This window comes from Mesorhizobium sp. P2_D5, from assembly GCF_056404355.1.
Window position 1 is genome coordinate 57,672 of the sequence record NZ_JBFUEE010000002.1, and the last position, 57,671, is coordinate 115,342.

At 61.9% G+C, this 57,671-nt stretch carries 36 protein-coding genes (2 of these 36 cut by a window edge); 9 read left to right on the forward strand and 27 right to left on the reverse strand.

The features are described 5' to 3' along the window. Positions 1–531, reverse strand: the 5' portion of a protein-coding gene (locus tag AC1DYW_RS07280) for a hypothetical protein (protein WP_477225633.1). 522 nt of this gene lie to the left of the window's left edge; 531 of the gene's 1,053 nt are visible here — the first part of the coding sequence; its start codon is at positions 529–531; its stop codon lies beyond the left edge, outside the window. 187 nt (positions 532–718) lie between these two features. On the opposite strand from AC1DYW_RS07280, the gene AC1DYW_RS07285 reads away from it, so the two are divergent. Next, positions 719–1,510, forward strand: coding sequence for a class I SAM-dependent methyltransferase (locus AC1DYW_RS07285; RefSeq protein WP_477225634.1), 792 nt, complete (start codon positions 719–721; stop codon positions 1,508–1,510). A gap of 60 nt (positions 1,511–1,570) precedes the next feature. Here AC1DYW_RS07285 and AC1DYW_RS07290 read toward each other — a convergent pair whose 3' ends face one another. After that, positions 1,571–2,263, reverse strand: coding sequence for a class I SAM-dependent methyltransferase (locus AC1DYW_RS07290; RefSeq protein ID WP_477225635.1), 693 nt, complete (start codon positions 2,261–2,263; stop codon positions 1,571–1,573). Between the two features lie 442 nt (positions 2,264–2,705). On the opposite strand from AC1DYW_RS07290, the gene AC1DYW_RS07295 reads away from it, so the two are divergent. Then, on the forward strand, positions 2,706–4,142 hold the full coding sequence (locus AC1DYW_RS07295) for an MBOAT family O-acyltransferase (protein WP_477225636.1): 1,437 nt from the start codon (positions 2,706–2,708) through the stop codon (positions 4,140–4,142). A 2-nt stretch (positions 4,143–4,144) separates the two neighbouring features. Beyond that, the gene (locus AC1DYW_RS07300) at positions 4,145–5,635 is read left to right on the forward strand and encodes an alginate O-acetyltransferase AlgX-related protein (RefSeq protein ID WP_477225637.1); all 1,491 of its coding nucleotides are present in this window, start codon (positions 4,145–4,147) and stop codon (positions 5,633–5,635) included. Between the two features lie 14 nt (positions 5,636–5,649). Here the strand turns inward: AC1DYW_RS07300 and AC1DYW_RS07305 are convergent, their stop codons facing one another. Genes AC1DYW_RS07305 through AC1DYW_RS07315 form a run of 3 tightly spaced genes read right to left on the reverse strand, consistent with a single transcriptional unit; the run spans position 5,650 to position 10,954 of the window. Continuing rightward, positions 5,650–8,436, reverse strand: coding sequence for a rhamnan synthesis F family protein (locus AC1DYW_RS07305; protein ID WP_477225638.1), 2,787 nt, complete (start codon positions 8,434–8,436; stop codon positions 5,650–5,652). A 17-nt stretch (positions 8,437–8,453) separates the two neighbouring features. After that, positions 8,454–9,920, reverse strand: a complete 1,467-nt coding sequence (locus AC1DYW_RS07310) for a class I SAM-dependent methyltransferase (RefSeq protein WP_477225639.1) — start codon at positions 9,918–9,920, stop codon at positions 8,454–8,456. A 20-nt stretch (positions 9,921–9,940) separates the two neighbouring features. Next, positions 9,941–10,954 (reverse strand): NAD-dependent epimerase/dehydratase family protein, encoded by a 1,014-nt coding sequence (locus tag AC1DYW_RS07315; protein WP_477225640.1) that lies wholly within the window; start codon positions 10,952–10,954, stop codon positions 9,941–9,943. Positions 10,955–11,318: 364 nt separating this feature from the next. Here AC1DYW_RS07315 and AC1DYW_RS07320 point away from each other — a divergent pair, with 364 nt between their 5' ends. The 3 genes from AC1DYW_RS07320 (at position 11,319) to AC1DYW_RS07330 (ending at position 14,165) form a co-directional block, all read left to right on the forward strand. After that, complete coding sequence (locus AC1DYW_RS07320) at positions 11,319–12,113, forward strand: class I SAM-dependent methyltransferase (protein ID WP_477225641.1); 795 nt, start codon at positions 11,319–11,321, stop codon at positions 12,111–12,113. 11 nt (positions 12,114–12,124) lie between these two features. After that, positions 12,125–13,285 (forward strand): acyltransferase family protein, encoded by a 1,161-nt coding sequence (locus AC1DYW_RS07325; RefSeq protein WP_477225642.1) that lies wholly within the window; start codon positions 12,125–12,127, stop codon positions 13,283–13,285. A gap of 325 nt (positions 13,286–13,610) precedes the next feature. Beyond that, on the forward strand, positions 13,611–14,165 hold the full coding sequence (locus AC1DYW_RS07330; protein WP_457155227.1) for an Lcl domain-containing protein: 555 nt from the start codon (positions 13,611–13,613) through the stop codon (positions 14,163–14,165). 230 nt (positions 14,166–14,395) lie between these two features. On the opposite strand, the gene AC1DYW_RS07335 is transcribed toward AC1DYW_RS07330, so the two are convergent. The 11 genes from AC1DYW_RS07335 to rocF form a co-directional block, all read right to left on the reverse strand. Further along, positions 14,396–15,046 (reverse strand): hypothetical protein, encoded by a 651-nt coding sequence (locus AC1DYW_RS07335; RefSeq protein ID WP_457155228.1) that lies wholly within the window; start codon positions 15,044–15,046, stop codon positions 14,396–14,398. Between the two features lie 36 nt (positions 15,047–15,082). After that, a complete protein-coding gene (locus AC1DYW_RS07340) occupies positions 15,083–21,538 on the reverse strand; it encodes an RHS repeat-associated core domain-containing protein (protein WP_477225643.1) in 6,456 nt (2,151 codons plus the stop codon). Between the two features lie 23 nt (positions 21,539–21,561). Next, on the reverse strand, positions 21,562–24,396 hold the full coding sequence (locus AC1DYW_RS07345; RefSeq protein ID WP_477225644.1) for a leucine-rich repeat domain-containing protein: 2,835 nt from the start codon (positions 24,394–24,396) through the stop codon (positions 21,562–21,564). 64 nt (positions 24,397–24,460) lie between these two features. Beyond that, positions 24,461–26,581 carry an RICIN domain-containing protein gene (locus AC1DYW_RS07350; protein WP_477225645.1) on the reverse strand — a complete coding sequence of 707 codons (2,121 nt, stop codon included), beginning with the start codon at positions 26,579–26,581 and terminating at the stop codon, positions 24,461–24,463. Positions 26,582–26,601: 20 nt separating this feature from the next. After that, entirely contained in the window at positions 26,602–28,647 is a 2,046-nt protein-coding gene (locus AC1DYW_RS07355) for a hypothetical protein (RefSeq protein ID WP_477225646.1), read from the reverse strand. Further along, the gene (locus AC1DYW_RS07360) at positions 28,644–29,984 is read right to left on the reverse strand and encodes a hypothetical protein (RefSeq protein WP_477225647.1); all 1,341 of its coding nucleotides are present in this window, start codon (positions 29,982–29,984) and stop codon (positions 28,644–28,646) included. Before AC1DYW_RS07360 ends, AC1DYW_RS07355 begins: the two co-directional genes overlap by 4 nt. Beyond that, on the reverse strand, positions 29,981–33,829 hold the full coding sequence (locus AC1DYW_RS07365) for a coiled-coil domain-containing protein (protein ID WP_477225648.1): 3,849 nt from the start codon (positions 33,827–33,829) through the stop codon (positions 29,981–29,983). The genes AC1DYW_RS07360 and AC1DYW_RS07365 overlap by 4 nt, the downstream gene beginning before the upstream one ends. Further along, a complete protein-coding gene (locus AC1DYW_RS07370) occupies positions 33,826–35,154 on the reverse strand; it encodes a hypothetical protein (RefSeq protein ID WP_477225649.1) in 1,329 nt (442 codons plus the stop codon). The genes AC1DYW_RS07365 and AC1DYW_RS07370 overlap by 4 nt, the downstream gene beginning before the upstream one ends. Continuing rightward, positions 35,151–36,281, reverse strand: coding sequence for a hypothetical protein (locus AC1DYW_RS07375; protein ID WP_477225650.1), 1,131 nt, complete (start codon positions 36,279–36,281; stop codon positions 35,151–35,153). The genes AC1DYW_RS07370 and AC1DYW_RS07375 overlap by 4 nt, the downstream gene beginning before the upstream one ends. A gap of 368 nt (positions 36,282–36,649) precedes the next feature. Continuing rightward, entirely contained in the window at positions 36,650–37,705 is a 1,056-nt protein-coding gene (locus AC1DYW_RS07380; protein WP_477225651.1) for an ornithine cyclodeaminase, read from the reverse strand. A 2-nt stretch (positions 37,706–37,707) separates the two neighbouring features. Further along, a complete protein-coding gene (gene rocF, locus AC1DYW_RS07385) occupies positions 37,708–38,640 on the reverse strand; it encodes an arginase (protein WP_477225652.1) in 933 nt (310 codons plus the stop codon). A gap of 132 nt (positions 38,641–38,772) precedes the next feature. On the opposite strand from rocF, the gene AC1DYW_RS07390 reads away from it, so the two are divergent. From AC1DYW_RS07390 to AC1DYW_RS07400, 3 genes are all read left to right on the forward strand, one after another. After that, the gene (locus tag AC1DYW_RS07390) at positions 38,773–39,213 is read left to right on the forward strand and encodes an Lrp/AsnC family transcriptional regulator (protein ID WP_477225653.1); all 441 of its coding nucleotides are present in this window, start codon (positions 38,773–38,775) and stop codon (positions 39,211–39,213) included. A 262-nt stretch (positions 39,214–39,475) separates the two neighbouring features. After that, positions 39,476–40,198: a glutathione binding-like protein gene (locus AC1DYW_RS07395; RefSeq protein ID WP_477225654.1), complete on the forward strand. Its 723-nt coding sequence runs from the start codon at positions 39,476–39,478 to the stop codon at positions 40,196–40,198. Positions 40,199–40,239: 41 nt separating this feature from the next. After that, the gene (locus AC1DYW_RS07400) at positions 40,240–40,935 is read left to right on the forward strand and encodes an SDR family NAD(P)-dependent oxidoreductase (protein WP_477225655.1); all 696 of its coding nucleotides are present in this window, start codon (positions 40,240–40,242) and stop codon (positions 40,933–40,935) included. Positions 40,936–40,976: 41 nt separating this feature from the next. Here the strand turns inward: AC1DYW_RS07400 and AC1DYW_RS07405 are convergent, their stop codons facing one another. From AC1DYW_RS07405 to AC1DYW_RS07455, 11 genes are all read right to left on the reverse strand, one after another. Next, positions 40,977–41,777: an SDR family oxidoreductase gene (locus tag AC1DYW_RS07405; RefSeq protein ID WP_477225656.1), complete on the reverse strand. Its 801-nt coding sequence runs from the start codon at positions 41,775–41,777 to the stop codon at positions 40,977–40,979. A 117-nt stretch (positions 41,778–41,894) separates the two neighbouring features. After that, the gene (locus AC1DYW_RS07410; protein WP_477225657.1) at positions 41,895–42,443 is read right to left on the reverse strand and encodes a glutathione peroxidase; all 549 of its coding nucleotides are present in this window, start codon (positions 42,441–42,443) and stop codon (positions 41,895–41,897) included. Between the two features lie 122 nt (positions 42,444–42,565). Then, positions 42,566–43,261: a 4'-phosphopantetheinyl transferase family protein gene (locus AC1DYW_RS07415; RefSeq protein WP_477225658.1), complete on the reverse strand. Its 696-nt coding sequence runs from the start codon at positions 43,259–43,261 to the stop codon at positions 42,566–42,568. After that, positions 43,254–43,676, reverse strand: a complete 423-nt coding sequence (locus AC1DYW_RS07420; RefSeq protein ID WP_457151207.1) for a hypothetical protein — start codon at positions 43,674–43,676, stop codon at positions 43,254–43,256. The genes AC1DYW_RS07415 and AC1DYW_RS07420 overlap by 8 nt, the downstream gene beginning before the upstream one ends. Beyond that, on the reverse strand, positions 43,673–44,020 hold the full coding sequence (locus AC1DYW_RS07425; protein ID WP_457151206.1) for a hypothetical protein: 348 nt from the start codon (positions 44,018–44,020) through the stop codon (positions 43,673–43,675). Before AC1DYW_RS07425 ends, AC1DYW_RS07420 begins: the two co-directional genes overlap by 4 nt. Beyond that, positions 44,020–44,922 (reverse strand): hypothetical protein, encoded by a 903-nt coding sequence (locus tag AC1DYW_RS07430; protein ID WP_477225659.1) that lies wholly within the window; start codon positions 44,920–44,922, stop codon positions 44,020–44,022. The genes AC1DYW_RS07425 and AC1DYW_RS07430 overlap by 1 nt, the downstream gene beginning before the upstream one ends. Then, positions 44,913–48,263, reverse strand: a complete 3,351-nt coding sequence (locus AC1DYW_RS07435) for an amino acid adenylation domain-containing protein (protein WP_457151204.1) — start codon at positions 48,261–48,263, stop codon at positions 44,913–44,915. Before AC1DYW_RS07435 ends, AC1DYW_RS07430 begins: the two co-directional genes overlap by 10 nt. Next, on the reverse strand, positions 48,260–51,496 hold the full coding sequence (locus AC1DYW_RS07440; protein ID WP_477225660.1) for an amino acid adenylation domain-containing protein: 3,237 nt from the start codon (positions 51,494–51,496) through the stop codon (positions 48,260–48,262). The genes AC1DYW_RS07435 and AC1DYW_RS07440 overlap by 4 nt, the downstream gene beginning before the upstream one ends. Next, the gene (locus tag AC1DYW_RS07445; protein ID WP_477225661.1) at positions 51,493–56,100 is read right to left on the reverse strand and encodes a non-ribosomal peptide synthetase; all 4,608 of its coding nucleotides are present in this window, start codon (positions 56,098–56,100) and stop codon (positions 51,493–51,495) included. Before AC1DYW_RS07445 ends, AC1DYW_RS07440 begins: the two co-directional genes overlap by 4 nt. Before the next feature lie 24 nt (positions 56,101–56,124). Next, positions 56,125–56,535, reverse strand: coding sequence for a hypothetical protein (locus AC1DYW_RS07450; protein WP_477225662.1), 411 nt, complete (start codon positions 56,533–56,535; stop codon positions 56,125–56,127). Positions 56,536–56,965: 430 nt separating this feature from the next. Continuing rightward, a protein-coding gene (locus tag AC1DYW_RS07455; protein ID WP_457155044.1) for an alpha/beta hydrolase family protein crosses the window boundary here: on the reverse strand, positions 56,966–57,671 show its 3' end. It continues 872 nt past the right edge of the window; 706 of the gene's 1,578 nt are visible here — the last part of the coding sequence; its start codon lies beyond the right edge, outside the window; the stop codon is at positions 56,966–56,968.

Genomic DNA, 57,671 nt, shown 5'->3' on the forward strand with positions numbered 1-57,671 from the left:
GTCTACAATATCGCTGCGCCCGAGCGACTTGATGTCCTGCGCGTAGCCGCTAGCTGACAGGATGTCCTGCCGCCTCAGGACACAGACGATCATGACGACGTCCACATTCTCCTGCCTGAAATATTCCGCCACATGCAGCGGCTCGCAGATATGAAAGTATTCTGACGATATGATCGACACCAGATCGGGGTCGGACGAGAACAGCGTCTCCTTCTCGTCAGGAAGGTTGGCGAGACCCCTGATGTCGTCCAAGGCGCGCCGCGACACGTCCTGGACCAAGCTTGCGGCGACTTGATGCGAGGCCATGTCAGGAGCGACGTAGAAGCCGGCCGGTTGCAGGACAACACTGTTGTATCGGAGCCAGTTCTGCAGGAACGTGGTTCCAGTCTTGGCGAGGCCGATATGAAGGATTGCCCTGGGCATGAGTGCCAGCTCTATGGAGGACTTGTTCACTCTTCCTACGCCTAGTCGGCCCGTTTGAGCAACGGTCGATGCTGCCTGTCCGTTCTCGCGCTCCGTTTTGACTGACAAGCGATTTCCGCAGCGCTCGGATGCCCCGAACTCGCCGCCACGCAAATTCGTGTCGGAGCTCCTCCACGCCAGGCATGCGGCACAAACGCGACCTAAAGGGCAGGCTGCAGATTGTTTAATTGTCTCCAGATTGTAAGTTGGTGGCAGGCGGCTTGTGAGTTGGCGGCGGACGACTCAGAGAGAATCGATGTCAGATATCGATATTGCCGGCATACTGGCAGAGCATGAACCACTCGCCCGGTCGATCGCCGAAGCGAAAAAGGTCGCCTATGAGATCAGCAAGGATGACATGCTGCTCGATTTCTTCGTCCGGGCCGTGTTTCCGACAGATCACCGAAAAGCGATCGAAGCCTATTTCACAGGGGGAGAAGATTGCGCCAAACGCTTCGCCAACCTGTGCCGCGAGCACCTTTCATCTGGCCCAGCCAGCGTCCTTGAGTTCGCGTCGGGTTATGGCCGCGTCGCACGTTATGCGATGCACGTTCTGCCGGACGCAGCATGGGTTTCCAGCGACGTTCACCCAAATGCCGTCGAATTCCTATCAAACAAGATCGGCGTCAGGGCACACCTCTCGTCGACAAAACCGGAGGACTGGAGCATCGACGACGAGTTTGATGTTGTCTTCGCCCTATCGTTTTTTTCGCACATGCCAGATGCCACCTTCGCGCCGTGGCTTTCTCGCGTTCTCACGGCGGTGAAGCCGGGGGGTATCTTGATTTTCACAACGCACGGAGCCGTCACTCTCCGAAATATGAGAGCCGGGGGTTTGCCAGCGCAATTTGATGGCACCGGATTCTATTGGAACTCGAAAAGCGATCAGCGCGATCTGGACGCTCGCGACTATGGAACAAGCGCCGTTTCCCTTGGTTATGTTCAAAAAGCAGTGTCCGACGTCGAAGGGGTCGAGTTGATCCGCTTCCAGCAGGCGTTTTGGTGGGGGCACCAAGACCTTTATGTGGTCCGCAAGCTCGATCAATAAGCTTGCTGTACGAACGATATGTCGCATGAAGAAAGCGACTATACGAACTTAGAAGTAATACTACGCAGTAAATAGTTTTTTGCGAGCAGTTATTGCCGTGGCGTCTGGGTATGAAACCGTATTTATGTTGACCGACGCGAAGCCGGCTCGAATTGGAAATGTCCAAGCGTCGGCCCCAAACTCGGTGTGCACCATGAAGTCATACCCGCCTTGGTTCGAATCCCCATGGTAACTTGGCGGGAGCCCCTCTCTGTCGCGGGTCAAACGACCGACAATCGTTGGGACAGTATAACATAAGCATCCATCATCTGAGAGAACGCGCCCGCATTCCCTCAGAGCTTCAATCGGAAATGGCACGTGTTCCAGCGTATCGGAATGAACGACGAGATCAAACTGATCGTCCTCATAGGGCATGGACTGCATGTCGACCGAGGGATAGTCGGCACGGAGATACAGTGGGAGAACCGAAAGCGTCTGAGACAATGACGAGCCGTTGATATCGAGAATGCGGAGACGGCGCGCTTCACTAGTATTGACAAAATCGGCCAAAGTGTTGGGGGTGGAGACGGCTTCGCGAATTGCGTTGGCTAAAGCAATCCCCCTTAGATTTGAGCCGCAATGCGTGCATTGCGTGCCTTGCTGCCGGTCGATATAGGAAACCTCGGCGGACGATAAATTCCACTCGGCGATCAGCCGAGGCCAAAGAACTTTGCTGTCCCGAAACTCATCATTCCCGCAAACTGTGCACGCCAACAAAGGGATCCTCCATAAGGCACAAACTCAGGGCATTCGCGCAGAGGGCCAGACGAATAATAGTAGCAGTTCGCCGCTGGACCAGGCTATCGCCATCATGCACAGCGTGGTTTCGAAACTCTCCAATTGTCTGAGGTGTGGTTCATGCCGCGGGGATAGGTGTAGGTGGTAACGGCATCCGATCTGTCGAATCCAATGGTGCTTCGGTACGAAATCGCCATGCACTGCGCCAGCAGATCAATTATTTTCTTGCTGCGGTGGACCTGATTCCGCCCAGCTCGGGTTATCGCGAGGCAACTCCCAAGCGGCGCCGGCCAACTTGCCGAACTCAATTCGCAGATAGCCCGTCGTCACAGGGGAGCGCGGCGCTGGTTCGGGAAGGAATTCAGGCCAAGTCCTGCGTATTGACTTCAATCCATCCATTTGCGATCCGGAAGGACAAATGGGCGAAACCGATCGGCGCGCAATGGTATTTTCCGACCAGGCATTTCTCTTCCTTTACCTGCCGATCACGCTCTTGCTAGGTTCGATCCTTAATCGAACGAGATTATTCTCGCCGTTTATCTTTCTATCAAGCCTGATCTTCTTCTACTGGTCTTCTGGCCTTTACGTTCTGCTGCTGCTCTTCAGCATTGTGCTGAATTTCGCGGGCGCGATCGCGGTGGAGCGCTACCATCATAAACTAGTGGTCACCGCCGTCGTCACACTGAACGTGTTGGTCCTCTGTTATTACAAGTATACGGCCTTCCTTCTTGGCTCTGTCGGATTTTTCGGGTCCGAGAGTCTGCAACACTTCGCGCAAACCATCATTCTCCCGATAGGGATCTCGTTTTTCACGTTCCAGGGCATCTCCTATGTGATCGACGTGTGGCGTGGCGAGGTAAAGGCTGAGCGCAACGTGGTGTTGTTTGGCGCCTACAAGGCCTTCTTCCCGCAGCTGATTGCCGGCCCGATCGTACGGTATCGGGACGTCGAGAAGGACTTCCACCATCCTGATCTTAACGCGGATATCTTTGCCGCCGGGGCCGGTCGGTTCATGGTCGGCCTTTGCAAAAAGGTCATTATCGCGGACAGTGTCGCGGGCGTCGCGGACGCATCCTTTGCCCTTGCCGGCGCGGAGCAAACCTTTGCCGCTGCCTGGCTCGGGGCAATCGCCTATTCGATCCAGATCTATTTCGACTTTTCGGGCTATTCGGACATGGCGATCGGCCTCGCCATGATGTTCGGAATCCGGTTCAAGGAGAACTTCAACCATCCCTACGCCGCGTCTACGATCACCGAGTTTTGGCGTCGCTGGCACATCTCGCTGTCGAGCTGGTTCCGCGACTACCTCTATATCCCTCTGGGCGGAAACAGGGCGGGCCTGGTGCGAACTTACGCAAACCTGATGATCGTGTTCCTTGCGACCGGAATATGGCATGGGGCGGCATGGACGTTCGTCCTGTGGGGCGCATACCATGGAATTTTTCTTATTGCGGAACGCCTGATCCTTGGAGGAAGGGCGTTTTCATCACAGGTCGTTCGGATGATCTACTTCTTTCCCGTCGTGATTTTCGGATGGGTCCTGTTCCGCGCAAACGACCTGTCGGTCTTCGCCAGCCATGCACGCGCCATGCTGTTGCCGCTGGCAGACGGGGCGTTCGGCCTGCCCGGATCGATGGACCTCGCGCTTTCGCCTCAGGGCAAAGTTGCTATGCTGTTGGCCTGCCTCCTCATAGTCATCCAGGGGCAGGTAAGGCCCTTGGGTGTGGTCGTAGCCGGAGCGACGGGCAGTGCCGCGTGCTTCGCCCGGCTTGTCTTCGTCAGCGTCGCAGCAGTCATCTGCGCGATATACATCGTACCTCAGGCCTTCTCACCGTTCCTCTATTTCAGGTTCTGAGTATGAAATTGGCGAATCTCGCAACCATCGGAGCCTTCGCAGTCTTTCTCGCAGCGCCCGTCGGCAGCCTCGTAACGATGGGACTCGACCCGGCCGCCGAAAGAGCGATCACCTTGACCGAACTCACGTCGGCAAAACTGCTGACGCCAAATGACGAGAAGTACCGGAACGACGTAGCCAGGAGGCTTGTCAGCAATTCTCCAGTCGGAATGGACGCCATCCGCGCGAAGAATGCCCTGGATGTCAAAGTGTTCGGCTTCGTCAATACATCCCAAGTCATCTCCGGCGCGGATGGATGGCTGTTTTACAAGCCTGGGTTCCAGAACGGCGCATGTATGTCAGAGCACGATATTGGCGTCATGCTGGGGCATGTTGAAGCGTTGCGAATGATAGCGAAGGGGATCGGCATAGACTTTCGTATGTCGGTCTCGCCCGACAAGGAGGTTGTGTATCCCGAGAAACTTGGGCCTGCCGCTGCGGCCGCCACCGGGTGTAAGATACTTTCATCGCGTTTGTGGCGCCGCATCGCAAAGACCAGCAAATCGAGCATAATAGACCATTTCGATGTGATGGGTCATGACGTAACCGATGACCTGCTCTACTTCAGAACGGATACCCATTGGAACGAGCTGGGGAAACTCAAAGCCGTCAGGCAACTCGTCTTCGAGTTGACCGGCAGAAAAGTGGACGGCCCGATCCTCGCAAGCGGTCAAGTCATGCACGCCACCGACATGCCAAACAGGCTGCTGAGAATCGACCACGAGGAAGCCGAAGAAACTTATGACGACTACGTATCTCGAACATTTCCTGATGATAGCAATCAAAGGATCGCAGATACGTTTATCCTTCACGACTCATTTTATGGCGTAAGCTATGATTTGTTGAAGCATGTCTTCCTGAATCCCCTTTTTGTATCCTACGGGAACGAGAATATCGAACTGGAAGTCAGCAATGCATTGGCGAAATCGCCCAAGCATGTCCTGGTGAACACCGTCGAGCGGAACATGCTGTCCAAAATTCTCCACGGTGAGATGTCCTGGACAGGGGTGCTCGGCAAGGCGTTCCTGGACGCCAACGCAAAGACCGCTGGCGGGTGCAAAATGTCGGACGCTGCGAAAGATGGGCTGAAATTCGAGAACCTGAGCAAACAGCCGTCGGGCGATTTCACCGCGGGAGTCGATCCCCAGATCCTCGTGCGATTGGCAGAGCATGGCAGGCCTTGCGTGCGGATCTCGTTCGAAACCGCTGTAAGACAGAACACCTATGTCTATTTACCGATCAAAGACCAGGTCAATCAGAACGGGCCATACTTCGAAGGGTTCTCGTTGATGCTCACTGACGCGCCGGGAGCGCGCGACTTCTGGCTTGTGTTGCCGGAGGATTTTGCCGGCATGACGTTGAGGGTTGATCCGATCTACTCCACCGGAACGCTATCCCACCTCAGAATACAAACCGGGGCACTCCCCTCATTCTCGCCTGTATCGAACATGTGAGCACGCCTCGCCTGTTACCAACTCGTGCCTGGCGCGCGCAAACCAGCGGTATCGAATCCGGCCTTGCGCGCAACAAACGGCATCAAGCGCTCGATCGCGTGGAGGACGGTGCCGTCATAAGGAACGGGCTCCGATGGGTAGTCGTTCCAATCGAGACCCAGTTCGCGTAGCGGAAGCAACACGCTTGGACGGCACCAGAACATGGTTCCCAGCGGAAAATCGAAAAAGTCCGCCAGCGGCATGGCGATGCCCATCCGTCTGGCCAAATCTTCAGCGATCTCCCTGTTGTCGTTCCAGCCGACGAGGTGTGGATCCTCCGCCATGAAAAGACCTATCGCCGGTTTCGATGCGAAGACCTCTGCAGCCAGATCGAGCATCGCGTGTTCGCCACCAACCAAGTTCTCCCAAAGGAAGTGGCGCCATGCCTCACCCATAGCCGCGTCCGTGCCCACGCTCCTCTTGGCGTGCACATGGCCGATCAGGTCGTAGCGGCCATCAAGCAGCCGTGGCAGGAATTCAGTAAGAAGCGGTCCGACATCGCGCCCCCTGTTGGGAACGATTGCCATTTCAACGGACCCGTGGTGGTCGTCAAACACGGCTCGAAGATGTCTGGCTTTGGCGTCGGTGTCCGTGGACAGGAACAGATCGCAGCGCGTGCGGTTACGCTTGAGCCGGAAGGCCAGATCATCAGCCAGATCTTCATAGTAAAAATGGGCATGAAGGGCCACACGCTGCTCCGACGGCCGGTAAGTGCTGTTGACGGGATTGAAAACGTCCCGCGACCAGGGGCCGGGGGGGCGCCCGGCGCGGAGCCAGTGGGCTAGGGGATGGGTTTTTCCCGGTCCGCACTCGTCTGGATTGGCTTGTGCATAGCTTTGCGGATTGAAGCCTGCACAAGGACGGCGGAACTGTGGATTGGCTGTCGAATCGCCCGAGAGGCCCATGATGCTCCATTGCTGGAGCGTGCGCCGCCCGGCTTCCAACTCGGCAATTGGCGCGGTACCTGGAGGAAGAACCATTTCGAGATCGACAGCAGCGGCCGCCATCAGGGTGGCAAGGTCCTCGTCATGAAGTGCTGCCGCAGATGTTTTGCCCCACTCATCGATTTGTTGAACATAGGCACTCATGTTGTAGGCCGCACGTCCTACTCGCGCCACTTCCGCTCCCAAGGCCTTTGCCTTGTCGCGGTCGTCTGCCAGTCCGCACAAGATGGCGGCTGCGGCATGGGTATCGAGGTGAGGTGCAATGAGAGGACGTGTTGCAGCGTCAGCCCCTAAGATTTCCGCCGTTCCACAGGCTCCCTGGAAGCACACGGTCGGTATCCCACGCACAACCGTATCGATGGCCACGTTTGGCTGCGGATCAAGGCGGGAACTGAGAAAGAAGGCGTCTGCAACGGCATATGCGGGCTCCAAATCCGATACCGGATCAAGCATCACCAGGCTATCTTCCAGATCCGACTGGGCTATCTGGTAGGCGAGATACGCGGAGTAGCCACTGTCATTCTCCGGATCGTAACCATCACCGATCCAGACAAATCGAAAGCGAACATCCGGTCGCAGCCGTTTCGCTGTGGCAGCTGCGCTTATGAAAAGATCAACGCCTTTGCGAATGTGCACCATGCCGGCGCCGAGTACGAGAAAGGAGGCCTCCTCACCCTCGGGCCGCAAACGGAGGAGGAACTCGTCTTCTTTTTTTTCAGCCGGCTCATCGGCGGAGGACACTGGCGGCGGATCGCTGCGCCCCTGAGCCATGATATGAATTCCGGGGCGCCTTTCGAGGCCAGGAAAGGCATCGTACGAAGACTGCGCAACGATCTCGGCTGGAAATACGACATGCTGCGCCCAGTCATAAACGTTACGCATCTTGGCTACAGGGCGCGTGTAGGCAGCAAACTCATGCACCAAAGCAACGCTCGGCACTCCACAAGACGCCAAGGCAGGCACCATGATCTGCGTTTCTATGCTGTTGGCGATGGCATAAAGTGGCCTGAATTCCTCTGTGATCCGCTTGGCCAGCCGGGCCGCATCCACAGGGTTCCAGTCCTCCCATGTCAACGGACCGACCGACGAGGCGGCAACGGCGATGAAGTCGCTTTCCAGTTCTCCACCGCGCATCATCAGGGAAACCACCGTTGCCCGTTTCGCGAGTTCCCGGGCAAGGTTCCAGCCCAACATCGGCGCGCCGGTTCTCGAAACCTCATGCGAAATCAGAAGCACAACCGGCTTTTCGGACTGCGGCAAGGGCGAAAACTCTAGCCTGTCGACGACGGAAACTCCTCGCCGACCTTCGCGCCTGCCATCGTGCTGGTAATGCAGTAAAGGCGAAACCCCGACGCTCGTGACGTCTGGATAACGCTCCCGATAATAAGCCGAATCAAAAAGAGGCGATGCGCGCCAGCCCATTGGCTCGCCGACCACTGCATAGTGTAATGCTGGGTCCATACCGGCGGGCAAACGCTCGGCGTAAAATTCAGCATCGAAACACGGCGACCGTCGGAAGGCTGCGGCAAGTTCTTCGGCTTCATATTTGTTCGCGGGCAGCGGTTCCCCCAGAGCCGAAAGTTCCAGCCAGACATAAGCAGGCGGCTTGAACATCCCTGCCGTCTCGTAGAAGGGACGCAAGAAATCGCCGTTGAATCGCGCATTTGGCTCCAATCCAATCCGCCAGCCGATTTCGGCATAGTGCCCCACCGGATCCCGCAGTTCCGGCCGGTTAAGGGAGGAACGGTAATAGTCGGCATCTACGAACCCCGTCATTTCCAGCATAGCGACGAATTCACGGCGAATTTCATCAGCCATTACGCTCTCGCGACTATTCATGGTGTGCGTCCCGGTCCAAGGACACGATTACGGACAAAGGCGCGGAGGGGGCGAGGAAAGAGCCGCGACGCGCCAAGTATCCCAAAGCGTCTCAGAATGGCCTCGAGGCGGTTGCGCAGGCCCAAGTAGCGTTGCTCCCATTCGGCAGCCTTGCGCTCCAACTCTGCAATCCGGCCTTCGCATTCGGCATTTCGCTGTCGCAGTTCTTTGGCCTCGGCATCTTGTCTAAGACGCGATTCAGTGAGGAGGTTGGCGTGGCCCCGGAACGACGTTCTCAGCACGTCCCGCTGCACGCCTGCAACGGCCAACTCGGAGCTTACTTGCGTCAACTCGGATCGCAGTTCGTCAATGACAGTACGGTTTCCCGACTGAACCAAGGCCAAAGCGGCTTCCGCATTTTGGGCCCGTTCGAGTTGAGCTTTGATGGTTTCACTAGCCGTTTCAATTTCGCGGCGGAAACCGGAAGCCAGCAATTCCGTCTGCTCCATGTGACTGCGAAGCTCAGCCTGGGCGGCATGGCTTCCAGACTGGGCCAATGCCAAAGCGGCTTCCGCTTTTTCGGCCCGTTCGATTTGAGCTTTGATGGTTTCACCAGCCGTTTCAATTTCCCCGCGGAGACCGGAAGCCAGCAATTCCGTCTGCTCCACGTGATTGCGAAGCGCCGCGTGAGCGGCAGCGGCACTTTCTGCTCGCGCCAGGATTTCACCGATCTCGCTTGTTTCGATGAACAACGAATTGGGAATAGCTGGAAGTTCTGATTGGGACGCAATCGCAATATTGTAAGGCGGTCGAGGCAAGCCATGACTGACCTCGTAGTGCGTCTCTCCTCGTCGCTCGAACGTTAGCGTTCTCGATATTCCGGCCTCGTCGTCCGCAATAAGCGTTGATCCGAGCAGCGGTCTTTGAAGGAGTATCAAGACATTGCGGAATGCCCTCTTCAGCAGGGCTCCGAACTCCACACGCGAGAGCTCGTGCACATGATAGGGATTGGCAGGGCTTCCGAGTGGGGAATAGACGTCTCGTTCAGGAGACGAAAGGACGAGAAAACCGGTTGGCCGCAAAACGCGCTGAACCTCTGCGATAAACAGATCATGTTCAAAAAAATGCTCGAGCGTTTCGAACGATACGACCACGTCGACACTCGCATCTCCCAACGGCAACTTGCGAGCGTCTCCTTGCTGATAGCGAAGGTTGGGAGCGACATAGCTCCCCTGGGCGTGCGCTACCGCCTCCTCGGACAACTCGATGCCAACAACCGATCGCGCGACCTGGGCCAGAAGAGCGGAGCCGTAGCCCTCGCCTGAGGCGACATCGACAACATCAAGGTCGCGGCAAAGAGCCCGGGCAAGAAAATAGCGATGAAGATGCTCGATCTCCACCTGACCCGCCGTAGCGGTTGTCAGCCGTTCACCGGTCCACTCAAGTGCTTGCCGCGGCAGGACCCGTTCGAATATCTCTCCCATTTGATTGTCGCCAATTCCTCTCACTGGTCCAATCTGCCGCGCCCTACCGCTGACCTGTCACGATGAATTACGCTACCACCTAGATCAGCGAGTGTTTGGCTCAAGCCTTCAGAAAAAGAGAGAGTAGGTCGCCACCCCAGCGCCTCCCGAATGAGCGAAATATCGAGCACGCTCACTGGAACATCGAATTTCCGACCGCGCTCATAGCGAACGTCCAGTCTTTGGGAGAGTTTTGATTCAAGTTCGGCAATGACACCGTTAAGGCTGATTCCCTCGCCGCTGCCGATATTGAAAACCTGATGGCCGTCGAGCGGTGCTGCGCGTGCCAGTGTAACCAGGCCTGCTGCGGCATCGGAGATGTGAATGAAATCACGCACGACTTCGCCATCGCCCCAGACGATTATTGGCCGTTGCGACAACGCGCGGTGCAGGAACGTCGTTACCACACCCTGGCCTTTTGCCAAATTCTGCCCTGCTCCAAAAGGATTGGCTAGACGCGCCACACGACAATCGAGCCCGTAGAGAGCACGATAGGTTCCCAGATACAGTTCAACTGCGGCTTTACCAGCGCCGTAGGCGGTAATCGGGTTCAAACGGTGATCTTCATGCACCGGAACGCGCAGCAATTTGCCATAAACCGTACCGCCGGACGAAGCGAAGATCAGCCTTGGCGCCTGCGCCCCTTTTTTGCGAAGCGCATCCAGCAAACCCAGCGTCGGCGCGACATTGGTCGACAGATCAAGGGTGGGATCGTTGTTGGCGCTGGCAGGGACGGATGACCATGCATAATGGTGAATGACGGTGAACCCGTCGATCAAGCTATCCCATTGCGCGTTGGCAAGGTCGAAACTGCGCCATGCGACTCGCTCGTCAAGTGCAGGAGCAAATGTCGGCTTCGAAAGCGAGCGCCCGGCTAGAACGACCTCACACCCGCATTGCACCAGGATTGCAGCAACATGTCGGCCAATGAAACCGCTTCCACCAAGGATCAGATGTCGTTCGGCGATCTCGGATTTTTCTGCCTTAGATGACATCCGGATGTGCTCAGCCGCTCCCGAATATGGTTAACTGCGGTTGTGGGAATCAGAATGGCGAACCGCAATTCCCAAGTAGGTCCGTACTCTGACTTCGCGAGTGCGTCAAAGCTTATCGGGTCGACGGAAGGATGTGTTGCTATTGCACTCAGCATTTGTTCGGCTGGGTCGTAGATGACAACTTTTGCCGCCTACCAGCCAGAGCATGCGCCGGGGCGGAAGCGCCGGATTAAGTGCATCGCCTGTACCGCCCTCGCGGGAAAGTTGTTGATAGTTTACTTGTTCATAATTAACAAATGTAGATGCTCGATGTTTCGCGTGCTATGCCGTCAGCGGTTATGGAGAGCGGCGATTTCGCGCCAAAATGAAAAACCTGGACCGACAGGACCATGCTGCTTTCAGCGGCTTCGCTGCGACACTGCATGAAATGGTGTCGCTGAACCTCCATGAGAACGATGGGATGTTTCATGGGAACGGCCGGCACTACCTAACCTGCGGGGGATCAGCGCTAAACGTTATCGCCGCGGCGGTCGGCCTGGCTGGAATAGAGCCAAAAAAAATCCTCGATTTCGGGGCTGGTGCTGGACGCGTCACCCGTTGGCTGCGGGCTGCGTACGCCAGCGCCGAGATTTCGGCGACAGACACGCGCGCTGAGGATCTCGAATTCTGTGCACGCGAGTTTGGTGCGCGGACGTGGCTGTCTGGCACCGATGTGGACGGCCTCGACGCTCCCTCGCGGTACGACCTGATCTGGGTCGGTTCGGTTTTGACGCACCTGCCCGCGAACATATCCGAGCGTCTGGTCAGGAAGCTGCTTTCATGGCTGCGATCAGACGGCGTCCTTATCGTCAGCCTGCATGGACGTTTCGTTCATTTCCGAGGCCCCCAGTTCAACTACTATGGCGTCGCCTCTGGGTGGGAGGAAATCGAGAGGCAGTATTTTGCAGAAGGCTATGGCTATGCCGACTATCCTAGTCAGGACAGATATGGAATCTCGCTCTCGAAGCCAAGTTGGGCCACTTCGCTGGCGGAACGGCTAGAGGGCACTCGCCTGGTCCTGATGAGTGAACGAGCGTGGGATAACCATCATGATATTCTCGCACTGCAAAATCGACCGGTGACCGCGCCGCTGTCCGTTCGAACCAGCCAGGCAAGTTGATGCGAGCGAGTATGGGCGGACGAATACATCCGAAGGCGTTGATCTTTCCGCTCACTGGACTGCGGTTCTTCGCCGCTTTTGCCATTGTACTCCATCACATCCAGGGGAGTTTCGGTGTACCGCACACTGCGTTTCAAGGCTGGAACCTCGCCAATGGCGTCACCGTTTTTTTTGTTTTGTCAGGGTTCGTACTGACCTATTCCTATCCTGCTCTCGATAAGCCGGGCGAAACACGTCAGTTCTATATCGGCAGAATTGCCAGGATTTTTCCGGCTCATCTGGTGACGTTGCTGGCGGCAGTCGCGTTGGGCGTGCCATTTGCGGCTCCGTATTTCCTCGCAAATGCCTTGTTGCTGCAAAGCTGGTTTCCAACCGGCGACTATTTTTTCAGCTACAATGCGGTCAGCTGGAGCATCTCTACCGAGATGTCTTTTTATCTCGCCTTCCCGTTTCTGATCCGCAATTTCGAATCGACATGGCCTTGGAAACTCGCCGCATGCTTTGTCGCCTCTTCGGCGATGGGTCTCCTTGCCTGGCAACTCGGACTGCCCTTTTACAGTGACGGAAAAGATGCTGTCATCCAGGGCATCGTGATGGTCAACCCGGTCGCAAGGGTCTTCGAATTCTGCCTCGGCATGACGGCGGCGTTGCTGTGGACGCGCTTCCGCGACCGTCTTGCCCATCTTCGCTTTGGCACATGGGCGGCGGTCGAGTTGATCGGCGTCCTGCTGCTAATTTGGGGATCTGGCTGGATCAACGCGATCCTGCAGCCCTTCATGCGCTCTGGTGCTATGCAGTATTGGACGGCCCAGACACTTTCCCCTGTCGTTCCGGCGGCCTTGCTGCTCATTATTCTCGCATCGAGCACCGGGCCGTTGGCGAAGGTGCTCGCCTGCCGCCCCGTGAGGTTCCTTGGCGAGATTTCGTTCGCCATTTACCTGACACACCAACTCGTCATCAGGTTTTTTGTCATGCACCCACAGATCTTGGAAGGGGTGTCGCAGCGGACGGCGATTGGGGTCTTTCTGATTACGGTTCTCGCCGCATCAACCGCACTGCATCTGGCCGAGGTTCCAGCCAGAAGGATGATTGTGGGATTGTTCGGTCGCACCCTAAGGACGAACGCCGTGACCGTCGACGACCATTCTTTGATCAACCAGAGCCAAACTTAGAGTAAGTTTGTCTTGTCATCGTGACCATGACGCCGACGAGATCTTCGTCACTCTGCCCTGGCGCTTCACGTTGAAGGGCGGATGGATTATCGGCAGAGAAGTCGAGCCGGTCAGATTCTTGATTTTTCGTAAATGGTTTGGGGTAGTGGCTGCGCCGTTGTTCGTTGTGATTTAATTTAAATTAGTAGCCCGCGGGCGGAAATCTACCTGAAAAGTTGGCGCATTGGGAAGTGATAGGACTTTCCATTGTTCGTCGCTTCAAGTATACTTATCCGGTTGCCATATCGAACGCCCGTCATGATGCCAAACCAGCGAGGAGGAAGGCATGTTTCGGATCGCGTCTCTTGCGACTTTCAACGCCACGCTTGCCCTTTTCGCCATGGTGTCAGTGCCGCCATCCCAGGCCGAACCATGTGGCACCGTCCACAAACTGACCCGCCAGCCGTTGAATGACCAGACTTTCTGGCTGCTCGCTGAACATGAGGGCAAGGCCTTCGTCGACCAGCGCACATGCCTTGTCGCCAGGCTGGACAGGGTTGATCAGCCGCTCACGCTGAGCGATGCGATGGGGCACTGTGCTACCCTCGGACAAGGCGGTCCGAACGGTGACATGGGCTGGCAGCTTCCGACGATGGCGGAACTGACGAGTCTCGATTCGGCGGACTGGCCAAGGCAGCACGACGCGTTCGCGGAATACAAGCTGCCGCCGCTCGCGCGCAGCGAAACTGATTATTGGACCCGCACTGAATGGCCGGGGGCGGCAGGCTCCTTCGCGGTCGTCACGTTCAGCGCACGCACGACTGTGGTGCATCCGCTTGAAGCGACCAAGAAGGCCGGGGTATGGTGCGTCTTCGGGGTGCCGGCCACAGGCGTGGAGTAGACGCTCTTACGCCAAGTCTCCCTCGGGCAACCAAGTCTCTTCAGGCATCAGACAATCGCCGCTGCGGCGCACGGAACGGGCAACTGGCGCTCGACACCTCGTCAAGTCATGACGGGGCCCCAGCTTTCGCGATGCGATGCCTGGCTGCTCAGCAGCCAGGCCGCGGGACAGAGCGGCCGTCCGGCTTGCCTTCGCCGGCGCGGCCATTGTGCCTGCTACGTCCAAGCCGCCTACCGCAGATCCAGCTGCAGCAGGCCGCTATAGTCCTCCGTCGTCAGGAAGAAGCCCTCGTCGATCGCCTTGGCCTTGAAAGCAGAATCGTCGCGCAAGTCCCGGAATTCCGATTTCAATGTGCCTGACGCGTTGAAGTAGCGATCGCGAAAGGCCGCCCGGTTAAGCTCGGCATAGTCTCCGCCCTTGCCTGCCACCGTGCAGGATTTCAGTTCGGTTTGGTCGGCGGCCTCCGCCGGAAACGACGCCCTCGCGAAGTCCATCGGCCCGATGTCGGGGGCAATGCTAGTCGGATACTTTGTAATGCACCGGACCGTTCTATCCGCGGCCGCCACCGGCAGATCGAAATAGGGGGGCCGCAGCCCCTTGGCCGCGAGGTAGGCGAAGGTCCGTATGCGGTTGGCCGCCTTCAGCGCGTCAAGGTCCGTGGTCTCAAGCGCGGTAGCGCCGATCTTGATACTGCTGGAGCCGCTGATCGCGAGAATCTGCTGCTCCAGCCAGGCCCGATCGCGATCGATCCAGGCCAGGAAGTCCAATGGCACAGCAGCCGGCGGTCGAACTTCCTCGCCCATGGATTGCGTCGAAAATGTCGCTGCGGTCATGAGTGTGACCCCGGCGAGAATGGCCGGAAGCCATCGGTTCTTGAGCATGTCATGCCTCCATTCCTCTATGGCGACCAGCCACTACTAGTAGTTGTTGCGCGGCTTGATACCGAGCATGTCCCGCAACTGGTTCTCTGTTATGTCGTCCGTCCGCATCGTACCGCCGACTCCGACGGTGCGAGCTTCGGCGTCAGGGGCTTTGTATGGCTTGCCGTCGACACCGGTATAGCGGACTTCTGCCATGCCGGTGTCCTTACCGGCCATCATGTGCGTGGCGTGAATCTGTTCGTGCGCCAGCACGATACCCGGATCTGCCGGCGCATCGAGCACAACTTTGCCCGTCGACTTGTCGAATTCATCCGAGGTTCGAGTTCTCGCTGTCGCCGGGTCATACCTGATGACGACGTCCCCGGCGGTCGTCTCCGGGTTGGTTTTCGGATCCTTCACGTCGGCTTCAGTGTGGCCAGCGACATTCGTAATCGTGGTCGTCTGCGGGTCGTCGATCACCCGGCGCGTGAGCTCGCGGCCCGCGTCGAACGAATTCGACCCGGTAACGAAGCCCTTCACGTCCAGCCAAACGCCATGCAGGAAGCTTTGCGACACTTCGCCGGTCTTGCTGTCGACACGAGCAGTTGGGTCGGTTCGCTGTAGATCTTGCTCCACCTGGCGTTTGTAGGCGGCATCGTCGGCCACGATCTCCTTGAGACCTGTTGGGTCGACGAAGGCCATCGGGTTGTTGTTGGCGTAGGCGAATAGATTGCACGACGTTGGGTTGCTCGTGCATCGCTCTGGATCACCGACATACAGCGGATCGGGCGAGATGAAGCGTCCGAGCGCCGGATCGTAGTATCGGGCACCATAGTAGTAGAGGCCTGTGTCGTCATCGAGATACTTGCCGGTGAAACGATGATGGGTCTTTTCACGCGGCAGGTCGGCCGCGACATCCGTCAGATGCGTCGCCCAGGCGGGAGACAGCATCTCGGGCTTATGTTCCGTGCCGTAGGCTTTGTAGAGCATCTGCTCGACCGGGACGCCGTCTGAAGCAATGACGTAGTCGCTGCTCTCAATGTGATCCTTCAGGTAGTAGAACCACTTGCCTGTGCCATGTTCCAGCCGCACAAGCTTGGAGTCGGCGATGTTGACGTAGCTCTCCTCGCCCTTGGGGCCGATTTCGAACGTCTCGACCGGGTAGAGATAGAGCTGTTCCGGCCCATTCGTCGGCGTCACCTTCTTGTAGAGGCGACGACCGGTCTGGTCGTAGCCGTAGAGCACTTCGTTCGTTGCCGTCTGCGCGCGGATCAGCCGTCCGTTGATGTCGAACACCGTCCCGGTCAATGTCGGCGATTTTGCCAACTGCGCGAAACCGTCGAAAGCATAGGGCTTTGCCGCGGTTCCAGTCGGTATGAGCCCTGTTGCCGAACCGGTCGCTGGCGCGATTGGCGCGCCAGGTTCCAACTCGTCATTGCGCGCGAACGTTCCGGCGGGTGAATAGGCGAATTCGGCCGGCTGGCCGTAGCGATCGATGCGGACGAGCTCGTTCTTGAAATTGTAGTGGAACGTTCCAGACCGGTCGACATGCCCCTGATCGCCCGCGCCTTGCGGCAGTCCATCGACGATCTGGGTGATCGATCCATTGCCGTTGAAGGTCATGGTCAGATCCTGCAACGGCTTGTCTCCGGCCTGCGTTACGATGTGGGTGAGGAACAGGGTCGCCGGGTCGTACGACATCTGCGTGAATGCGCCGAGGCGGTAATCGACCCGCTCGATGCGCGACTCGGCATTGTAGGTGATATTCTCGATGATTTTTTGGGACTCCGAAAAATCGGGATGCGTGACCGTCACCGACCGCAGGTTCTTGTCGGGCCCCAGTGCGAATTTCGACGCCAGGCCGCGCGGCCCCTCGGACGAATCGATGCGTCCGTCGAGCGTATGGTGGAAATGGTCGGCGTATTTCGCGCCGTTAATCTCCACTTCGTGCGTCACCATCCTGCCGTTCCGGTCATACGCGTAACGCTGGATCGCATCGAACGCGCCGTTGGGATCGTGAATGGTAATCTGCGTCGTGTCTCCGAGCGGAAGATCGATCGGCGTGTCGAAACCGGCCGCGGATGCGACCTGGACACCTCTGTCGTACTGATATTCGAGGTGAAGGACGCCGTCGTTCACTTCGGTGAGTTTTCGGTTGAGGAAGTCGTAGGTGTAAGTCTGGATCGAGCTTTCGCCATTGGTTCCCACGCGAGCGATCACCGACTGCCTGCCGCGCCCGTCGTAGAAGGCGTATCGGTCGCCCATCCCGGGGATCGCCTGGAATTCGAGATCGCCGACCGAGTTGTAGATAAGCTTCCGAGGCGTTGCTTCGCCTGGTAGCCAGATCTCGCTCAAATAGCCAAATGTATCGCGCACAAAACGGGAGATATGTGTCGTACCATTGCCGTCGGTGGCGACGAAGGCAGTCACACCATTCTCGTTGCGCAAGGAGTACTCACCGCTGTGAACGGTGCCGTCGAACTGATCATTGTAGGTTGTGACGGTGTGCGTGCCCCACGGACCGAAATCCATGTCGGATGTCTTTCCCGAAGGGTGGGTTTCACGGACCATCCGATCGGCTGCGTCGTAGGTGTATGCGTTGCCGACTTCGTGATCCGGGCGCGGAATTTCGCCAAGATCGAAAACTTTCTGCAGGTTCAAGTCGTCGACCCCGCCGAAGCTCTTTACCACGAAGGGCGTCCAGCGGAAGACCTGCTTCGCGTTGCGGTTGTAGAGTGAGAAATGGAACACCCGCACACCGCCTTCCGCAACGTTCTCGAGGTCGGCGATCTTCTGGCTGCGCGCATCATAGGCGGCGAGATCGGCTATGAACTCGCTCTCACCCTCCGGTGTCTCGGCAGCGCTCGCGTAGCGCCGGCGGGCAGTCAGGATCAGCGACGGTCGTCCATTCTCGCCGATCTTGTAGGTATAGAACTTCTCGGCGCCGTCTGCGGCCGCTTCCCGGGTCTTGCGTCCGAGCGCGTCGTAGCTGGTCGTGACGACCATTCCCAGCGGGCTGGTAGTTGTCGCGACCGCACCCTGCCGCGGGCCGTCGTAGGTCATCTTCGTCGTCTGGTCGAGTTCTGCTGCAACACCGGACGGCTTGGTGTGGCTGAGCAGCAGCGTGCCGGTGGCGTCGTAGACCGCAAGCTCGGTCGTTCCGATTTCGTCGGCAACCGAAATGCTGTTGCCGAAAACATCATAGCCCATCGTCTTCGCCAGCTTGCGGCTGGCGCTGCGGAACTGCTCCAGTGCGGGCGGCAGCGCGCCCAGGCCTGAAAGGACCTCAAGCGAGCGCGATCCCATCCTGCCGCCGGAATTCGGCAGGTAGGTGAAGCTCTCGCGGCTGAGCAGCCGCGTCCCGGCGAGGATACGCCGTTCGGACGCGGCATTGACGATGCCGAGCGCCGCGAGATCGGTGCGCGACTGAGCGTAGTCTGTCTGGGTCGTGCGGCTGAAACCGGGAACCGTAAGGTTCTCCGGGCCAGGGACGTCTCGCACCCGGACCGTCTCCGAAGCTGCCATGTTGAACGCGTCGAAGTCGGCATAGGACTGGGTCTTGACCGGATCCTTGCATTCGGGATCGGCCGGATCCTGCTGCTCGGCCTGACCTGCGGATTCGGTCAGCGTGTCCTTGACCTTCCTGAGATAGGACGAACCGTCGCCACGCGAAAATGCCTCCCATACCGACGATTCGCATTTCAGCATCATGCCGGTCGTCGGCAGCTTCTGGCTGCGCGTAGCGGTCGACAGAGAGTGCAGCGCCGCCGCTGACGGATCGAGCGTCTCGGTTGCCTCAGCGCTCGCGACGAGCGTCGCCTCGGGCTTTACTTCGTATGTCTTGCGGATCTTCAGCTTGCCGGCAAGGTTCAGGTCGGCCGCCCTCTCCGCGAAGGTGTAATACTGTTCGCGATCGAGGCGGGAACGCTGCGTGACGCGCTGGCCGGCCGCGTTCTCATCGCCGTAAGCGACCTTCTCGACCTCCGAGAAGCCGATGAAGCGGCGATTGATCACGTCATAGAAGGGATTGTGGTAGAAATATTCGTCCGTCTGCACCTGGGCGCGAACCTGGCCGGGTATGCCCTGCGACGTGACGAGCTGCTTGGCGACGACAACGGGGAAATGCAGGTTGCGCGTCGGCTGGCCGTTGGCGCGGTCGCGCAGCATCTCGTCGATCGAGGTCGCATAGCGAATGTCGTGCCGACGTCCGGAATCGAAGTCGACGACCGTCAACAGGTTCGCCTTGACGAGTTGCATGGTTGCGGTTCGGTTGAAGTCGATGATGACGACGGGCTTCACCTCGTCACCGGACGGTTTCTGGAACACGATGATTTCGGTCTGGCCGTCGCCGTCGATGTCGGCGACGCGCGAGGCGAAGGTCTGTGTCGACGTGCCGAGTTGAACCCGCAGATTGAGCGCGATGCTGAGCGGATCCTTCAGGTAGGTCCCGTCGCCGAAGCCGAGCCAGATGCGCATCTGGTCGGTGCGCTCGCCCATCGACGCGAAATCGATGATGCCGTCGCCATTGGCGTCGATGTACCACATCGTGGCGAGGTTCTCGCCGGGCTGCATGCCGCCAATCTTCGAGAAGGTGCCGTGACCGCAGACGGGGTCGTTGATCGTGGCGTCGCCAAACAGCAGGGCATTCGGGTCCGTCGAGAAGATGTTGCCCTGGTTCTCGTAGAGGCAAAAGCCCTGGTCGGCTGGACGGATGACGACAAGATCGGGCAGCCGGTCGCCATTGATGTCGACCATCCGCACATTGTTGCGGCCGAGTATCTGGCCGTCCTGGCTGTTGAATGGGAACGCCTTGGTCAGCGCGCCGAAATTGACGCTGTAACCGCCATCGGCCTGGCGCCGGGTGAGATTGAGAAATATCCGCCATTCGGTGCGGCCATCAGCGTTGAGGCGCGTCGTGACGATGTCGGACATGCTGTCCATATTGACGTCGGCGAAGCGGCCGTTGCCGCCCGCGAATGTCGTCGGCGAGACGCCGGGCAGCGGGATCGAGCGGCCGAGATAAGGGAAGGTCCCATCGGCCTTGCCGTCATAGACGTGCATCAGCCCATCTTCGATTTCGACGATATCGACGAAGCTGTCGCCGAGGATGTCGGCAAAAGCGAAGCGATTGTCGGTGAGCCGGGGCGCGATCTGGCGCATCAGTCCAGCCTCGGTCGGACGCGACAGCACGAGTTGGGTGGTGTCGCCGAAGGCGCTGTTCAGGTCGCCGCTGCCGAGATGCACGGTCGCGCCGTCATCCTTGGTCTGCACGATATCGACCAGTGCATCCATGTTGAGGTCGGCCAATTCGAAATTCTGAGGGGGGATGTCGCCGGCGAACGCCATCTTCGGCGCTTCGAACACGACGGGGCGTGACGCCAGTTCGGCGCTTGTCCACGACGAATAGCCGAAATTGATGTCCGGGAACTTCAGCGTCGATTGCGCCAGCGCCCCGCCGCCGGTGTCGCCATACCGGTAGAGCACCCGCAACTGGTCGAGCACATTGACCGACTGCGTGTCGATGAGCGGCGTCAGGTCGGCCTGAGCCTTCGCCAGGCAGTCCGGATGCGCCCTGACGACGAACTTCGAGGTGTCATTGGTGTCACGGCCGACATATCCCATGCACCATTGGGCGTAGACGGTGTCCTTGAATTTCGCCGTCACCTTGCCGTAAAGCCGGGCGTTCTCCTGTTTGCTGCCATTGGTGTGGCTGACGAGGGTCGATTGTGTCTCGATCAAGTCGAACTGATAGCTGCTCTGACCGCCGGCGAAGCTGGCCTTTGTCAGGTAGCTGCGTCCGCCGAAACGCTGGTAGTCGTAGCGGACGGCTTCGCGGTTGGCGCTGAGCTGCAGCACCAGCGGCCATTTCGTCACGTAGGGCTTGGCTATGTCGAAATTGCCCTCCGCTACGGAGGGGTCGCCGCTGAAGATCAGCCGCGTTCCGTCGGCGTTGGTCACATCGAAGCCGGAGGGGATGGTGTCGGTGTGCAGGCCGCCTGACAGGTCGAGCGAAACGACGTCGAACGCCCCGGTGTGATAGAGAATCTTGACGAAGTCCTCGGCGTATTCGGGCTTGTATTCCCAGACGCCGTTCTCGTTTCCGAGAAACACGAGCCGCGTGCCCATGTAGGACAGGCGGGAGAAGAAATCGCCGCCCGGCTTGGTGCCGGGCACGGCCGTGCCGAGATCGTCGTTGACGGCGATCTCCTGGGTATTGAACCGCCAGCCGATGCCGAGCCCGTTGCCGGCATCGCCCGCGAACTGGCTGTAGGTGAGGCTCATCTGCGGCCCGAACTGGCCACGAGTCGGCAGGGTCGGCAGTGGCAGGGTGAAGTTCGCCGATCCTGTATTGTTGTTCAGCGAGAAGTTGCCTTCCTCCTGCGTGACGGTGCCGCCCGCGGCGGGCAACTGCACGATCGAGGTCGCTGATTTGTCTTCGGCGCGAGCCGGGGAGCCGAGTACTGCGGCGCCAGCGGTCAGGGCTGCGAGGGCGGTAAGGGTCTTGGCGAACATGGGACTACCTCCGGGTGCAGGCATTACTGGTGAATGAGCGGGCCCACGATGACGTGGGGCTGGAGCTGCAGGCAGCTGGGACGCGGACAGACGACCAAAGGCTGGACGGCAATTTCATCGAACACGTGAATATTGACGTCCAGGATGCGCGACGGCTCGCGCTTGCAGGCTTCGGCGACTTGTGGGGTGAGCGGCTGCGGGAACGAGCAGATCGGATTGTTGCCGAGATAGGATTTTCCGATCACCGGATGAACGTGAACGAAGTTCTCGATCCGGTTGCCTCGCAGATCGACGATCGACAGCGCCGGAAGCGAGCCGAGCGGCAGCGCATTGAAGACCCGGTTGTTGCGCAGATCGACATTCGACAACGCCGGCATGTTCGACAGATTGCCGACGTCGGTGATCTGATTGTCGTTCAGGTAGATGTATTTGAGCCCGCTCGAGCTGAAGCGCGGGATCGCCGACAGCCGGTTGGTGGCGAGGTTCAGTTTCTGGAGTCCCGTCAGCGAAGCGATCGGGGACGCGTCGGTGATCACATTGTCGAACAGGTTAAGTTCTCCCAGCGCCCGAAAATGGACCACGGGGTTGACGGCGATGATCGACTTCTTGTTCAGCGTCAGGCTGGTCAGTGACTGCGCCCAGTTCTGCGCAGCACTGCAATCGGCGCTATCGACGTGGTCGGCCTGCATGCGGCTGTCGAGCGCCGCCATGAAGCCTCGCGCGTCGCCGAGCGCGATCGAATCGAACCGGTAGACGATGCAGTATTCGGCGAAGCTGGCGTATTGCAGCGGCAGGTTGCGCATACCGGCGTCGTCGAGCAGCGGCAGGTCCGCCAACGGCGTCACGGATTGCACGTGTGTATTCGAGAAATAGAGCTTGGTCAGCTTGTTGAGCATCCCGATGCCGATCAGGTTCGACACGGGATTGCCGTCGATGCTCAGTTGTTCGAGGCGGCGCAGTTGCAGGACGCCCTGGATCGAGGGGATCTGGTTGTTGCGGATCCAAAGCTTCGTCAGCCCCGGTATCGCCGACAGCGCCGAGACGTCGGACAACTGGTTGTCGGACAGGTCGATGGAGGTGAGATTGGCCATCACCGGGAAGAGCGACACGCTGGTCAACCCGCGGTTCTTCGCGTCGGCGAACTGGCGTGAATTGAGATCGTCGTAGGCTTTGCCGCAGGCAGCCTTGCCCGAGATCGACAGCAGCGCATTCACTTCCGTGGCTTGCGCGGGAGTCAGAAAGTCAGTCTGGTTCCGCATCAAGCATGCCGACAGGAAGTCGGTCGCTTGCACGGGATTGTCGGAAAGATCGAGATTGATCAGGCCCGACAGCGCTGCCAGCGGCCTGACATTGACGATCGAATTCTTTGACAGGTTGAGTATGCCGAGGTTGGTCAGGCCGGCAAGCGGCGCGACGTCGGTGATAGCATTGCTCGACAGGTTGAGCGAGGTGAGTTGCGGCAAGGTCGCGAGCGGACGTAGGTCGCTGACGATCTTCGACGAAAGGTCGAGCGCCGTGGTCGCCAGCAGGTTGTTGCCGACCGCGGCGCACGTGCCGCCGCCCTCCAATTCGACCATGGCGCGGATGGTCTGCCCAAGCGGGGTCGCCGCGTCGCGATGCAGCACGCACAGGTCAACAAAGCTCTGCCCGCCGTCCGAGACGATTGGATTGCCGCTGAGGTTGATGGCCAGCGTCGAGGGGAAGCTGCCGAGATTGGCGAAGGTCTCGATCTTGTTGTTGGCGAGGTTGAGGCTGGTCAGGCCGCCGAGGGCGCTGAGCGGATCGAGCATGTCGCCTGTCAGTCCATTGTTGGCGATGGACAGTGTCGAGAGCGCCTGCAGGAATTGCAGCGGCTCGAGGCTGGCGATCTTGTTGTTGTCGAGCGTAAGGTTGGTGAGCAGCGCCAGCGCCGACAGGGCGCGGATGTCGATGATGTCGTTGTCGGAGACGTCGGCCCGCGTCAGCGCGATGAGCGGCGCCAGCGCGTTGATGTTGCCGACGTGATTGCCGGAAATGTCGAGGAAGGTCAGCGTTTTGAGCTTGGTCAGCGGCCCGAGGTCGGTGATCGAATTGTCGGCGATCGACAGGCTCGTGAGGTTCTTCAGCACCGCAATCGGCTCGATCGACTGCACGCCCTTGCCGTTCAGGTTGAGCGTTGTGATCGATTCCAGAAAGGCCTGTGCCGCGGCGCAGGCGGCCGGGTCGCCGAGCGCCGAGACCCCGCCGGGCGTTGAATCGAGAACCGCCATCACGGTCGCCGTCTCAGCCGGCGTGCGGTCACCCTTGACGCACCACTTTGCGAAGGTCGTCGGCTTGTCGACCAGCGGCGCGCCGGAGAGGCACGTGATGGTGTGGATCTTGCCGGCGAAGAACGGCGTTGGGTCGGCGTTCAGAGCCTGGTCGAGATTGAGCTTCAGCTCGGTGACCAGCGGCGCGCAGCTCGGAATGTAGAGCCGGTCGGAAAACGTCGTCGCGCCGAAGTCGGAGGGGAATTGCAGGTAGTAGACGAGGCCGCTGCCATTATCGTGCGCGAAAACCTTGATCGGATATGTGTCGCCCGACGGGCACAGCAGTGGATTGGCGGCGGGATCCGCGGCGACGATTGCGCTGTCGACGGCGGTCAGCACCTCCGAAGGAACCGTCGCGAACCCAAGGCCGCGGATCACCGCTTCCTCGTCCGCCTGATCCTTGCAGCGGATGCGGTAGCCGCGCCCGTCCGAGATAAGCAGCGGATAGTGCAGCCGGTTCGCCTCCAGCCCCGGATCCTCGAACAGCACAACCTTCGGCTCGTCCGCGCGGGCCGGCCCGGCGGCCACGAGCACGACCACAACAAGGAGCAATTGGGCGATGCGGTTCATCGGATCTCTCCTTTCGAGCTCAGGCTGATCGTTGCGGCTCAATCAGCCCGGGCGACTGGCAGCACTACCTCTCGTCCGCCGCCTTGATGGTCCAGTAGCCTGACGGATCGCGGTCGCAGGTGAACTGAAGGGCCGGGATGTTGTTCAAGTTGCTCACTCCGCCGGCAATGGTCAGGCACTTGCCCGTCTGGACGTTTTCCGCCTGAACACCGTCGCGCGTCTCGACCAGGTTCCAGCGGCGCGAAGGGTCGCTGTCACAGTTGAACTGCAAGGCCGGGATGTTGTTTTCGGTGCTGATCCCGCCGGCAATCGTCAGGCACTTGCCCGTCTGGGCGTTCGCCACCTGGAAGCCGTCGCCTGTCTCAACCAGCCTCCAGCGCTGCCATTGACTGCCGTTGCAGTCGAATTGCACCGTCGGTGCGTTGTTGTCGGTTCTTCCTTCCGCGACCGACAGGCACCTTTCGGTTTGCCTGTTCACCAGCATCACCTCGGGGTCAGCCGCCCGGATGCTCCAGAACCGCGACGGATGTCGGTCGCAGTTGAACTGGAGGGCAGGGACGTCGTCGTCGGTGCTCTCCCCGCCGGCAATTGTCAGGCATTTCCCGGTCTGCACGTTTTCAGCCTGGAAGCCGTCGCCGGTTGCGGTCAGCTTCCAATGTCGCGATGCGTCCCGGTCGCAGTCGAATTGGAGGGCAGGGACGTTGTTATCGGTGCTGACCCCGCCGGCAATCGTCAGGCATTTTCCGGTCCGTACGTTCTGCAGCTGAAAACCATCATCCGTCTCGACCAGTTTCCAGCGACGCCACTGGTCGCCGTCGCAATTGAACTGGACGGCCGGGGCGTTGTTGTCGAGGCGCCCCTCGGCCACAGCCAGGCACTTGCCGGTCTGCATGTTTGCCAGCACCACGTCGCCTTCCTTCACTGCCGTGATGCAGGCTTCAAAAATCTTGCCGGAGGCCACGGTCGATTGCTCCGGTCGACTGATGCAGACCGGATTGCCGTCCAGCGACGGATTGAATGGCAGGATGGCGCTGACGGATTGCGCCGTGGCCAAGCGGTTTGCGCGCAGGTTCGGAGCGGCGAGTTTGGTCAGGCTCATCAAGGGACGCGCATCCGTGATCCGGTTCTTCGACAGGTCAAGCGCGGTGAGCTCTTGCAGAAACCGTAGTGGCGACACGTCGACGATCTTGTTGCTGGCCAGAACCAGCCGGGTCAGCGCCCGTGCCGAGGCGAGCGGCCGTAGATCGGCGATCTGGTTGGAGCTGAGGTCGGCCTCGGCCAGATCCTTCATCGCCGCCGCCACGCTGATGTTGCTGATCCGATTGCGCGACAGATCGAGGAACGTAAGCTTGGTCAGCTTTTCCAGCTCGCGTATGTCGGTAATTTCATTGCCGGACAAGGTCAGGCTCGTCAGATGGGTAAGTGTCGCCAGCGGCTCGAGGTTTGTCAGCCGTCGCCCGGCCAGGTCGAGTGTCGTGCTCGACGCGAGAAAATCCTGTGCGCTTGCGCACGCCACCGGATTGCCAAGGGCCGCGGCGCCGCCGGGTGTCAGGTCGAGCAGTTCCTCGACCGTCGTCTGCTGGGCCGGATCAAGGTCATCCTTGATGCACCAACTGGCGAAGGTCGTCGTCCTTCCGACAACCGGCGGCCCCGCAACGCATGCGATGGTATGGACCTTTCCGGCGAAGAATGGGGTCGGGTCGGCGTTGATCGCCTGATTGAGGTCGAGCTTCAGTCCCTCGACCAAAGGCCCGCAGCCGGGAATGTAGAGTTGGTCGGAAAGGGATGGCGAACCGAAATCGGTCGGGAACTGCAGATAGTAGACGATGCCGCTGCCGCCATCATGCGCAAAGACCTTGATCGGGTAGTTCTCGCCGGATGGACACAACAGCGGATTGGCGGCTGGGTCGGCCGCGATGACTGCGTTGTCGACGACGGTCAGCACTTGCGAGGGGACGGTGGCGAAGCCCAGTCCGCGGATCACCGCTTCCTCGTCTGCCTGGTCGTTGCAGCGGATGCGGTAGCCGCGACCTTCGGAGATGAGCAGCGGATAGTGCAAGCGCGTGGCGTTCAGCGTCGGGTCTTCCAACAGGACGACCTTTGGTTCCTCGGCCCGGGCCGGACCGGCATGGATCACCGCGAGCAGCGCCAGCAGGTGGAGCAGCGATCGGGCGATACGGTTCATCTGCCAATCCTCCTTCCGCTCTATTCGACGAGGCTGAAGCGGCCCGGCCCGCAGGCCCGGCTGGTATTGTCGTGTGCGATGTCGTTGCCCGGCAGCAGGAAACTGGCGCTGGAGGCGCTGTCGGCGAAACTGACCGCGCAGCGGAAGCCGGACACCGTCGAGGTGGTGAAATTCGCCGACGAACCGCGCTCGAGCTGGATAGCGGAGCCGACCGCAAGGCCGGCTGCCGTCGGCGCCAGCCCGTCCGAGCGACCCGCCACGACCGCCCCGCGCAACACCAGCGGATTGGCTGCGGCGATGTCGGTGAAGTCCATCCGCATCAGGCTGTCGGAAGTGAGCACCGCGCCGAAACGCGCGCGCACGAGGGTGGAGCGGACCGGCGCCTGGGCCGAGATCAGCAGCCGGGCCCGAACGCCCTGGATCGCCAGCATGTCTGCTTCAACTCTGAGCCCTCGCGCATAAAGGTCGGCCAGGCACAGCGACGCGCCGCGCGCCATCGGTGACAGTCCGTCCGCCACGGTGCCGATGGTCACATCGTCGAGCGCGACCGCGCCGTTTTGGGCGATCACGGCGACGACCTCATCGGTCGTTTGATCGGCCGCCCGCGCCAGATCGATCCGCTCGAGTTCGAGCCGAGGCAACCCGTCCGCGACGATGATCACCCCGGTCGCGGACAGGATGCATGAGGACGTGCCGGCCGGCACCCGGTTGGCGGTGCCGACGAGCCGCGTGCGGGCGACGCCGGGGGCCGGCGCCATGTGCACCGTCTTGAACGGCAATCCCTTCAGGATCAGCGTCTGCGGCGTCTTGAGCGATGCGGGCAGTTCGAGCCTGAGATTCGTCCGCCCGGCGCAATCGCCCTCGGATGAGAATTGCGCCATCGTCAGCGTACCGCCATCATTGACGCGGCGAACGCAGGTATCGCTGGCCGACCCCCGACAGTCGAAGCCGGTACCCGGCGGCGGAGTGGCGGTCAGCGCGCGATCTGTCTCGCCCATCCAGTCGCCAATGCCGGGTGCGGACAGGCCGAGCGCCGATGTCAGAAGCGGGCAGCCCGTGAAGGACAGCGTGCGCCCTTCCGCGAAGGTCCAGTCCAGCCGCGTATTGCCGAGGGGGTCGAGCGAGGTGATGGACAGGCCAGCGGACAGCGGCGACAGGCCGAGGTCGATGCCGGGCTGCGCGAAGGCCGCGTGCTCGCGCTGATAGCCATCGCAATTCGACAGACACAGGTCAACGAAGGGCGCCGAACGAAGCGCCGCCACAGCGTCGGCGCCGAGCAGGGTTACCCCCTCGGCCTCGGCGATGCCGAAGAATGCCCGCAGCTTCGTCTCCGCCGCTTCCGCTGCGGCCACATCGGCGATGACGTCGCGCGTCGCCTTGCCGTCCAGGCGCGCAATCGGCAGGTAGGAGGGCTGCGCGCCTTCGCCTGGCGGCGTGTAGCGCACGACATAGACCGTGTCTCCGATGCTTTCGGCGCTGAGGAAGGTTTCGAACCGGTGCAGGCTCCAACGGGCCACGCTCGCCGCCGCTATGTCCGATGGACCGCCGAGATCGCCGCGCCCGCAATCGAGTACGAACGGTGTCCCGACGTCGGGCGGTGCGGCGAAACCCTGGAGCACGCCCGGCAGTTGCAGCCGCTCGCGGATGGCAAGTGCCGCCTTGATCTCGGCGCAGGCAGTGGGCACGGCGAAATAGCCGGTGCCCGAGGGGGAAGGCAGATAGTAGTTGCCGGATGCTTCGACATCGGCCCAGATCGCGGTCGTCGCCGGCCAGTCGATATTGAATGCCGTCCCGGGGCATGGCAGCCGCGGCTGCGTCCCAAAACTGTTTTCAGTTTGAAGCTTGGCGAGCGTCGCCTCCGAGACTAGCGCGGTGTCAGCCAGGTGCAGCAACCTTTTCGCCTGGCCCGGGCTGGAGCAGCCGGCAAGTTCCACCGCCTTGCCGTCGAAAAGCGCGACATAGACGTCGTTGTTCTGGTCGGTGACGAAAGCGGCAAGCTGCGGCTCGGCGCGGGCCACTGACGTGCCCGCGAGAACCAGGGTGAGCAACACGACCGCCTGTCTCATCTCAATTCGCTCAAGCAGCTTGCGGCGCGGGCGGGGTCCATATTGACCTCGGTCATCAAAGGATCGAGGCCGGCTGACTGGCACAGCGCCTTGACCGTGATCGAATGCGGCCCTTGGAAATCGACCGTAAGAGTTCCATTGGTGATCTGCCCGTTCTGGCCGACACACAGCGGGTTGTTGGCAAGCGCCGGCCGACGGCAGGTCCGGATGACGTCGGCCATCGCGCGGCGGTTGGTCAGTTCGCAGAAATAGATGCGGCAGAAGGCGGCGACCGCGGCGCGGTTCTCGGTGTCGGCATTGATGATGCGCTTGATGTCACCGACCAGCGCGCTCGCCTTGGCCTCGAAGGCGAGGCCGTCGACGCGCGTCTTCTCGCCCGCGATCTCGCCCGATCGTTCGGTGATCTTCGGCATCAGGTTGATGTTTTCCGAGGTTATGAACAGCCCGCCCTTCCACCGGTCGAACTCGTCGAGGATCGAGGTCGCCCTCAGGATCGCCTCGCGGTAGGCGTTGTAGATCGGCCCCATCTTTGTGTCGCGCGCCGCTTCGTAGACCTGGTTCAATGCGGCGTATTCCTTGTTCACTGTGTCGGCGCCCGCCTTGATGTCATCGATGCCGGCGCGCGAACTCTGCACCAGGCCCTCGGCTCGTTTCAGCTTGCGCGAAAACATCGCGGTGATCGGGCTCTCGACGCTGGCGAAGTAGCTCTCGATGACTTTGCCGGCGGCCCCGTCGGCGAAGGCATCGATCTCGGTGTCGGACAGATTGGAGATCAGGCCGCACTGGGCGTCGAAATCGGCGCTCAAGGGCCCGGCCTGGCAGGCGCTCATCTCGGCCAGCCTCTGGTCGAGCGTTCGGTTCGAAGCGAGCCCGTCGGCATATTCGAACAGCGCATGGTTCCATTCGATCGCGTTCAGGTCGGCCTGGCTGTGCCGCCGGTCGCGGCAGAACAGCGTCTGCTCCATCCGGTTCTGGTTGCCGGAAGCCCGGTAGGCGTCGAGGTGACGCGTAGCCTCGGCGCAGGTCGCCAAGCCTGAAATCAGCCCGGCGAGTTGCTGGTGGACGGGCGGCAGTCCGCGTGTCTGCGCCTCCCGCATCAGGTTCGCCGCACGTTCGCTGTCGCTCGGACTGCGGGCCGGGCGGTGGAAGACGCAGAGGCCTTGCTCGAAGGTCTTCAGCGTGCCGTCCGGAATGGCCGGCCCCTCGCAGTTGGGAGCGTCGAGAACGCGCGATTCGATCGTATAGCCGGCGAGATTGTCGACGAAGAGGTCGCGCGCGGCCGCTCCCGTCGCGCTGAGCGCCAGACCGAGCGCTGCTGTGGCGACGACGGCTCTCATGGCGCGCTCGCGAAGATGAAATAGAGGGTGAACACGGCGCCGTCGAACGGGCAGTCGCTCGGCTGCAGCGACAGCCGGTAGGAGCCGATCAGCGGCGCGCCGAGATAAGGCAGGATCAGGCTGGTGTCGTTCGATGGTCCGGGCGCGCGCGGGAATTTGCGCGCCTGGTAGCGATCCTGCACCCAGTAGCGGATGATCCGGCTGATCTCGTCGCCACTGTCGGCCTGGTTGAAGAAGGTCTGCAACGCGACGCGCTCCGGCCCGACCGAAATGTCTGCGCGGACCTCGCTCGACCCCTTGGTCAGCGGCTTGAAGATGAAGCCGCTGCCGCGGTGTTGCAGGGCGAAGCGGTTCCACTGCGCCCCCGTGCACTGGTAGTCGGTGCCGGCGAAGACATCGATCAGGGTCAGGTTCTTGCGCTCGCGGAATTTGTTGGGCGCCCACAGCGCGAAATAGCCGTTTGCCTTCATCAGCGCGTCGGTCGACGCGAAAGGGGAAACCTCGAACTCGACATTCTCGTCGAGCGCCAGCTTGCGGGCGAAACCTGAATTGGCGGGCACGACGATCTGGGCGACATCGATGTTGATCTGCCGCTCGTCGAAGAAGCGCTTGGCAACGATGTCGTCGATCATCGCCTGGAGCTGGGTTGCGTTGCGCACATAGACCGCGGGCACTGTCGCCGCGTCGCCGGTGAAGGCCTGCACCACTTCAAAGCGGCGCCGCATCAGGTGCATCAGCCGGTTGGCGGTCTCGAGCACGCGCCGCTTGGTCACCAGATATTCGGGAATGCCCTTCATCAGGTCGGCGATGGTGTCCTGGGTCGCGATGAACAGATTCTTGCGCGTCGCCGGATCGTCGATCTGGGTGACGAGCTTGGTCATGTCCTCCTGCTGCTTTGTCACCTCGGCCTGAACGTTGCTCTGGAACTTCAGGATGCTGTCCTGCAGCGCGCGGCTCTTCAGACCAAGATCCTTGGCCTGGTTCAGTCCCGCGACGAGTCCCTCGGTGTTGCCACGCGACTGCGTGATGCGCTGCTCGACGAAGGCGAGTTCGGCATCGTTCAGCGCCAGCATCTTGTCCTTCTGCCGGTCGCGCAGTTCGTTGATCAGGTTGGTCGAGGCATTTGATTCCTCGGCGAGGCCTGTCACTGTCGTCTGCGCGGCGCGGACGCGGTCGATGCGGCCGTTGGTTGCCGCGACCAGTTCGGCGACACGTGCATTGTCCTGGTTGAGCTGGGCTTCCGACAGGGACAGCTTGTCGAGTTCGAGATTGAGGATCGCGATCTCGTTGGTCAGCCGGTCGATCGTGCGCTGCTGGTCCGTAATCTGGAAACTCAGCATGTCGTTCTCGCGCGCCTGAAGGTCGAGCCCGGCGAGGATGCGTTCGTGGTCGGACTTGAGCCGCGCCACCTGCTCGTCGATGCTGAGATCCTGGCTCTGGCAGTCAACCGCCGCCATCGAGCCCTGTAGCGCCAATTCCTTGATCTCCTGCGCCCCTTGCGCCAACCGGCCGGCCAATTGGAAATGCGTGTCGACCAGCGCCCTTGCTTTGAGCGCCTTGTCGAGATCGAGTTGGCCAATCGCCTGGCGGAGCTGCGTGAGGCGCTGTTTCAGCGCGTTGATTTCATTAATATTCGCCTGAGTGATCTGGCCGGTGGTGATGATCGTCGACAGAATGGATTGGGCCGCTTCCAAGGCCGCCCTGATCGGTTTGGCGACGTCCACGACAGTCGCGACGCCGCTGCCCAAACCGCAGGCGCAGGTGATGATTTCGGGCACCGCGGCGCCGATCGAGTATGCACCTTGCACCGAAGTCAGGATGACCTGCGCGGCCTGTGTGGTGCCGTTGAACGCGACGAACCAGGCGATCACTTCCGACAACTGGCCGTCGACCTGGTCACGCGCCTCCTCGAGGTCCGCCTTCCTCTTCGCATAGAGGTCCCTCTCGGCTTCGTAGAGTTTCTTGGCGAAGTCCGTTTCCGTCTGGGAAAAAGAACCGCAATCGACGTTCGCAAGTTCCTGCGGCAGCGGGATGTTCGATGTGATCATCTGCTGGTCGGCGATCAGCGGCTCGACATCGGCGAAGTCGGCGCTGCCGATGACGCACTTCATCAGGAACGCTTTCGCTTGTGTCTGCGAGTTCAAGAGCTGGGCCCTGAGGCCCGACTGACCGTCCGGCCCGCACATCTGGGCAACGTATTGGTTGCGCGTGAAGGCCGGCGTCACGGTCTGGCATGCCTGTTCGCCCGCGAGCAGCGGCGTGAACGGATGGTCGGCCGTATCTCCGATCAGGGCGAGTTGATTCTCGATGCCGCAAAGCTGCTCGCGGTCGACGGCCCGGCGGCGCTGATAGAGGTCGGTCTGGCGCAGTTGCAGTTCGGTGATTGTGTCGTTGGCGCGGGCGATCGCGCCCTGGTTGTTGGCGATCTGGGTTTGAAGGATCTGCCGCTGGCGAACCGCCTGTTCGAGCTGGTTGGCGTTGCGCTCGGTCTGGCGGGCATACTCGGTGATCTGGCTCTCGAGCGAGGAAATCTGCAGATCGAGGTTCATCTGCGTCATTTCCCAGTTCAGCAGCCAGCGCAGTTCGTTGCGCCGCTCGACCTCTGCCTCCTTGGAGAGGACGATGAGGTCGAGTTCCTGCCTGTCATTGATCTGGCGGCGCTGGTTTTCGAACTCGGCTATCTTGGTACCGAGCTCGATCTCCAGCGATCTGATCTGCTGGCGATAGCCGAACGTGTCCTTCTCGGCGTCGACCGCGTTGATCTCTTGCTGGACAGTGGTGGCGAAGGTCTGCGCCTCGTGCTCCAGCTTGCCGATCTTGTGGGCGATAAGGTTGACTTCCTGGCTGCGGATCGTCCGCTCCTCGTCGAGCGCGCGCGTCGCTTCGCCTTCCTTGTTGGCGTACCACCGCTCGACCAGCGCCTCGACATTGCGCTCGACCTCGGTCAACCGCTGCTCGCTCTCGGCCAGGGCCTCCTGCAGGTCCTCGAACGGGATCGTCGTGAACTGCATCGGGTCGATGTTGAGGAAGAGGAAGCCCTTGCGCACGCTGTCCATGCGCGCATCGAGGTCGCTCTGCTGCAGCAGCAGGTCGGCGCGCAGGTCGTCGTAGGTGGACTCGCCCGGAATATCCATCTGCGTCTCGACCAGCACCCACATCGCGGCCTCGTAATTGGTGTAGGCCTTGGAGAGGTTGGGTTGGCTGTCGAGGCCAGCGCCTCCGACGGCGCCCAGCGTATCGTTGACAAGGAAGTCGAGCGCCTTGACGCGTGCCTCCGAGACGGTCTGGTACCAAACGTCGCCGGTGTTCATCAGCAGCTGGATCTTCAGCGAGGACAGCGCCGTCAGCTGCCGCACGAAGGTGCGGTAACTCGCATCTGCTCCCGCCGCGGTGCCCTGGTCACCGCCTTGTTGTCGGGCCAGAATGCGAAGACCCCGGTCGACGATCTCGATGCCTTGCCGGCCGAATTCCTGCGCCGCTTGCGGCGAGACGGGCGTATCGTTGCGGCTGACGCCGCTCGCCGACGACAGGAAGGGCATGTCGGCGGCGAGGAACAGGCGATAGCGTCCAAGTTGCAGGTGGCAGTCGAAATCGCACACGATCGCCAGTCGTCCGGTCGTCTCGTCGCCGCAGGTCGTCAGGAACTGTTCGAGTTCGGTGGCGACTTCACCCATGTATTTCACGTCGGCGCGGAAATTGGCGATCTTGAGCAGCGTCGTCAGTTGGCCGGCATGGCCGGCCGCCGCGTCGACGTCGAGCGCCATGCAGTCCTGCCCGCGCGCCATTCCCGCAGCGCCGAAAACGATGCTGGCGACCAGTCCGCAAAGCAGGAAGAACCGTCTCATGGTTGCCCCGTCGACAGAAAGACCTCGGAAATCTGGCGCACGTGCCGGGCGAGTTCGGCCATCTGCGCCTTGGAAAGCGATGGATTCTGGAACCGCCCGACCACCGCCCGGGCATGGTTGATGCAGTCCTCGTAAGGGCCGTTGATCGTCGCGGTCAGCGCGCCAGTGTCGAGCGTGAGGTCGAGCCTCGAATACGCTCCGGCCAATCCTGCGCAGGAAGAAAGCTCGGCGGTGATCGCCGGATCGTCGACGACGTGCGCGAGGCCGGAGAGAGCCGTCATGACGCCTTCGATCTGCCCGACGATCTGCGTCATCCTTGCCTTGCCGTCTTCGAACTCCTTCAGCGATTCCGGCTGGTTGAGGCTGGAGAGGTCGACGGCCTGCAGCGTGGCGATCGTCTCTGCTGCCTTCAGCTGATCCTCCTTGACGAGCACCATGTTGGCCTGTGCGTTGCCGAGCACACGCTCCAGCTCCATCACCTCGGCCGACTTGATCGACACGTCCATCTCGTTGACCAGCGACTGGTATTCGGTCGAAGCGGCGTTCATCAGGTTGAGCGTGTCGTCGACCTTCGTTCTGACCGCCTTGACGATCTGCGCGCGCACCCGCGTCTCGATCAGGCCGGTCGTCTCGGCGCGCCCGCGTACCGGCTTGACCGAACAGACCAGTTTCGCCAGCGCGTCCGAACCAAGCCGTGCACGCACCGCCTCGACGATCGGGAACAGCGGACGCCAGGCCGCTGGCAACGAATCCAGACTGGCGCCCGACAAAGGCCCGGCATTGATCTCGTTCATCCGCGTCAGGTGCCGGCATTTCTCCGGCAAGTCGGCCCCGGAGAAGTAAAGCCGCCCGGTAATCAGATAGGCCTCGACGGCGGCGGCGTATTGTCGGCCGACGAGCGCGGCGAGCTCTTCGGCGCTATCGGTCGAGATTGGGGCGAAGAAGCGGTAGCGGCTGAGGTAGATCTCTGACCATGCGAGCCTTCGCATCAGCACCGAGGCGTCATCGGCCGAAAGCGGGATGATCGGGAAACCGACGCTGCGGCTGCCGCCAGAGGAACCCGACGCCTCGCCGACCACCTCGCCGGTGAAGGGCAAGCCGAAATCTGGCTGCGTCGCCTCGTGGCTTGGTTCGACGGCGGCAGGACCGGGCGCAAGTAGGCTGAACCGGGTGGCCTCGGGCGTTGCGTTGGAGAGCGTCGCGTTCCAGAAACCGTCGAGTTTCTCCGATGTGTAAGCCCGCTCCAGGATCGATCCGGCGCTGGCCGCGCCGGCCAGGACGCAACTGACAATCACGGACAACGCGATGGCTCGGAGGGTTGTCATCGGCAGTACCACACCCTGTCGGCAGCGCCTGCCTGGGCGCAGATGCCGGTGGCCGCGCCGTGCGCCTTCCAGTCCGCCTTTACCTTGGCGAGATCGTTGAATGCGCCTTGGGCGGCGTTGTCGGCATGAACCTCGGCGTCCAGCCGCCAGAAGGGCTTTGCCGGATCGGTCGGCAGCAGCACCCCGATCATGTTGATGTGGAAGGCGGAGACCTTGAGAAAATCCTCGGCGCTGGCGACCGTGTTGCGATTGAGATTGGCGTATTGCTCTGGCGTGACGTTGCCCAGTGCCCGCTTGAATTCTCCCTCCGACACTTCGACCGAGCGCAACATCTGCGTCGTCTTCGCAGCCAGGCCGTCGAGGATCGAGGTGTTGGCGACCAGCGTCGCGCCCGCCCCGGTCACCGGTCCGAAGATATCAGCGAAAATGACGCGGATCGCCTTCAGGTGCGTTTCGGCCGACTTGATCTCGACGCGGCGCAGGGCGATGCCCGTCTCGAGATCGGACGCCCGACTGACGAAGCTTCTCAGCGCCAATTGCAGCGTGTCGAACGAGGAACGAGCTTCCGGCGGCGGCTGCAGGAACACCGAGCGTGCATAGCGCACGGCCTCGCTACGGGCGATGTCCTCGACGGTGGCGCGTGTCAGCGCCGATTCCGGGCAGCCGGTGACGTCGCCGAGGTCGGTCAGCATCTGCGCGGCATGATAGATTTGATCCATCTGTCGCATCGTGCCGAACGAGCCGCTGGTGGTGAACTCGGCCTCGACGCCGGACAGGTAGTCGGTCAGGTATTCGCGCGCGAACTTCACCATCTCGCACTGCACGCCGGCGGCGCGCTCGCGGATGTGGCGGCCGTAAAACGATGCGCCGACGAAGTATTTCTGGTCGGGCGTCGGTTCGAACCGCTCGACGAAGAGCGACTGGATAACGGTATCATATTCGCCGCACGCATATGTGCGCTCGAGGCATGCGGAGTCGGTCTGCAGGTCGCACTGTGACAGCGCCTGGCCGCACATTTGCTGAGCTGCGGCAAGGTTAATTCCTTCGCCGTAGACAAGGAGGGCTGCCAAGACGATCGCTGGATTGAAGACGTATCTCTTCAGCAAGGCGAGCAGAAGAAAATGCACGAAAGCCCCCCGGCCACCGAAGGGGCAGCCTCATCGCTCTTTACAGGCAATATCTTTGCAAGATCAATTTTGTATTGGATCGTTACAGCGAGGATCGGCCACAAAAAGTGTAGCTAACTCAAAGTCAACTTCGCCGAATAACGCATTTATAGAATGTAAACTAAAACGGATTGGCGACCAATGCACCTGGTTTTTGGCTTCCGTAACGGAAATTTGCGCCAAAGTATCGACGCGGTTAACGGATCGTAAAGAATTGTCTTTCGTGCCTTCGATCCAGTTCCCTGAACGTCTAAACTTATGTTCAAACGTAAGAGGAAATCTGGCTCGGCTGGTAAGGCAAAGACCGGCTGTTCTCGGGACGAGCCCCGTTATGCTGCCGGCTGCATGGCGGCCCGCAGCAGCATGCCGAACAGATCTCGCGGTTCGTCCGGATCGGCCAGCAGGTCGAGCTCCTCATAGAGGCCAGTCGCTTGCAGCTGGTCACGCACATAGCGCAGCGCCGAAAAATCTTCGATTGCGAAGCCGACGGAATCGAACAGCGTGATCTGCTTGGCGTCTCGGCGGCCTTGGGTCTTGGCGGCAATCACTTGCCAGAGCTCGGTCACCGGATGGTCGGGATTCAGCTGCTGGATCTCGCCCTCGATGCGTGTCTGGGGCGGGAACTCGACGAAGATGTCCGAGCGCAGCAGGATGTCCCTGTGCAGTTCGGTCTTGCCGGGGCAGTCGCCGCCGACGGCGTTGATGTGGACGCCGGAGCCGACCATGTTGTCGGTGAGAATGGTGGCGCACTGCTTGTCTGCGGTAACGGTCGTGATGATCCCGGCACCTTCGACCGCCTCCTGTCCGGTTTCGCAGATGGTGATGTCAAATCCCATCCCAGCCAGGTTCTTGGCGCATTTGCGCGAGGCGGACCGGTCGATGTCGTACAGCCTCAGCCGGTCGACGCCGGTCAGCGCCTTGAAGGCGATCGCCTGGAATTCCGACTGCGCGCCATTGCCGATGATGGCCATGGTGCGCGCGCCGCTCGGTGCCAGATACTTGGCCGCGACAGCGGACGTGGCGGCGGTGCGCAGGGCAGTCAGGATGGTCATTTCCGTGAGCAGCATCGGATAGCCGCTGCCGACATCGGCGAGTACGCCGAAGGCCGTGACCGTCTGCAGACCCTGGCGCATGTTCTTCGGATGGCCGTTGACATATTTGAAGCCATAGAGGCGACCATCGCTTGTCGGCATCAACTCGATGACGCCGTCATGGCTGTGCGAGGCGATGCGCGGCGTCTTGTCGAACAGGTCCCAGCGACGGAAGTCTTCCTCGATGTAGCCAGCGAGTTCGGTCAGGAAGCGCTCGACACCGATGACATTCACCAGCTTCATCATGCGGTCGACGCTGACGAAGGGGACGATGTTCAGCTTTGCCGTGGTCATGATCAAAAGCTCCCGGAATGGCTGCGGGTCGGCCGGTCCATGATGCGGCGGCCCATCAGGCTCGCGGTCAGGTCGACCATCAGCGTCGCGGTGCGGCCACGCTCGTCCAGAAAAGGATTCAACTCGACCAGGTCCAGGCTGGAGACGAGGCCGCTGTCGGACAGCATCTCCATCACCAGATGCGCCTCACGGAACGTCGCGCCTCCCGGAACCGTGGTGCCGACTGCGGGCGCGATCGACGGGTCGAGGAAATCAACGTCGAGACTGACATGCAGCAGCCCGTTTTCATCAGACACCCGCGCCAGGAAGGCGCGCAGCAGCGGCGCGATGCCATGCTCGTCGATGGCGCGCATGTCGTGCACGGTCACGCCCGCCTGGTTGAGCGCGCTGCGCTCGGCCGGGTCGACACTGCGCAGGCCCATTGTGCAGATACGCATGGGATCGACCGCTGCTGGTAGATCCGGAAAATAGCCGTGGAAACCCGGCTGGCCGCTGGCGTAAGCGAGCGGAACGCCGTGCAGATTACCGCTGGCGGTGGTGTCGAGCGTGTGGAAGTCCGGGTGCGCGTCGAGCCACAGCACGAACAGCGGCCGCCCGGTCTCAGCGGCGCGGCGGGCGAGACCCGACACGGTCCCGGCCGAGATCGAGTGGTCGCCGCCGAGAAAGATCGGCATGGCGTCCTCGCTCGCCGCGTAGGCGGCCGCGGCAATGGCGGATGTCCACGCCGATATTTCGGGCAGGGCCTTCAGCGCCAGATTGCCATGCGAAATGCGTCTCGCCGGCATCGCCTGTACGGCGCCCATATCCTCGACAGCGTGGCCGAGGCCGGACAGCACTTCAACAAGTCCGGCGGTCCTCAGGGCGCTCGGCCCCATTTCGCAGCCCATTCTGCCAGCGCCGTCCTGCACCGGTGCCCCGACGATTTTGCAACGCATTGTTTTTCCCACGGCCAAGTTCGAATGCCGCGAGAGAACCATGGCGAGCCGGCGATATGAACAGGTAGAATTGGCAATTCGAAATGCATTGTTTATCGTATTGGCAGCAGAACTGGTCAAAATGGTAAGCTGGTGGATTCACTGGACGAACGGCTCGTAACCTTGCTGCGGCATGACGCGCGGCGCAGCGTGTCGGATCTCGCCGTCGATCTCGGCGTCTCGCGCGCCACGGTCAGGGCGCGTATGGAGCGCCTGGAACGGTCCGGCGACATCATCGGGTACACGGTGGTGCTGCGCGCCGACGCCGTCGATCAGCGCATCCGCGGTATCATGCTCATCGAGATCGAGGGCCATGCCGCCGACCGCGTGGTCCGGGCGCTGGGCGGCTTCCCGGAAGTCTCGACCATCCACACCACCAATGGCCGGTGGGATCTGGTGGTCGAACTCGGGACGGCATCACTGACAGATTTCGATGCTGTGCTACGGCGCATCCGATTGATTGCCGGCATAACGGGCAGCGAAACAAGCCTGCTCCTGGCCACGCCGCGCACCACGCGAGCACGACTAACGTAAGCAATTTGTCCATTATCCGGCATCAGGCTGACGGTGTTTATTCCGGCGTAGGCGGCGCTGGTGCCGTAGCTGCCCGCGGGCCACGGTCAAGCGCGTCCTGACGCTTGCTCAGCCTCCGTCCTCGTACAGACAATTTTTCCTCAAAATCGTGCATCCGTAGATCGTCGCTTCGTGAACCGGAACCCGATTTCGTCTAGCTTGCTTCATGAGCGAATGGCGCGAAGCTGATGCCGCTTCCCCAACAGTGCAGGCAGGACGCAGCATGATCGATCTCTATTACTGGCCGACGCCCAACGGCAAAAAAATCTCGATCTTCCTGGAAGAGACAGGCACGCCTTACGCACTGAAGCCTGTGGACATCTCACATGGTGACCAGTTCACGCCTGAATACCTAAAGCTCAACCCCAACCACCGCATGCCGGCCATCGTCGATACCGAACCGAAAGACGGCGGCGCGCCCGTCGGCGTGTTCGAGTCCGGCGCGATCCTGTTCTATCTTGCGGAGAAGACCGGCAAGCTCTGGCCGCAGGACCTGCGCACCAAGTACGATGTCGCGCAGTGGGTGATATGGCAGATGGCCAACCAGGGGCCGAAGCTGGGCGAAGCGGGTCATTTCCGCAGGCTGGGCGACAGGGAAGGCGACCAGTCCTATGCGCTACGCCGCTTCACCGACGAAGCAAACCGGCTCTACGGCGTCCTCAATATGCGACTTCGCGATCGCCGCTACCTTGCAGGTGAAGACTTCACCATCGCCGATATCATCAGCTATCCCTGGACCGTCAACTGGCAGGCACAGGGCCAGGACATCAATGAGTTCAGGCATTTCAAACGCTGGTTCGAGGAGGTCGGCGCGCGCCCGGGCGTGCAGCGTGGCCTGGCGGTGGGCGCGGACCTGTCAACCGACCAGAGCAAGCTTACCCCGGAGGAACAGTCCCACATCCGAAAGATCCTTTACAACCAGCGAGCTATTCATCTGCCTGACTGAGGGCTTATCCCCATCACAAAGGCGCAACGTCGGAGAGAACCATGACAAGCAAAGTTGCCGTTATCGCAGGCGTGGGGTCCGGCCTTGGCGCCTCGTTGGCGAGGGTATTCAGCAGCCAAGGATTCAAGCTGGTGCTGGCGGCGCGCAATGTTGCGAAGCTCGACGCGCTTGCCACCGAGACCGGGGCCGAGGTGATCTCAACCGACGTGTCGGACCCGGCATCGGTGGAAAACCTGTTCCGTGCGGTGGATGGCGTCGGCCCGCTCTCGCTGGCGATCTTCAATGCGGCCGGCCGCGTGCGCGGCGGCATTGCCGATCTCGATCCGGAGGAGGTGAAAAGAGCACTGCTCGTGGGTGCCTATGGCGGCTTTCTGTTCGGTCAGCAAGCAGCACGTCGGTTGCAGGCCGCGGGCGCCGGATCGATCCTGTTCACGGGAGCCACGGCCAGCGTCAAGGGCTTTGCCAATTCCGCCGGTTTCGCAATGCCGAAGTTTGGTCTGCGTGGGCTGGCGCAGTCGATGGCGCGCGAGCTTGCGCCAAAGAACATCCATGTGGCGCATTTCGTCATCGATGGCGGCATAGCATCCAGCGACCCGGGGCGGTCGCCAGACTCGACCCCGCCCGACCGTTGGCTTTCGCCGGGCGCGATCGCCGAAGCCTATCTCGCGATCCATCAGCAGCATCGAAGCGCCTGGACGTGGGAGATTGAATTGCGGCCTTGGGTGGAGAATTTTTGATGCACAATTAGCCGACTGCAACAGCCGCCGGCCGTTGCCGGCTAATAGTGTATCGGCCCCTTGACCCCGCCGCCGCATGCGATCGCGTCGCCGTTGATGGCAACGCTTCGCGGCGAAGCGAGGAATGCAACGACGTCGGCGATCTCGGCCATATCGACGAGGCGACCGATGGTGACATTGGCGGCAAGACGCTGTTCGATCTCCTCGGGCGAAACGCCTGCCGAAGCCGCGCGGGCGGCGACCAGGGGAGCGGTCTTTTCGGTGCGGGTCAGGCCAGGATGGACCACCGTCACGTTGATCCCCTTGGGGCCCAATTCGTCGGCAAGGTTCTTGGTCAGGGCAGAGACGGCAACATTGCGGATCGAGCCGATGATCGAGCCGGTCTGGCGCGCTGCGAGGCCGCTTATGTTGATAATTCGGCCCCAGCCCGCGGCAGCCATGTGAGGAGCAGCCTCGCGCGCCATGCGAAGATAGCCCATCACCTTGACATTCACGTCATCCCAGAACAGGTCGTCGGTGATCTCGGCCAGTTTCGGCGGCGGCGCCTGCCCGCCCGGTTTGGCCGCGGCGTTGACCAGAATGTCGAGGCCGCCGAGCGCCGCGACCGTTGCGGCCACCAGCGCTCTGACCGAGCTGTCGTCCTGCGTGTCGACGGTCAGTCCGACGATCTTGCGTCCGGTCTCGGCAGCCAGTTCGCGCGCGGCAATGTCCACATCGGCAACGTTGCGTGCGGCGATGACGAGATCGACGCCTTCCAGGGCCAATTGCCGGGCGATGGCACGACCAATTCCCTTGCTGCCGCCGGTGACCAGGGCGCGTTTTCCGTCCAGTTGCAGATCCATGGCCTACTCTCCTCGGGTTAGATGGCTGGCTTTACCACTGAAGCTGCAACGCAGCGGTGCCAAGAACCTTGCAGCACGCAGCCATGGAAGGGCCGCACCAGCAGGCTGTATCTTGCGTCACACCGCCAGGAGCTTGCGGAGAGGGCCGACGATCGCCTCGTCCTGCGGCTCGGTTTCGGAGCCAAAGCGGGCGACAACGATCCCCTTGCGGTCGACCAGAAACTTCTCGAAGTTCCAACTCACCTCGTCGGGTCCGGGCGCGGCACCTTTCCCCGCCATCCGGGCCGCCAGCGTGCTACCCGGTTGGAAGACAGCCTTCGGCAGCGCCTCGATCAACGCTCGATAGAGCGGATGCTTCTGTGGTCCCTTGACTACGATCTTGGCGAACACAGGGAATTCGACACCATAGGTCAGCCGGCAGAATTCCTGGATTTCGGCGTCGGTGCCCGGTTCCTGGCCGGCGAAGTCATTGGCCGGAAAGCCGAGCACCACCAGGCCACGCTCGCGATACGATGCGTAAAGCGCCTCCAGGCCATCATACTGCTTGGTGTAGCCGCATTTGGAGGCGACGTTGACGATCAGCAGGACGCTGTCGGCATATGCACGAAGGCTTGTGGTAGAGCCGTCGGCGCGGCTGAACGGAATATCGTAGATCGAGGCGGTCATATGCAAAAGTTCCTGCAGACAAGAGGGCCCCCTCGTACATTGGTGGCTTAGCCGCTCCCGTCAAGGAAAGCTGTTCTCCAGAACCAAATTGCTTGGCATCTTTCGAGACAGCCGGGTCGGTCTTACGCACGCTGGACCATGAACGAGGCCGTACAAGGTGCCCCGCCTTCGACTGCGAGCGCCGCAGTCCAGGAACTGCCTACCGGCACATCGAGAACTCGGCAGTTGGGACGGTGCAAGGCCGCACCGACGACGATATGTTCCCCGGCCCTCGCACTCATGGGTACGTCAAGCTCTTGAGGCGCCACGGAAAATCCGCAACCCCACGCCTTGAGTATCGCCTCCTTGCGCACCCAGCCGCGGTAGAGGGCGGCCAGGCGGTCGCCGGGGGAGGAGGCTCTCCAGGCGGCATAGTCGCGTGGCGATGCCCATGTCGTCAGGATTTCGGCGGCATCGATGGTCTCGATGCGTTCCAGATCGACGCCGACCTCGCACTCAGATGCAAATGCGAGAAGCGCCGCCCCACCCGCATGCGAAACATTGAAGCGCAACCGTTCGCATGGCAACCGAGGCTTGCCGTGAGCGCCATACGCAAAGGGGACGGACTGTGGCTGCACCGCCAGGTAACTCGCCAGGATGCGACGCAATCCCGCTCGCGTGCGCACGAATTGTGCCCGCGCCCGGGGGCAACGCAGCCGCACCGCGCGCCCGCGTTCTTCATCGTCGAGCAGCTCCAGCGCATCGGCTTCTGCCGCAATGCACGGCCGCACGTCGAGCAGCCACAAGTCGACCTTGCCGACGTCCGGCGGCTCAGGCATTTTCGATGTCGACCGCCACATTGGCGATCCAGCTCATGCTTTGCGCGATCGCCACAAGATCCGCAGCCGCCAAATTGTCAGGCGGGACCGCAGCCCAAGCCTTGATGAGGTCGGCCACGTATTCGTGCAGTGCCTCCCGCACCATCCTTCGCGCTTCCGGCGTCAGTGTCGCCGCACGCAGCGCCTCGTGATAGGTGGCAAATGACTGAGCTATGCGTTCCGCCGCCTCGGGGGCCTGGAGCGGCTCCTGCATCGCCTCGGCGCAGCGGGCGAAGGTCTCGGCAACGGCCGCGCCATCCTCTGGCGATGTCCAGGCGGATTCGAGGACGCCGCGAAAGCGTGCGAAAGCGCGGGCGAAGTCGAGTTGGGGACCGTCATGGGTCCATTGCCAAGGCGATTGTTGCTCCGGGTTCATGATACAGCTCCAGAGTTGGTCCGTTTGCGCGCTTCATCCAGTAACGCGCCATAGCCATGACGTCGCGCAGACGTCTCAAGCAACGCCTCGATACCGGTGCTGTCCTGCCAGGCGCCACCTTGCATCTCGACCACCTTCTCCTTGACCCGCAGTAAGATCGGTTCAGAACCGGGCAGGCCGTCGCCCAGGACGACGAACCCGCGCCAGCCCGCCTGAGGCCCGGGCGGCGCGACGCTTGGAACCGACAACGCCCGCGCCCGGGCGGCCAGTTCCGCGGCCTCATTGGGTGCCAGCCCGAACGTAGGATTCGGCCTTCCAGAGAACATGTCCAACACCACGCGCACTACAAGACCTCCACTCCCGGCGGTACGAATAGATAGCTGCAAAATTGTGTGTAGGGGCCGCGGTCGCACGTCGCCGGCGTCAGTGCGCCGGCAATGACGCGGCCCTGGTTGTCGACATTGCGGGCACTGTAGATGCCCAGCTTGTGGGCCCAGAAGGCGCCATGCGAGCGGTACCAATGGAAATCGTGTCCCGGCCAAACAGCCAGCGCCGCCAGCCGCGCCGGGCCGTCGCAGTTGGCCCTGAACCCATCGGCGATTGCAGCTCGCGCAACCGCCTCGCAGCTGAACTCGTCATACTGGCGGCCAACCCTGCGTCCGGGCTGCGCCACGAAATTGGAAACATAGTTGCTGGCATAATTGTAGCAATTGTTGCGAAGGCGCACGGAAGCTGTGTTCCAGAACCAGGGGCTATAAGCGGCGAGGATCGGCTCACAGGGCGGGCCGACCTCCGGCTGTTCGGCAGCTGTGGCCGCGTCCGCGTGGCTGGCGCGTAGCGCGGCGCTGCGGCCAGCACGTGGTGCCACCCCGTCGCCCCGCCATTCGACGCAGCGCGCTGCTTCATCGATCACTGTACGCGCAACGATCGGTCGGGCGCTTTCCAACAGCGCCAAAACGGCCTCGCGCTCGTCATCCGGCAGCGGCGCCCGTCGTGCGGAGACGAGCTCCTCCCTGGTCTCCACTGTCGCAGGCGGTGGCACGCCGACATAAAAGGCTGCGGGCGCGTCGGCGTCTTCCGGACCACTCCCGACAAGCAGGCCGCGATAGCCAAGCGCCGGCATCGGGGTGGCAGAAGCCGGCCCTCCCTGGCGCGACATCAGCTGCCTGAAATGTTGGGCCAAAGCCGGCGGCACCTGCCATGTCGGGTTGGGACGACCGGAGAACACATCTAGCATCACACGCATGCGCCATCTCCTTGCTCATGCAATTGTTGGCGTACATCGGCATCGCTCATTTCAAGCACCTGGAGCACGATGGCTGCGGCCGCTTCCAACCGCTGCCGCGCCGAATCGTCAGGGGCAATCGCGCGTGCAAGCTCGCGTGCGCATCGGGCCTCGAACACTCGACGCAGCGGAATCTCGATCTGCAGCAGCTCTCGCAGTTGCGAAACCAGTCGCGTAGCCAATAGCGAGTGGCCTCCGAGATCGGCAAAGAAATCGTCGGTCGCGCCGGCTTCCGGGACCTTCAACACGTCGCAGAAGCACCTGACGAGCAATGTTTCAAGGGCGGTTTGCGGAGTCGCGTGCCGCCGCTGCCTCGGGGCGGCGCCGGCAAGCATCCCGGCGATACGATCGCGGTCTGCCTTGCCATTGGCGGTGAGCGGGATCTCTTCGACGACCTTGAAGGCGCTCGGGATCATGAACGGCGGCAGTTTATCCTGGAGATGGTTGCGAAAAGTCCCGGTCAAGTCGGCCTGATCGAGGTCGCACCCCGGCGCAAGCAGCAATGCCGCATGCAGCCGGTCATCACCCGGCCCGGCGTGATGCAGCACCACGGCCGCTTCGGCCACCGCCGGGTGTGTGCGCAATGCAGCCTCCACCTCATCTGGCTCGACACGGTGGCCACGCAACTTGATCTGATTGTCGGCGCGGCCGAGGTATTCGAGCGTGCCATCACGACGGTGCCGCACTCGGTCTCCTGAACGGTAGACCAGGGCTCCGTCCGGTCCGCGTACGAAACGCTCCGCGGTGAGACCGGCCTGACCGACATAGCCCAGCGCAACGCCGGCGCCGCCAATTCGCAGTTCGCCAACCACCCCGACCGGGACCGGCGCACCGGACCCGTTACACACATTCAACCGCGTGAGGGCGATTGGACGGCCAATCGGCACCGGGCCCGGTCGAATGTCGCCGGCGCGCAGAAAATGCGCGCAGCAACCAACCGTGGTTTCTGTTGGCCCGTACTCATTGACGATCAGCAATCCCGGCATGTGCGTGCGCCAGGGCTCCAGCGTCTCGCCGTGCAAGGCTTCGCCCCCAACGATGAAACAGCCGGTTGCGCAGGCGGGCGCCCGCCCTGCCGCAAGCTGGCGCAAACCTTCGAGGTGGCTTGGGGTCAATTTGACAAAGCTGTAGCGCCGGCCCGAGTGAAGCGCTTCCTCGAGCGCTTCGAGGCCGCCCCCGGCTGGCAGCAAGAACACGGTCTTGCCGCACAAGAGCGGCACGAAAAGCGTGGTGACCGACATGTCGGCGGTGATCGAAGTGCACAGCGGTGCCCCTTCGCCATCGTTCACCGGATAGACGCTCATGCACCAGCGGAGGTAGTTGAGCAATGCACGATGCGGCACCGAGACGCCCTTGGGCCGTCCGGTGGAACCGGAAGTGAACAATATGTAGGCCGGGCTCTCGGCGTCGCGCCGCACCTTCGGGGGCGTTACGCCGGATTGCGGTGGTTCGCGATCCACCGCGATCGAGGTGAGCCCCGTTTGCAAGTCGGATTCCGTGCCCTTGGAGACAAGAAGCACCGTCGCCCCTGCATCGACGAGCATATCGCGGGCGCGCTGAACTGGCAATTCAGACCCCAGAGGCACATAGGCAGCGCCGGCCTTGAGCACGGCGAGCAGTGCCATCGGCAGGTACGTGCACGGCTCGATCGCGACCCCGACGCAATCGCCGGGCTCCACGCCGTGTGCGATGAGTTGATGAGCGAGACTGTTGGCGCCGCCGTCGAGCTCCGCATAACTGAGGCGTCCGTCGGGTGCCTGGCAGGCGACTGCGTCCGGGCTCAGACGCGCTTGTGCTTCGAACAGCCCGCACAGGTCGGTTTCGGCCGACGGCATCACAGGGCCTCGCGACCAGGCTTCCAACTGACGCAGTTCGGCGGCATCCATCAGCGGCAGATCCGCCACCGACGCTTCGGGATCGGCCAGTGCCGCGCAAAGTAGTCGCAGGAAGCGCTCCACCAGTCGTTCGGCGCTCGCCTGCTGAAAGAGATCGGTAGCGTATTCCAGTTCGCCGATCAGGCACGATGCCGTTTCGGTAAGCTGCAGGGTAAGGTCGAAGGCAGAAGTGCCACGCGCGAAGTTGAACGCCGGCGCGGCATCCGTGATCGTCCTGCGCACCTGGCTGGAAGAGAGCACCTGGAACGAAACTTGAAACAGCGGGTTGCGCGACAGATCCTGTTCGGGCGCAAGGGCCGCCACCACCATGGAGAAGGGCAGGTCCTGGTGGTTCTGCGCCTCACGCAGCCGCGCATGCGTACGCTCCACCGCTTCCTCGAAGCTGCAGCTGCCGCTGAAATCCAGCCGCAAAACCACGGTGTTGGCAAAAAAGCCGACGACGTCTTCGAGCTCGGAATAGGGACGCGCCGCCATCGGAGTGCCGATGGTCACCTCGTCCTGTCCCGCGAGCCGGTGCAGCAGCGCGGCAAAAGCGGCAAACAGCACGGTGAAGCGTGTGGTGTGCAGGCGGCGCGCCAGTGCTTCGGCGGCCGCGGTTGCGGCTGCGTCGATGGTGATCGGTGCGCGCGCCCCGCGATAACTTGGCCGGGCGGGACGAGGATGGTCCGTGGGCAGCTCGAGTTGCTGCATGCCCTCCAGCCGCTGCACCCAGTATTTGCGGTGCTGAGCCATCCGTTCACCGGACATTGCCTCGCGTTGCCAGACGGCAAAGTCGGCATACTGCACCGGCAATGGTGGCAGGGACGGAAGCCGGCCGGTCAACAGCTCGGAATAGACCTGGCCGATTTCGGCCAGCAATTTCTCCAGCGACCATCCGTCGGCGACGATGTGATGGATCACGAGCAGCAGCAGTGATTCACCGGCAGAAAGCTCCAACAGCCGACAATGCAGAAGCGGGCCTTCGGCAAGGTCGAAAGGCTGCTGGCTGGCAGCCGAGGCAATCTGCGCGGCGCGCGCCTCCGGATCCGGCTCGCAGCTGAGGTCGTCGATCTCGCATCGCATGGTCGTTGCAGGCAGAATGCGCTGCACCGGCTGCCCTCGGACGAGCGGGAACACGGTGCGCAGCGCCTCATGGCGGGCGACTACCGTCGACAGTGCCTTTTCCAGGTAACGCTGGAGCGGGACAAACGGCAGCCTCTGCGCAATCGAGATATTGTAGAATGGATTGCCCGGAACGAGTTGGTCGAGGAACCACAGGCGATCTTGCGAGTGTGAAAGCGGGAAGTCGCGCCCGTCGCGCGGCTGGACGGGAATTTCCTGCGCCGGCCGAACCCGAATGAGGTGCTCGCGCAGCGAGCGCTTCTGCTCCGGGGTCATTGCGGTGATACGGTTTTGCAGACTGTTCAAGGCGCCCCTCTCGATTCAGCTGGTTCTCGCGAGGCGAGCAGCGCCTCGCGCTCGGCCGCCGGCAGCGACGTCAACAGCTCCAACAGCTCGTCGTCGCTGGCTTCCGGTGTCGCGGCCTGGCGCTCCGCGATCCAACCGGCAAGCTGGCGGACAGATGGGTGGTCAAACACGGCTCCCGCCGGCACATCGGTTCCGAGTTGGCGTGACAGTCGTGAACTGACGCGCAAGGCCGCCAGCGAATGCCCGCCGAGATCGAGGAAGAAGTCTGCGTCAAGCGTCACCAGATGCAGCTGCAGCACCTGCGCGAAACACGCCTGGACCTCCTTTTCAAATGGCAGCACTGGATTGGCATCGCCAGTATCCGGCAGCTCTCCCGGCGGCGGCAGCGCCAGTCTGTCGCGCTTGCCGTTGGGCGTCAGCGGCAGCGCGTCGAAACGCACGATGACTGCCGGCAGGAACGCGTGCGGAAGCCGTTCCCGCAACCCGGCCAACAATCGCCGGGCATCGAAGCTTGATGCGGGCGCAGCGACATAGGCAACCAGGCGATCCTCCCGCAGCACAACCATGGCATCGCTGACTTCGGGGGCTTGGCGAAGAACCGCCTCGACTTCAGCCGGTTCGATCCGGAAGCCACGCAACTTGATCTGCTGGTCGCGCCGGCCGAGGCAGACAATCAAGCCGTCGCGCTGCACCCGGGCCAGGTCCCCGGTGCGATACATTCGTGCCGCCTTGCTGCCTGCAAAAGGGTCGCCCACAAAGCGCTCGCGCGTCAGTTCGGTGGGCCCGAGATATCCAAGCGCGACACCTGCGCCGCCAATGTACAGCTCGCCCGCCACATCAAGCGGAACGGGGCGCAGCTTGCTGTCGAGCACATAGGCACGCACGCCGGTGATCGGTCGACCGATCGGGACGACGCCCAGCACGGGAGGCTCTTGATCGGGATCGAACCAAGTGGCGTCCCAGATTTCCGAAGTCCCGTAAAGATTGTAGAGCGTCGCCTCCGCATGGTGTCGTCGGAACTGGTGGTAGAGGTCTGCCGGGAGCGGCTCGCCGGTGCAAACCCAGAACAGCAGGTGCGGCAAGTGCCGCCCGAGGTCCGGTTGCGCCTCGAGCATCATCTTAAGCAGCGACGGCACCAGCCACAGCCTTGTGACGCCGCGCGATGCCAGCAGGCGGATCAACGCGGAAGCATCCGTTGCGATCTGCTCGGAAACGATCGTGGTCGGCACACCTTGCAGCGTGGCGCCCAACAGCTCCCACAGCGAATCGACAAAGTTGATCGCGGTACGCTGACAGGCCATTTCGTTGGCGGCGAAGGGATAGGCCTGCCACATCCATGCGAGCCGGTTCGACACCTGGCCCCATTGAACCAGCACTCCTTTCGGCCGGCCCGTCGAGCCTGATGTGAAGACGATATAGGCGGGGTCGTCGCGCCGCCAACAGACCGGTCCGTCGTTTGCCGCATCGTCGCTGCAGGGTTCGAGGACGTCGCCGATGTCGATCACGGTTGCCGGTCCGTCCGGCGGCGTTGGGCCGGTTGCCAGCAGCACGGCCGGCTTGGCGTCCGCCAGCATCTGTTCCAGGCGGTGCCTGGGATAGCCCGGATCGAGCGGCAGATAGACGCCGTGCGCCTTCAGCACGGCGTAGAAGGCCACAACTTGCTCCAACGATCGGGGTGCAGACACGGCGACCGGCACGCCGCGATCCACACCCAGGTCGCGTAACCGTCGTGCGAGCCGCGACGACGCGCGCTCCAACGTGTCGAAGTCGAGCACACGATCGTCGGCGATGAAGGCCGGAGCCGTGCCTTTGTCGCGCGCCAGACCCCGCAACAATTCGAGCGGGTCCAGATCCACGCATGCATCGGCATCGCCGACGTTTGGTTCTTCGATCAGCCGCCGGCGTTCAGCATCGGAGAGCGGCGAAAAGGTCGCCAGAGTTGCAAAGGGCGCAGCGCATATGCCCCGCAGCAGGTTGAGCAGATGCTTGATAAGAGCTCCCATGTCATCGCCATGGAAACGGCTACGGTCGAACCGCAGTTTGAGCTGCAGCCGATCACCCGGAACAGCGAGCAAGCTGAGCGGCACATTGGCACGCGCCAAGTCGACGCCGCCGGTCGTGGATTCGAGCTTGGCCGCCGCTTGCGGGAAATTCTCGAACACCACCAGCGTGTCGAACAGAGGTCGATCAGGGGCGATCTCGCAGCAGCGTTGCAGTTCGGCGCTGTCGAGGTGGTGGAAAGCCGAGCCGCGTGCCTGCGCACTCTGCAAATCCTTGAGCCATGGCACCAGTGCTGCCTGCGGATCCACGCGCACCCGCACCGGGACCGCGTTGATGAAGAGACCGATCATCTGCTCGATGCCAGGAACCTCAGGCGGTCGCCCGGAAACGACGGCACCGAAAACCACATCGTCGCGGTCCGTATAGTGGCCGAGCAGCAAAGCCCACGCACCCTGCAGTACGGTGTTCAACGTCAGGCCGTGCTGGCGTGCGAACGCCCTGAGCCGCTCCGATTCCCCTGCATCGAGGTTGCCGCTGACCTCGTTGTCTGCATCTGCAAGAGCCGCTCGGCCAGGGGGCCGCGGCAGGCCGATCTCCACCGGCTCGTCGTAGCCACGAAGCACGTCGGCCCAATATTCGCGCGCTGCTTCGAGGTCGCGCGTGGCCAGCCAGTCGATGTAGTGGCGTAGCGAGCGTCGCACCGGAGGCTGGTAGGGCGCGTTGCGGACCAGCGCGCGATAATGTTCGATCATCTCCGCTGCCAGCAGTTGCGCACTCCATCCGTCGAGCAGGATGTGATGAAACTGCCAGACAAATCTCACTTGTCCGGCACGGCCGCGGATCAGCGCCAGCCGCATCAACGGTGGACGATCGAGCACGAAGCCCGCCCGGCGGCTGTCCCCCAGGTACCCTGCCAGCTGAGCTTCGAAGGCGGCCGCGTCGAGATGTCGCCAGTCGAGCTGTTCGAAAGCCAGCGCGACGTGACGGTGAACAACTTGCACCGGCTGCTCAAGGTCTTGCCAGTGGAAGGATGTGCGCAGTGCAGGCGTGCGCCGAAGCAGTTCGTGCCACGCCGCCTGGAACGCGTGCGCATCGACGGGCTCCGGCAGCGACATCACCTCCTGCTGGATGAAGACGCCGCTTTCCGGCGCACGCAGACTGGCGACCAGCATCGCCGCCTGGAGCGGCGCCAGTGGCCAGAAGTCTTCAACGTCAACGCTGTTCGTATTCAATCTTGGCCCCCCTGCCCACGGTTGAGGCGCGACATCAACGTGACCAGGTCCTCCGCCTTGATATGACGGGCGAACCCCCCAACGTCCTCTTCTTCATCAACGTCCTCTTCAACGGATTCGGTCGGCTTCGCGGCGCGAGCGAGCAGGGCCAGTGTCTTGTGGACGAAGATGTCGTTCGGCTCGATCGACAGCCCCGCCTCACGCGCGCGGCTGACGACCTGGATGCCGAGGATGGAGTCACCGCCGAGCTCAAAGAAATTGTCGTTGATGCCTACCTGCTCAAGCCGCAATATTTCGCCCCAGATGGCGGCGAGCCGCAATTCGGCAGCCGTCGATGGGGCAACGTACTCAGCTCCGAGTTCAGGCCGCATGCCGTCTATCTTCGGCAGGCGGTGGCGGTCGATCTTGCCGCTAACCGTCATGGGCAGCGCGTCAAGCAGCAGGAAGCGCGCCGGGATCATGTAGGCCGGCAAACGCTGGGCAAGGAAGGCGCGGACCTGCGGTACCATCTTTCGCGCGAAGGCGGATTGCAGCGGGTTGTTGGTCCAGCGCCGGCGATGCGCGGCGCCGCCTCCAAGAGTGCGCCTCGGGATTGGCCCGCGGCCCGTCCGATTCATTGCGAGCGGACTGAACACGGCGTCGATGTGACCGGTCGCGTGGCGTCCCGCAACATGAAGCTCGACCTTGCAGCCGGCTTCGGTCGCGCACGCGAGCAACTGGTCCGCGTCAAGCCCCTGCACGGTCAACTGTCCTGCGTTCGAGCGCAGATCACCGACGCAGCGCGATCCATCGCTGCCCATGACCTCCGCGGCGGCGTGCATCTCCGCCGCGACGGTTCGGCCTGGAATGTCGGCGACCAGCAGGGTTTTCCCGTCAAGTGCCCGCAACGTCCGCAGCAGCGCTTCGGCGCTGCCCACGCTCGCCCAGTCACAGGTGTCCCCCGCCTCCACAACCTCGGGCGACCAGCCGACATGGAGCATGACGTCATATCGGAAAAGCGTCAGCTCATTATCGGCACGGCACGGTTTGGCCAGGATTTCAACGGCCCGGATGCCGGGGAAATCCGCTGCCAGCGCGAGGAAAAATTCGGAATCGACCGCCAGCTCTTGTTCCAACCCCAGGCGGCGCGCCACACGTTCCTGCAAGGTGGCCAGCGGCAGGTCGGACTCGGCCCGGTACAACTCCACAGAGGCTGCGAAACACTCCAGCAGCGCCAGGCTCCGCACATCACCGATGAATACGGTGCCGCGGGTACCCAGCGTTGACAACGCGGCGCCTATCACGTCGATCAGGTAGCGTTCGCTCGGGAAGTACTGCACGACCGAATTGAGGATCACCAGGTCCACCGCATCCATCGATTGGGCCGCGACCTCGTGCGCAGCGCAACGACGGAACTCGATACCCTTGATCCCGGTGCCGGCCGCATGCTTGGCCATATGGTCAAGCGCGCCTTGCGAGATGTCGGTTGCCACGTAGCGCCGGGCCTTGGGTGCCAGGCGAAAAGCCAGCAAACCGGTGCCGCAGCCAATTTCGAGGGCTTGCTCGGCTGCGAGCGAATTCAATCGTTCAACCGTGCTTGCCAACCACTCTCGCATCGTCCGCTCGTCTAGCGGCAGGCCCGTGTAGCTGCTGTTCCAGCCATCGATGACGAATGCCGGGTCGGTAGCTTCCGCGATCGTACCGTAGGTTTCATCGTAGATGCGGTGCCAGTGTTCCACCTGCTCGCCGGAAGCTGCGCTCTCGAACTGCGCGTCAGGTACGCATGGGTCGTCGCGCTGCACCACATATGCGACAAGACGCGCATCTCCAGTGCCGACCTCGCGCACTGCGACCGCCGCCTCGGCGATCTCGGGATGCGATTGCAATGCCGCCTCGACTTCGCCGAGTTCGATCCGGTGACCGCGAAGCTTGATCTGGCGATCGATGCGGCCGATGAAGTCGATGCGCCCGTCGGCAAGCAATCGCACCCGGTCGCCAGTACGATAGATTCGTTCGACAGGGCCATTGCCCAGTCGCAGCTCGACGAACCGCTCGGCCGTCAGTTGCGGCCTGCCAAGATATTGCCGAGCCAGTCCGATCCCTTCCAGGCAGAGCTCACCTGGGACGCCGATCGGCACCGGCTCTCCGTGCGCATCGAGGACGAAGGCCAGCATATTGTCGATCGGCACGCCGATGGTCGGCGCGCGCGAAAAATCCTCGCATCGCTCCCATGTCGCCCAGATGGTCGTTTCCGTGGGACCGTACAGGTTGAAGAAGTGCCTGCCGGGCGCCCATTGTGCCACTATCGAGGCCGGACAAGCTTCGCCTGCCACCATCAGCGTGGTGAGAGTTCGCAACCCCGATGCATCGAACGCAAACAGCGCGGAAGGCGGCAACACCGCGTGGGTGACGCGCGCCTCGTCGATCAGCCGGGCGAGCCCGGGACCGGGCATGCGTTGCTCTGGTCCCGGGATCACCAGCGTGGCGCCGACGCCGAGGGCGAGGCCGAGTTCGAATACGGCGGCATCGAAGCTGAGCGAGGCGAACTGCAGCACACGGCTTTCCGCCGTCGTATCGAGCAGTCGTCGTTGGGCCGCCAGAACATTGGCCAGTCCACGCTGCCCGATGACCACGCCCTTCGGCTGGCCCGTCGAGCCTGATGTGTAGATGATGTAGGCCACATCACCTGATGCGCGCTCAGTTGAACGCGGGGCCGTGGTGCCGTCGCGCGCCATCGCGCTGACGAAGAGTGGCCGGCATTCGAGCAACGACAGCGCGCCCTCGACACGGCCCCACGCCGCAGGCTCGGTGAGGACGTGGCGCGCCCCGGTGTCCTCGGCAATATAGCGCAAGCGCTCGATCGGGAGATCGATATCGAGAGGCACGAACGCCGCGCCTGCCTTCAGCGCGGCGAGTATCGCGACCACGGCCGCAGGGGAGCGATCGAGCAGCAGCAATACCAGTTCGCCTGGCCGAACGCCGGCCTCCTCAAGTCCGGCGGCGAGTTCTTCAGCCTGCTGGTCAAGCGCCCCATATGTGAAGGTGCCCGCGGGGCCGGCAAGTGCGATACGCTCAGGTGCGTTCGCTGCGAAGCGCTCGAATTGCTTGCAGAGCGGCGTCTCGTCGAAGGCGACCGCTTTGCCCTCGGACGCGTGCCGGAACCGGTTCCGCTCGTCCCCGTCGAGCATCGCGATCGTATCGATCGGCTGGTCGGGGTCTGCCGCCGCCGAGTTCAGCAAGAAGCAGAAATGCCCGACCATGCGCGCGGCCGTCTCGGGATCGAATAACGCGGTGCTGTATTCCATGCCTCCGGAAATCCCGCCGGCATGCTCATGCAGGTGGAATGCGATATCGAAAATGGAGGTTCCGCGTTCGATGGAGACCACCGAATCCTGAGCCGGCAGTGCACTGCCGCTATCGATGTTCCATGCGTTCTGAAGCACCAGCCCGATTTGAAACAACGGATTGCGATTAGGCTGGCGCTCGGGCTGAAGCGCTTCGACCAATTTCTCGAAGGGCATGTCCTGATGTGTGTAGGCATCGAGCGCGGTCTGCCGCACACGGCGCACCAGTTCGCGGAAGGTCGGTCTGCCGCTGACGTCGATGCGAAACACGAGTGTATTGACGAAAAAACCGATCAGCGCCTCGACCTCGGGCCGCGTACGATTGGCGATCGGGGCGCCGATCGCGATGTCCTCGTCGCCGGTGTAGCGTTGCAGCAACGCGGCAAGACCTGCCAACAGCACCATGAACAGGGTAGCGCCTTCTTCGCTTGCCACCCGTTTCAACAAAACGAGCACAGGAGCCCCGATGCTCAGCTCCTCGAAATCACCTTCGAAGCTCGGCTCGTCCGGACGCGGTCGGTCCGGCACCAGCGCCAATTGCGGCAGATCGGCGAGCTGCCGGCGCCAATAGGACAGCTCCGTCTCCAGCCGTTCGCCGCTGAAGTACTGGCGCTGCCATTCGGCGAAATCGGCATACTGGATCGCCAGGGGTTGCAGCGGGGAGGGCCGGTTGGCGACGAAGGCCCCATAGGCGGCAGCCAGTTCGCGCAGCAGGATCTGCATGGACCAGCCGTCACAGGCGATGTGATGCAGGGTCAGCAGGAGCCAGTGTTCGTGCATCGACAGTCGCAGCAAACGCGCGTGCACCATGGGCCCATGCCGCAGATCAAACGTCAGCCGCGCCTGTTCGCCGGCCTCGCGGCGCGCAGCCTTCTCGCGCTCCTTCGGCTCAAGATGCATAAGGTCGAGCAGCGGCATCGGCACCGGGCCGGGTGGCATCACCTGCTGCATCGGCTCGCCTGCAATGTCAGTGAACACAGTGCGCAGGGCGGCATGGCGTGAAACCACGTGATCAAGGGCGCGCTTGAGCGCCGCCACGTTGAGAGGGCCGCGCAAGGGCAAGTTCAGAGGCACATTGTAGAAAGGGCTTGCCGGCGCGAGGCGCTGCATGAACCACAGGCGCTGCTGGGCCCAGGAAAGCGCTGCCGGGCCAGGGTGACTGCGGGGCGACAGTAGCGGATCATCTGACGCGGGGGGCTGCAGTCCGGCCGAGCCAAGCAATTTGCCGAGCAGCGAACGACGTTCGGCACTTATGTTGCCGGATATGGGGATTGCCGTCATATGCCGACCCCAAACAGAGCAATGTCATTCGTCGGATTTGCCGCTCGCCAGTGTCTGCAGGTCGGCCAGGTAGTCCGAAAAATTCGCGCGTGCCTTTTGCTGAGCTTCGTCGTATGCGGACGCCAACTGCTCGCCCAAGTCCTTCATGGTCTGCCCGACGCTGTTCTGATGCTTGCTCATCACTTGCCCGTACTGGCGCGCGTGATCGAGCCAAGCAGACGCGGCGCGCTGTTGCGCGTCGTCCCCGTTGCCTGCCTCGCTCAACGCCCGCTGCCACGAGGCCATGATTTGTTGGAGTTGATCACGGGCCGGGACTTCGGCCTCTTCCAGCTGCTGGCGGCTGCGGCCGTAGAGTTCCTGCGCGCGCGCTGCATATTGCTGCGCCACCTCAAACCCTTTCAGGCAGTAGTTCGAATAGGCATTTTCAGCACTCATGGCGAGCTCCCGCGATCGTGGGCCCTCTGACGGCTCAGGCGCAGAACGTCGCTTGGAAGCGACTTCGTCGGACGCGCGACTTCTACGTCGGACCATGCCGGCCCTCCCGAAAAAACTAGTCGGAGGTAGCGTTGCCGAACGGTCTCGTCTGTCGCTTCCAAGACAAACAGACTCCTGATCGGCCTCCAAATCGGACGGCTTCACTACGCTCTAGCGGCTCGCATCTGCGCCGCACAAGCAACTTAAAGTTTGCAACGCCCATCGTCAACAGATTTATTTTAATCTGTATTATTAAAATAAAATTGTTATAGAAAGAAATACTGCAAAAAGTTTTCTATAAGCGCCATGACCGAGGTCAGGTGCCGATAATTGCTATATATCGTCGAACGCATCGCCAGAATGTATTTGGCAAAGCGTGACGCAATCGGCGTCAACGTCGCGGTTTGGGTGCACTGGCAGCAAGTCCGGCAATCCACCCAGCAACGGCTGCGAGATACTCCGGGTTCGGTGGCAGATCCTGGCGGTAACGCTCCGGCGTCGACATTTCGGGCTCGAGCCGGAATAGATGGTCGGCGTTGTGGATTTCCTTGTATGTGGAGCGGACATTGTGGCTGCGGGCGGCGCGGTGCAGCGCTTTGGCATCACGGTCTGCCGATGTCTGAATGTCTTTGTCGCCGTGCAAGATCAGCATCGGACAGCGGACGGCTCCAACCGCTGCGCGTGGATCGGTTTCGAGAACGGCCGGATCGGTGAGCGGTCTCAGGCCCCCGAGCCGCAGTTCCGCGCCATCTGTCCTTGCTTCCCGGTCGAGCCACTGCCGTAGTGCCGCGTCTCGCTTGCCGGCCTCTTCTTCCGACACGTGCAGGCGTGCGCTCTCGCGTGCATTCTGTTCCATCAGGATATCGCGCAACGGCCTGCCCGGGGGGGCAAGCAGGATCAGGCCGGCCGGCGCCAGGGCCGGGTCGGTCGACAACAGCTGCAGGATCACAAGGGCGCCCAGGCTATGACCGGCTGCGAAAAGATGCAGGGCATCGATGTCGGCGCGCGCGGCGAGCCAGCGCCAGGCGGCGGCGGCATCGGCCAGCCGCGTCGCGCCCAAGGGGCGGTCGGCCTTGCCGAATCCGGTTTTGCCTGCT

Bases quoted from the DNA above. Each gene is read 5' to 3' on its own strand.
- AC1DYW_RS07355 (WP_477225646.1), bottom strand. From the start codon at position 28,647: ATGAGACAGGCGGTCGTGTTGCTCACCCTGGTTCTCGCGGGCACGTCA.
- AC1DYW_RS07350 (WP_477225645.1), bottom strand. From the start codon at position 26,581: ATGAACCGTATCGCCCGATCGCTGCTCCACCTGCTGGCGCTGCTCGCG.
- AC1DYW_RS07405 (WP_477225656.1), bottom strand. From the start codon at position 41,777: ATGGATCTGCAACTGGACGGAAAACGCGCCCTGGTCACCGGCGGCAGC.
- AC1DYW_RS07430 (WP_477225659.1), bottom strand. From the start codon at position 44,922: ATGCGTGTGATGCTAGATGTGTTCTCCGGTCGTCCCAACCCGACATGG.
- AC1DYW_RS07295 (WP_477225636.1), top strand. From the start codon at position 2,706: ATGGGCGAAACCGATCGGCGCGCAATGGTATTTTCCGACCAGGCATTT.
- AC1DYW_RS07365 (WP_477225648.1), bottom strand. From the start codon at position 33,829: ATGAGACGGTTCTTCCTGCTTTGCGGACTGGTCGCCAGCATCGTTTTC.
- AC1DYW_RS07315 (WP_477225640.1), bottom strand. From the start codon at position 10,954: ATGTCATCTAAGGCAGAAAAATCCGAGATCGCCGAACGACATCTGATC.
- AC1DYW_RS07335 (WP_457155228.1), bottom strand. From the start codon at position 15,046: ATGCTCAAGAACCGATGGCTTCCGGCCATTCTCGCCGGGGTCACACTC.
- AC1DYW_RS07370 (WP_477225649.1), bottom strand. From the start codon at position 35,154: ATGACAACCCTCCGAGCCATCGCGTTGTCCGTGATTGTCAGTTGCGTC.
- AC1DYW_RS07360 (WP_477225647.1), bottom strand. From the start codon at position 29,984: ATGAGAGCCGTCGTCGCCACAGCAGCGCTCGGTCTGGCGCTCAGCGCG.
- AC1DYW_RS07330 (WP_457155227.1), top strand. From the start codon at position 13,611: ATGTTTCGGATCGCGTCTCTTGCGACTTTCAACGCCACGCTTGCCCTT.
- AC1DYW_RS07300 (WP_477225637.1), top strand. From the start codon at position 4,145: ATGAAATTGGCGAATCTCGCAACCATCGGAGCCTTCGCAGTCTTTCTC.
- AC1DYW_RS07400 (WP_477225655.1), top strand. From the start codon at position 40,240: ATGACAAGCAAAGTTGCCGTTATCGCAGGCGTGGGGTCCGGCCTTGGC.
- AC1DYW_RS07415 (WP_477225658.1), bottom strand. From the start codon at position 43,261: ATGCCTGAGCCGCCGGACGTCGGCAAGGTCGACTTGTGGCTGCTCGAC.
- AC1DYW_RS07310 (WP_477225639.1), bottom strand. From the start codon at position 9,920: ATGGGAGAGATATTCGAACGGGTCCTGCCGCGGCAAGCACTTGAGTGG.
- AC1DYW_RS07410 (WP_477225657.1), bottom strand. From the start codon at position 42,443: ATGACCGCCTCGATCTACGATATTCCGTTCAGCCGCGCCGACGGCTCT.
- AC1DYW_RS07325 (WP_477225642.1), top strand. From the start codon at position 12,125: ATGGGCGGACGAATACATCCGAAGGCGTTGATCTTTCCGCTCACTGGA.
- AC1DYW_RS07320 (WP_477225641.1), top strand. From the start codon at position 11,319: ATGAAAAACCTGGACCGACAGGACCATGCTGCTTTCAGCGGCTTCGCT.
- AC1DYW_RS07420 (WP_457151207.1), bottom strand. From the start codon at position 43,676: ATGAACCCGGAGCAACAATCGCCTTGGCAATGGACCCATGACGGTCCC.
- AC1DYW_RS07380 (WP_477225651.1), bottom strand. From the start codon at position 37,705: ATGACCACGGCAAAGCTGAACATCGTCCCCTTCGTCAGCGTCGACCGC.
- AC1DYW_RS07395 (WP_477225654.1), top strand. From the start codon at position 39,476: ATGATCGATCTCTATTACTGGCCGACGCCCAACGGCAAAAAAATCTCG.
- AC1DYW_RS07450 (WP_477225662.1), bottom strand. From the start codon at position 56,535: ATGAGTGCTGAAAATGCCTATTCGAACTACTGCCTGAAAGGGTTTGAG.
- AC1DYW_RS07305 (WP_477225638.1), bottom strand. From the start codon at position 8,436: ATGGCTGATGAAATTCGCCGTGAATTCGTCGCTATGCTGGAAATGACG.
- AC1DYW_RS07445 (WP_477225661.1), bottom strand. From the start codon at position 56,100: ATGACGGCAATCCCCATATCCGGCAACATAAGTGCCGAACGTCGTTCG.
- AC1DYW_RS07285 (WP_477225634.1), top strand. From the start codon at position 719: ATGTCAGATATCGATATTGCCGGCATACTGGCAGAGCATGAACCACTC.
- AC1DYW_RS07340 (WP_477225643.1), bottom strand. From the start codon at position 21,538: ATGTTCGCCAAGACCCTTACCGCCCTCGCAGCCCTGACCGCTGGCGCC.
- AC1DYW_RS07345 (WP_477225644.1), bottom strand. From the start codon at position 24,396: ATGAACCGCATCGCCCAATTGCTCCTTGTTGTGGTCGTGCTCGTGGCC.
- rocF (WP_477225652.1), bottom strand. From the start codon at position 38,640: ATGCGTTGCAAAATCGTCGGGGCACCGGTGCAGGACGGCGCTGGCAGA.